Annotated in this window: 58 protein-coding genes (2 of these 58 running past the window's edge); 33 read left to right on the top strand and 25 right to left on the bottom strand. The window is 58.3% G+C overall.

Annotated features, from left to right (window positions below; genetic code table 11):
• Positions 1-1077: the 3' portion of a TonB-dependent siderophore receptor gene (locus ACCW71_RS01920; protein WP_436369256.1), read on the top strand. 1026 nt of this gene lie to the left of the window's left edge; only the last 1077 of its 2103 coding nucleotides appear in the window; its start codon lies beyond the left edge, outside the window; its stop codon occupies positions 1075-1077.
• A gap of 59 nt (positions 1078-1136) precedes the next feature.
• On the opposite strand, the gene ACCW71_RS01915 is transcribed toward ACCW71_RS01920, so the two are convergent.
• On the bottom strand, positions 1137-1385 hold the full coding sequence (locus ACCW71_RS01915; RefSeq protein WP_009090782.1) for a GlsB/YeaQ/YmgE family stress response membrane protein: 249 nt from the start codon (positions 1383-1385) through the stop codon (positions 1137-1139).
• A 223-nt stretch (positions 1386-1608) separates the two neighbouring features.
• Between ACCW71_RS01915 and ACCW71_RS01910 the strand changes: the two genes are divergently transcribed.
• The 3 genes from ACCW71_RS01910 (at position 1609) to ACCW71_RS01900 (ending at position 3706) form a co-directional block, all read left to right on the top strand.
• A complete protein-coding gene (locus ACCW71_RS01910) occupies positions 1609-2343 on the top strand; it encodes a flagellar brake protein (RefSeq protein ID WP_436369255.1) in 735 nt (244 codons plus the stop codon).
• Between the two features lie 96 nt (positions 2344-2439).
• Positions 2440-3570: a mechanosensitive ion channel family protein gene (locus ACCW71_RS01905; RefSeq protein WP_436369254.1), complete on the top strand. Its 1131-nt coding sequence runs from the start codon at positions 2440-2442 to the stop codon at positions 3568-3570.
• Positions 3542-3706: a hypothetical protein gene (locus tag ACCW71_RS01900; protein WP_436369252.1), complete on the top strand. Its 165-nt coding sequence runs from the start codon at positions 3542-3544 to the stop codon at positions 3704-3706. Before ACCW71_RS01905 ends, ACCW71_RS01900 begins: the two co-directional genes overlap by 29 nt.
• Here the strand turns inward: ACCW71_RS01900 and ACCW71_RS01895 are convergent.
• The 8 genes from ACCW71_RS01895 to ACCW71_RS01860 form a co-directional block, all read right to left on the bottom strand.
• Complete coding sequence (locus ACCW71_RS01895) at positions 3684-5102, bottom strand: L-fucose/L-arabinose isomerase family protein (protein WP_436369251.1); 1419 nt, start codon at positions 5100-5102, stop codon at positions 3684-3686. The genes ACCW71_RS01900 and ACCW71_RS01895 overlap by 23 nt on opposite strands.
• A 20-nt stretch (positions 5103-5122) precedes the next feature.
• Entirely contained in the window at positions 5123-6610 is a 1488-nt protein-coding gene (locus ACCW71_RS01890) for an FGGY family carbohydrate kinase (RefSeq protein ID WP_436369249.1), read from the bottom strand.
• A gap of 2 nt (positions 6611-6612) precedes the next feature.
• Positions 6613-7557, bottom strand: a complete 945-nt coding sequence (locus ACCW71_RS01885; protein WP_436369248.1) for a transketolase family protein — start codon at positions 7555-7557, stop codon at positions 6613-6615.
• Positions 7550-8380: a transketolase gene (locus ACCW71_RS01880; protein ID WP_436369247.1), complete on the bottom strand. Its 831-nt coding sequence runs from the start codon at positions 8378-8380 to the stop codon at positions 7550-7552. The genes ACCW71_RS01885 and ACCW71_RS01880 overlap by 8 nt, the downstream gene beginning before the upstream one ends.
• 184 nt (positions 8381-8564) lie before the next feature.
• Entirely contained in the window at positions 8565-9671 is a 1107-nt protein-coding gene (locus ACCW71_RS01875) for an ABC transporter permease (protein WP_436369245.1), read from the bottom strand.
• Positions 9672-9673: 2 nt separating this feature from the next.
• Positions 9674-11188: a sugar ABC transporter ATP-binding protein gene (locus tag ACCW71_RS01870; RefSeq protein ID WP_436369243.1), complete on the bottom strand. Its 1515-nt coding sequence runs from the start codon at positions 11186-11188 to the stop codon at positions 9674-9676.
• On the bottom strand, positions 11188-11787 hold the full coding sequence (locus ACCW71_RS01865; protein WP_436369241.1) for a DUF2291 family protein: 600 nt from the start codon (positions 11785-11787) through the stop codon (positions 11188-11190). Before ACCW71_RS01865 ends, ACCW71_RS01870 begins: the two co-directional genes overlap by 1 nt.
• 2 nt (positions 11788-11789) lie before the next feature.
• Positions 11790-12731, bottom strand: a complete 942-nt coding sequence (locus ACCW71_RS01860; protein WP_436369239.1) for a D-ribose ABC transporter substrate-binding protein — start codon at positions 12729-12731, stop codon at positions 11790-11792.
• Between the two features lie 183 nt (positions 12732-12914).
• On the opposite strand from ACCW71_RS01860, the gene ACCW71_RS01855 reads away from it, so the two are divergent.
• A complete protein-coding gene (locus tag ACCW71_RS01855; protein ID WP_436369238.1) occupies positions 12915-13871 on the top strand; it encodes a sugar-binding transcriptional regulator in 957 nt (318 codons plus the stop codon).
• A 10-nt stretch (positions 13872-13881) separates the two neighbouring features.
• Here the strand turns inward: ACCW71_RS01855 and emtA are convergent, their stop codons facing one another.
• Positions 13882-14511, bottom strand: coding sequence for a membrane-bound lytic murein transglycosylase EmtA (emtA, locus tag ACCW71_RS01850; RefSeq protein WP_436369236.1), 630 nt, complete (start codon positions 14509-14511; stop codon positions 13882-13884).
• Positions 14512-14677: 166 nt separating this feature from the next.
• Here emtA and ldcA point away from each other — a divergent pair, with 166 nt between their 5' ends.
• Positions 14678-15601, top strand: a complete 924-nt coding sequence (gene ldcA, locus ACCW71_RS01845; RefSeq protein ID WP_436369707.1) for a muramoyltetrapeptide carboxypeptidase — start codon at positions 14678-14680, stop codon at positions 15599-15601.
• Positions 15602-15623: 22 nt separating this feature from the next.
• Complete coding sequence (locus ACCW71_RS01840; RefSeq protein ID WP_436369235.1) at positions 15624-16286, top strand: MBL fold metallo-hydrolase; 663 nt, start codon at positions 15624-15626, stop codon at positions 16284-16286.
• On the opposite strand, the gene ACCW71_RS01835 is transcribed toward ACCW71_RS01840, so the two are convergent.
• From ACCW71_RS01835 to ACCW71_RS01825, 3 genes are all read right to left on the bottom strand, one after another.
• Positions 16287-16700, bottom strand: a complete 414-nt coding sequence (locus ACCW71_RS01835; RefSeq protein ID WP_436369234.1) for a GNAT family N-acetyltransferase — start codon at positions 16698-16700, stop codon at positions 16287-16289. It lies immediately after the preceding gene.
• A gap of 15 nt (positions 16701-16715) precedes the next feature.
• Positions 16716-17099 (bottom strand): hypothetical protein, encoded by a 384-nt coding sequence (locus tag ACCW71_RS01830; RefSeq protein WP_436369232.1) that lies wholly within the window; start codon positions 17097-17099, stop codon positions 16716-16718.
• Between the two features lie 192 nt (positions 17100-17291).
• Positions 17292-17471 (bottom strand): hypothetical protein, encoded by a 180-nt coding sequence (locus ACCW71_RS01825; RefSeq protein WP_436369706.1) that lies wholly within the window; start codon positions 17469-17471, stop codon positions 17292-17294.
• Between the two features lie 214 nt (positions 17472-17685).
• On the opposite strand from ACCW71_RS01825, the gene ACCW71_RS01820 reads away from it, so the two are divergent.
• The 3 genes from ACCW71_RS01820 (at position 17686) to ACCW71_RS01810 (ending at position 19668) form a co-directional block, all read left to right on the top strand.
• Positions 17686-18015: a hypothetical protein gene (locus ACCW71_RS01820; protein WP_436369231.1), complete on the top strand. Its 330-nt coding sequence runs from the start codon at positions 17686-17688 to the stop codon at positions 18013-18015.
• Positions 18016-18076: 61 nt separating this feature from the next.
• Positions 18077-18634, top strand: coding sequence for a hypothetical protein (locus tag ACCW71_RS01815; RefSeq protein WP_436369230.1), 558 nt, complete (start codon positions 18077-18079; stop codon positions 18632-18634).
• A gap of 23 nt (positions 18635-18657) precedes the next feature.
• A complete protein-coding gene (locus ACCW71_RS01810; RefSeq protein ID WP_436369229.1) occupies positions 18658-19668 on the top strand; it encodes a Ppx/GppA phosphatase family protein in 1011 nt (336 codons plus the stop codon).
• 19 nt (positions 19669-19687) lie between these two features.
• Here the strand turns inward: ACCW71_RS01810 and ACCW71_RS01805 are convergent, their stop codons facing one another.
• A complete protein-coding gene (locus ACCW71_RS01805; protein WP_436369228.1) occupies positions 19688-19900 on the bottom strand; it encodes a DUF2767 family protein in 213 nt (70 codons plus the stop codon).
• Positions 19901-20089: 189 nt separating this feature from the next.
• On the opposite strand from ACCW71_RS01805, the gene ACCW71_RS01800 reads away from it, so the two are divergent.
• The 4 genes from ACCW71_RS01800 to ACCW71_RS01785 all read left to right on the top strand — a co-directional run bounded on the left by ACCW71_RS01800 (position 20090) and on the right by ACCW71_RS01785 (position 22432).
• The gene (locus ACCW71_RS01800; RefSeq protein ID WP_090962124.1) at positions 20090-20338 is read left to right on the top strand and encodes a DUF883 family protein; all 249 of its coding nucleotides are present in this window, start codon (positions 20090-20092) and stop codon (positions 20336-20338) included.
• Between the two features lie 149 nt (positions 20339-20487).
• A complete protein-coding gene (locus ACCW71_RS01795) occupies positions 20488-20658 on the top strand; it encodes a hypothetical protein (protein ID WP_181405378.1) in 171 nt (56 codons plus the stop codon).
• 362 nt (positions 20659-21020) lie between these two features.
• The gene (locus ACCW71_RS01790) at positions 21021-22082 is read left to right on the top strand and encodes a glycosyltransferase family 9 protein (protein WP_436369226.1); all 1062 of its coding nucleotides are present in this window, start codon (positions 21021-21023) and stop codon (positions 22080-22082) included.
• Positions 22082-22432 (top strand): DUF1493 family protein, encoded by a 351-nt coding sequence (locus ACCW71_RS01785; protein WP_436369224.1) that lies wholly within the window; start codon positions 22082-22084, stop codon positions 22430-22432. The genes ACCW71_RS01790 and ACCW71_RS01785 overlap by 1 nt, the downstream gene beginning before the upstream one ends.
• Here the strand turns inward: ACCW71_RS01785 and ACCW71_RS01780 are convergent.
• The 4 genes from ACCW71_RS01780 to icd form a co-directional block, all read right to left on the bottom strand.
• The gene (locus tag ACCW71_RS01780; protein ID WP_436369223.1) at positions 22429-23439 is read right to left on the bottom strand and encodes a glycosyltransferase family 9 protein; all 1011 of its coding nucleotides are present in this window, start codon (positions 23437-23439) and stop codon (positions 22429-22431) included. The genes ACCW71_RS01785 and ACCW71_RS01780 overlap by 4 nt on opposite strands.
• Before the next feature lie 447 nt (positions 23440-23886).
• On the bottom strand, positions 23887-24105 hold the full coding sequence (locus tag ACCW71_RS01775) for a hypothetical protein (protein WP_436369221.1): 219 nt from the start codon (positions 24103-24105) through the stop codon (positions 23887-23889).
• Between the two features lie 142 nt (positions 24106-24247).
• A complete protein-coding gene (locus ACCW71_RS01770; protein WP_436369219.1) occupies positions 24248-24445 on the bottom strand; it encodes a hypothetical protein in 198 nt (65 codons plus the stop codon).
• 293 nt (positions 24446-24738) lie between these two features.
• Complete coding sequence (gene icd, locus ACCW71_RS01765) at positions 24739-25989, bottom strand: NADP-dependent isocitrate dehydrogenase (RefSeq protein ID WP_436369217.1); 1251 nt, start codon at positions 25987-25989, stop codon at positions 24739-24741.
• 104 nt (positions 25990-26093) lie between these two features.
• On the opposite strand from icd, the gene rluE reads away from it, so the two are divergent.
• The 8 genes from rluE to ACCW71_RS01725 all read left to right on the top strand — a co-directional run bounded on the left by rluE (position 26094) and on the right by ACCW71_RS01725 (position 33948).
• Entirely contained in the window at positions 26094-26756 is a 663-nt protein-coding gene (rluE, locus tag ACCW71_RS01760; RefSeq protein ID WP_436369216.1) for a 23S rRNA pseudouridine(2457) synthase RluE, read from the top strand.
• Positions 26757-26799: 43 nt separating this feature from the next.
• On the top strand, positions 26800-27273 hold the full coding sequence (locus ACCW71_RS01755; RefSeq protein WP_436369214.1) for an NUDIX domain-containing protein: 474 nt from the start codon (positions 26800-26802) through the stop codon (positions 27271-27273).
• Between the two features lie 42 nt (positions 27274-27315).
• Positions 27316-28428, top strand: coding sequence for a tRNA 2-thiouridine(34) synthase MnmA (gene mnmA / locus ACCW71_RS01750; protein WP_436369213.1), 1113 nt, complete (start codon positions 27316-27318; stop codon positions 28426-28428).
• Positions 28429-28470: 42 nt separating this feature from the next.
• Positions 28471-29112 (top strand): high frequency lysogenization protein HflD, encoded by a 642-nt coding sequence (hflD, locus tag ACCW71_RS01745; protein WP_436369212.1) that lies wholly within the window; start codon positions 28471-28473, stop codon positions 29110-29112.
• Positions 29113-29156: 44 nt separating this feature from the next.
• Positions 29157-30527, top strand: coding sequence for an adenylosuccinate lyase (purB, locus tag ACCW71_RS01740; RefSeq protein WP_436369211.1), 1371 nt, complete (start codon positions 29157-29159; stop codon positions 30525-30527).
• 104 nt (positions 30528-30631) lie between these two features.
• Entirely contained in the window at positions 30632-31300 is a 669-nt protein-coding gene (gene phoP / locus ACCW71_RS01735) for a two-component system response regulator PhoP (RefSeq protein ID WP_436369210.1), read from the top strand.
• Between the two features lie 2 nt (positions 31301-31302).
• On the top strand, positions 31303-32763 hold the full coding sequence (gene phoQ / locus ACCW71_RS01730; protein ID WP_436369208.1) for a two-component system sensor histidine kinase PhoQ: 1461 nt from the start codon (positions 31303-31305) through the stop codon (positions 32761-32763).
• Between the two features lie 57 nt (positions 32764-32820).
• Entirely contained in the window at positions 32821-33948 is a 1128-nt protein-coding gene (locus tag ACCW71_RS01725) for a JmjC domain-containing protein (RefSeq protein ID WP_436369206.1), read from the top strand.
• Between the two features lie 91 nt (positions 33949-34039).
• Here the strand turns inward: ACCW71_RS01725 and pepT are convergent, their stop codons facing one another.
• The gene (gene pepT / locus ACCW71_RS01720) at positions 34040-35269 is read right to left on the bottom strand and encodes a peptidase T (protein WP_436369204.1); all 1230 of its coding nucleotides are present in this window, start codon (positions 35267-35269) and stop codon (positions 34040-34042) included.
• Between the two features lie 313 nt (positions 35270-35582).
• On the opposite strand from pepT, the gene potA reads away from it, so the two are divergent.
• From potA to potD, 4 genes are read left to right on the top strand one after another with little or no spacing between them, the layout of a single operon-like run.
• A complete protein-coding gene (gene potA / locus ACCW71_RS01715; RefSeq protein WP_436369202.1) occupies positions 35583-36698 on the top strand; it encodes a spermidine/putrescine ABC transporter ATP-binding protein PotA in 1116 nt (371 codons plus the stop codon).
• Positions 36691-37542 carry a spermidine/putrescine ABC transporter permease PotB gene (gene potB / locus ACCW71_RS01710; RefSeq protein WP_436369705.1) on the top strand — a complete coding sequence of 284 codons (852 nt, stop codon included), beginning with the start codon at positions 36691-36693 and terminating at the stop codon, positions 37540-37542. The genes potA and potB overlap by 8 nt, the downstream gene beginning before the upstream one ends.
• Positions 37539-38312, top strand: coding sequence for a spermidine/putrescine ABC transporter permease PotC (potC, locus tag ACCW71_RS01705; RefSeq protein WP_436369201.1), 774 nt, complete (start codon positions 37539-37541; stop codon positions 38310-38312). Before potB ends, potC begins: the two co-directional genes overlap by 4 nt.
• An 8-nt stretch (positions 38313-38320) precedes the next feature.
• Positions 38321-39367, top strand: a complete 1047-nt coding sequence (gene potD, locus ACCW71_RS01700; RefSeq protein ID WP_436369704.1) for a spermidine/putrescine ABC transporter substrate-binding protein PotD — start codon at positions 38321-38323, stop codon at positions 39365-39367.
• Between the two features lie 33 nt (positions 39368-39400).
• On the opposite strand, the gene cobB is transcribed toward potD, so the two are convergent.
• The 4 genes from cobB to lolC all read right to left on the bottom strand — a co-directional run bounded on the left by cobB (position 39401) and on the right by lolC (position 43519).
• The gene (cobB, locus tag ACCW71_RS01695) at positions 39401-40234 is read right to left on the bottom strand and encodes a Sir2 family NAD+-dependent deacetylase (protein ID WP_436369200.1); all 834 of its coding nucleotides are present in this window, start codon (positions 40232-40234) and stop codon (positions 39401-39403) included.
• A gap of 144 nt (positions 40235-40378) precedes the next feature.
• Complete coding sequence (lolE, locus tag ACCW71_RS01690; RefSeq protein WP_436369199.1) at positions 40379-41623, bottom strand: lipoprotein-releasing ABC transporter permease subunit LolE; 1245 nt, start codon at positions 41621-41623, stop codon at positions 40379-40381.
• The gene (gene lolD / locus ACCW71_RS01685; RefSeq protein WP_436369198.1) at positions 41623-42327 is read right to left on the bottom strand and encodes a lipoprotein-releasing ABC transporter ATP-binding protein LolD; all 705 of its coding nucleotides are present in this window, start codon (positions 42325-42327) and stop codon (positions 41623-41625) included. The genes lolE and lolD overlap by 1 nt, the downstream gene beginning before the upstream one ends.
• Positions 42320-43519 (bottom strand): lipoprotein-releasing ABC transporter permease subunit LolC, encoded by a 1200-nt coding sequence (gene lolC / locus ACCW71_RS01680; protein WP_436369197.1) that lies wholly within the window; start codon positions 43517-43519, stop codon positions 42320-42322. The genes lolD and lolC overlap by 8 nt, the downstream gene beginning before the upstream one ends.
• A 247-nt stretch (positions 43520-43766) precedes the next feature.
• On the opposite strand from lolC, the gene ACCW71_RS01675 reads away from it, so the two are divergent.
• Both ACCW71_RS01675 and mfd read left to right on the top strand, forming a co-directional pair.
• Complete coding sequence (locus ACCW71_RS01675) at positions 43767-43976, top strand: hypothetical protein (protein WP_436369703.1); 210 nt, start codon at positions 43767-43769, stop codon at positions 43974-43976.
• Between the two features lie 226 nt (positions 43977-44202).
• Positions 44203-47646: a transcription-repair coupling factor gene (mfd, locus tag ACCW71_RS01670; protein WP_436369196.1), complete on the top strand. Its 3444-nt coding sequence runs from the start codon at positions 44203-44205 to the stop codon at positions 47644-47646.
• A 119-nt stretch (positions 47647-47765) separates the two neighbouring features.
• Here the strand turns inward: mfd and ACCW71_RS01665 are convergent, their stop codons facing one another.
• Together ACCW71_RS01665 and ACCW71_RS01660 are read right to left on the bottom strand one after the other, a co-directional pair.
• The gene (locus ACCW71_RS01665) at positions 47766-48308 is read right to left on the bottom strand and encodes a glycine zipper 2TM domain-containing protein (RefSeq protein WP_436369194.1); all 543 of its coding nucleotides are present in this window, start codon (positions 48306-48308) and stop codon (positions 47766-47768) included.
• 404 nt (positions 48309-48712) lie between these two features.
• Entirely contained in the window at positions 48713-49294 is a 582-nt protein-coding gene (locus tag ACCW71_RS01660; protein ID WP_436369193.1) for an Ail/Lom family outer membrane beta-barrel protein, read from the bottom strand.
• 1148 nt (positions 49295-50442) lie between these two features.
• Between ACCW71_RS01660 and ACCW71_RS01655 the strand changes: the two genes are divergently transcribed.
• From ACCW71_RS01655 to ACCW71_RS01635, 5 genes are all read left to right on the top strand, one after another.
• Complete coding sequence (locus ACCW71_RS01655) at positions 50443-51429, top strand: autoinducer 2 ABC transporter substrate-binding protein (protein ID WP_436369191.1); 987 nt, start codon at positions 50443-50445, stop codon at positions 51427-51429.
• A gap of 235 nt (positions 51430-51664) precedes the next feature.
• Positions 51665-53185: a sugar ABC transporter ATP-binding protein gene (locus ACCW71_RS01650; RefSeq protein ID WP_436369190.1), complete on the top strand. Its 1521-nt coding sequence runs from the start codon at positions 51665-51667 to the stop codon at positions 53183-53185.
• Complete coding sequence (locus ACCW71_RS01645) at positions 53178-54167, top strand: ABC transporter permease (RefSeq protein ID WP_436369189.1); 990 nt, start codon at positions 53178-53180, stop codon at positions 54165-54167. The genes ACCW71_RS01650 and ACCW71_RS01645 overlap by 8 nt, the downstream gene beginning before the upstream one ends.
• A 1-nt stretch (position 54168) precedes the next feature.
• Positions 54169-55122: an ABC transporter permease gene (locus ACCW71_RS01640; protein WP_436369188.1), complete on the top strand. Its 954-nt coding sequence runs from the start codon at positions 54169-54171 to the stop codon at positions 55120-55122.
• Positions 55123-55150: 28 nt separating this feature from the next.
• Positions 55151-56401, top strand: partial view of an FGGY-family carbohydrate kinase gene (locus ACCW71_RS01635; RefSeq protein ID WP_436369187.1) — the 5' portion only. The gene runs 390 nt beyond the window's last position; 1251 of the gene's 1641 nt are visible here — the first part of the coding sequence; it begins with the start codon at positions 55151-55153; the stop codon falls past the right edge of the window.

Raw genomic sequence — 56401 nt, 5'->3', positions numbered from 1 at the left:
CTGAACCGCTACTACTCGGGCGAACGTTCTTCGCTGGCCGCCTGGTCCACCGATAACCGCTTACAGGCGGAGTTTGCCACCGGCGAGCTGGAGCATCGCGTGACCCTGGGGGCGGAGTATCACCGCTATAAGAATGAAATCAGCGCCGCAGGCGGCATGGCCACGCAGCTTAATGCCGTCACCGGCGAGCAGGTGGGTGACATGCCAGCCTACAGCTGGGCGGACAAAACCCGTCGCTACTACCAGACCGGCCTCTATTTGCAGGATGAGATGAAGCTGGACCGCTGGCATCTCGATCTCTCCGGCCGTTATGACCGTATTGTGGCTAACAACAGCGGCAGCGATCGCCGTCAGGACGATCACATCAGCGGACGCGCGGCGCTGCTCTACGCCTTCGACAACGGCGTCTCGCCGTACGTCAGCTGGAGCCAGTCGATTACCCCGACGGCGCTGACCGATCGCAACAATAACCTGCTGAAGCCCACCACCGCTGAGCAGTATGAAGCGGGGGTGAAATATCAGCCAGTCGGCACGCGCGATCTCTACACGCTGGCGCTCTACGACCTGACGCAGAAAGATGTGGCGAATCGCGACGTGCTGACTGCGACCTACACGCCTTCCGGTAAAGTCCATTCACAGGGGATTGAGCTGGAAGCGCGGAATCAGTTGACCCCGCGCCTGAGCACCGTGGCAAGCTATACGCTGAATCACCTGCGCTATAAAGATTCGGTGGATGGCAATGATGGCCATACGCCTTACGTTACCCCCAACAGCATGGCCGCTCTCTGGGGCCACTATCAGTTTGATTACGGTCTGAGTGCGGGCGCGGGCGTACGCTACATCGGCAAACAGTGGGCGGACAACGAAAACACGACCCGTCTGCCTTCGGTAACACTGTTTGACGCCTCGGTTCGCGCTGACCTCGGCGTCTGGAACAGCAGCCTGAAAGGGGCGTGGGTACAGCTGAACGCCAATAACCTCACCGACCGCAAATATGTGGCGGGCTGTTACGGCACCGGCTACTGCTACTGGGGTGCTGAACGCAGCGTGATGGCGACGGTAGGCTACGACTTCTGATCGCCAGACGTGAAAAAGGGGACGAATTTTCGTCCCCTTTCTTATTTAAACCGTTACGGTTAACTGCGCACTTTACGGTAGATAAACAGCACCACGATGGCACCAATCACCGCAACCACAAAGCTGCCGAAGTTAAACCCGTCGACGCGGCCGAAGCCAAACAGCGTACTGATCCAGCCACCCACTACTGCACCAATAATACCCAGCACCACGGTCAGAATAAAACCGCCACCATCTTTGCCCGGCATGATCCACTTCGCCAGAATACCTGCGATTAAGCCAAAGACGATCCAGGAAATAATACCCATCTGTTGCTCCTTCCTTTTTATGATTAAATCGTGAACGCCTGATTAATCAAGCGGTTTACCGCGATAAGTATAGCTGGCTTTTCAGAAAATGCGGGGTCGATCAGGGTAATTATTGCCGGAAGCGCAACTAAAGCTTTTTTATGCCGCGCCGATAACGGAGACGAGGCAAAAAAACAGAACAAATACAGAACAAATAAAGCATCAACTTTTTGGGAGCCGGGACGTGAGAGAAGCCGACCAGGAACAATTTTTAAAACGTGGCACGCTGGCCGTTCTTGGCGTTATTAAAGATCTGCTGCGCTTACAGACGCCCCTGCTGGTGCGATTTCCCCGTGGGCAGTTTATCAGCCGGATGCTGGCTGCCGACGAAGATCGCCTGCTGTTTGACCTCGGCAGTAATAATCTGGATAACGAATATGCCTTAACCAGCGACGACATCAGTATCGCGGCGGATACTCAGGGGGCGAAGGTCGAGTTCAGCCTCACCGGGCTGGAGCGGGTGGAGTTTGAGGGGCTGCCGGCCTTCAGCGCACCGCTGCCGGCGCTGCTGTGGCAGATCCAGCGCCGGGAGTTTTTCCGGGTCTCCGCGCCGCTGGAGCCGCAGTTCTGGTGTCACACCGCGTGGCCCGATGGCCGTAAAACCCGCCTGCGGTTACAGGATTTATCCTTAGGCGGCATCGGTGTACTGGTGGATGAAACGCTGCCGGAAGGGTTGCAGAACGGCGACAGCTTTGATCATTTTCGCGTTGAGCTCGGCGAGTATGGTCACTTTGACGTGCCGGTAAAGCTGCTGCACATTGGCGAGCGCAGCGTGGTCACCCACAAAAATGAAACCCGCATCACCCCCCGTCTGAGCTTTCGTTTTGCCACGCTCAACCCGGCGCAGGAGCGACAGCTTCAGCAGATCATCTTTGCCCTTGAGCGCCTCGCTCACGATAAAACCACCCGCTTCCAATAACCCCTTTACAGGATGTGCCGCACAGGTGCGGCGCATCCAGGCTATGCTTCTTGCTTGTTTTCTTTTTACCGGAACCCAGCAAGGAGACCCTCCCCAATGGAAAACTGGCTCTCTTCACGTCGTTTTCAATCCCTCTTTTTTAACCAGCAACTCTGGCTCAACAGCGCCATCGTGGTGATCGGCACGCTGGTGATCTACTGGATATTACGTACCCTGATTCGCTTTATCTCCAACCGGATTGCCCGCTACAGCGAGCACCGCCATGTGCGGGCTACCGCGATTCTGGTGGAGATACTGCGCAGCACCAGCCAGAGCCTGCTGCTGATCTTTTCGCTGCTGATTGCGCTGAAGTTTGTCGATCTGCCCGCCTCCTGGAGCGTGACCATTGCCCACGGCTGGTTCCTGGCGTTGATTGTCCAGCTCGCCCTGTGGCTCGACTGTGGCATCCGGCTCTGGCTGCAAAGCCTGCTGCGCGATCCGCTGCATGTGCGTAATCCGGTCACCACGGTGATCCTCGGCATCCTGCTGCGGGTCGTGGTCTGGGTGATGATGTTCCTCGCCATTCTGTCGAATATGGGCATCGATATTACCGCGCTGGTGGCCAGCCTCGGCGTCGGCGGTATCGCGATTGCGCTGGCGATCCAGACGGTGCTGAGCGACGTCTTCGCCTCGCTGGCGATTGGCTTCGATAAGCCTTTTGAGCATGGCGACTTTATCGTGTTTGGTGACATTGCCGGTTCTATCGAGCACATCGGCCTGAAAACCACCCGACTGCGCAGCCTGAGCGGTGAGCAGATTGTCTGCTCTAACACCATTCTGTTGCAGCAGACCATTCACAACTACAAGCGTATGCAGCAGCGCCGCATCGTGTTTAAGTTCGGTATCAGCTACGCCACCCCGTCTGAACAGGTGCGGGAGATTAGCCCGCTGGTAAAAGAGATTATCCAGGGCGTTGAAACCACCCGCTTTGACCGTGCCCACTTCCTGGCTTTTGAAGATTCAAAACTGACCTTTGAAGTGGTCTATTTTGTGCTGGATGCGGATTACAACAAGTACATGGATATTCAGCAGGAGATTAACCTGCAACTGATGGCGGCGCTGGAAGCGCGCAATATTCGCTTCGCCTTCCCGATCCGTCAGGTGGAGTTCAGCGGCGGCAATCTGCCGCCGGTGGACCTGGTGGCGGTGGAAAACGAGGATGGCGAGGTGCGCCGACTGGCCCGCTAAACGCTCTGCCGCCGGTCAGCCTGCCGCCCTGCTGCGGCAGCTGAGCGGCAGCCCTCGCTTTGAACCGCTCCACAGCCCGCAGGTGCGCTACCACGCCGCCTGCGGGCTGCCTGCTACTGATGGCGATAACAGCTAATTCCCAGATACTCGCTGAACGCTTCCTGTAACACATCAGCCGTCGCCGAGTGGTTCATCGCCACATGATGTTCAAAACCATTGCGGCAGATCCACGCCAGCAGCGACTCCAGCCGTGGCACCTGGATCACCGCGCGGCAGCCCACCGTGTCCAGCGGATCGGTGACCGACATCCCTTCTCCCACATAAGCCTTAATTTCGCCGCTGAGGTCATCGGTGGAGAGGCGGAAATAGGTGAGATCACCCTGCTTCATCCGGCCATGCACCGCGCCACAGGTGTTCTCTTTACCTACCGTGGTGCCGATAATATCCGCCGTCCCCATCGTCGCGGACTCCAGACTGGCGCTGGCGAAATTGCCGCAGTGGAACAGCACGCATTTGTCGCGCTCGTCGCCGAAGTTATTGTTCCAGTCGGCCAGCGAGGCGGGAGAGAGTGAACAGCTGGCGAGCGCGTACATCGACAGCGCGCCCATCACATCCACTTCGCAGGCGCTGGGCATCAGCTGCCCTGACATCACGCTCATGATCGAACAGACGTTGATCCCCAGATTCTCCTGGAGCGAGGTCCAGCACTGAATGGCGGTGGTATCAATATCGTTATCGCTGACCCACTCGGCGATCACCACGAACAGCTTAGCCATGGTTTGCAGCTTGTCGTCCGGGATACCGCGCGCATCGGCGTTGGCCTCCAGAATCGCGCGCTTCTCCGCGACGCGGATGTCATCGTCACGCAATCGCTGGGTGCGGCTGAAGATCTCCGAGAGATCGAGGGTTTCCACCGCGATCCCGCTCTTTTCCAGCAATTTTTCGCTGTAGCGCACGGTATTGAAACCGGCGGGCCGCGCCCCAATCGCGCCAACCCGCACCCGGCGCATCGCGTTCACCACCCGACAGAGCTGGCTGAAGCGCTGTAAATCCTGCATGAACACCTCTCCGCTCAGGGCGCAGACGTGCTGACGGGTCAGGGTAAAAGGGATGCCATATTGCCGCAGGTTGTTGCAGAGCGAGATTTTGCCGCAGAAGCTGTCGCGACGGGTCGCCAGACCCATTTTGTCCAGATTATCCTCCTCCGCCTGCACCAGCACCGGCACATTCAGCCCGGCCAGCCGCAGCGCTTCGGCAATCGCTTTTTCATCGCCAAAGTTAGGCAGCAGCACCACAATGCCGTGGATCGCCTCGCGATGCTGGCGAAACAGCGCGGCGCAGACTTTCGCCTCCTGCCGCGTCTCCACGCCGCCAAGATTCGTCTGCGTCTCATCCAGCATCACCGTCCTGATCTGCATCTTTTCAAACAGCGCGACCGCCTGCTGGCGCGCCTCGCCCACCAGATAGCTGGGAAAAAACCCGCGGTTACCGATAATCACGCCGAAGGTTAACTGCTGAGGAAGTGTTGACATGGCTCTGCTCCAGAAAGGGATTAATGTGGCTGATACCGACAGCGTGCAACCGCGTCGATCCAGCCTTTATAGTTCGCCTGCATACGTGGCGCGCTCGCTTCGCGCGGCATAATGACGCTGCCGCCCTGTAACGCCTGCATATCACTGCCCTGCTGCCACCATCCCAGCACTTTGCCCGCCAGCAACGCCGCACCCAGCGCGGAGACCTCAGCGGTAGGCACCCGCTGCAACGGGCGCTGTAGCACATCCGCCTGGAGCTGCATCAGCCAGCTGTTTTCGGTGGCGCTGCCGTCGACACAGAGCGCCGGAAGCTGCTGACCGCTGGCCTGCTCCATCGCGAAAAAAACATCCGCGATCTGCCAGACGATCGACTCCAGCGCCACCCGCGCCAGTACCTCGGGCGTGGCGGCGTCGGTGAGTCCGCACACCATGCCGCGTGCCTGCAAATCCCACCAGGGCGCACCCAGGCCGGAGAGCGCGGGCACAAAATAGATGCCCTGGTTATCGTCGCAGCGCTGCGCCATCGCGGTGAGCTGGCGCGGGTCCCGCACCCCCAGCAGATTCCCGAGCCAGGCGGCGCCGGAACCGGTGTGGGTGATGTTGCCTTCAAAGGCAAAACGCAGGGTGCCATCGTGCCAGGCCACGGTGGTGCTGAGCCCATTTTCAGTCAGCAGCGGCGTCGCCATCGACATCATCAGCGAGGAGCCGGTGCCATAGGTGGCTTTCACCACCTCCGACTCCCCACGGCGCTGCGCCTGTAAGGCGGCGTGGGAATCACCAATGCGCGCCAGAATCGGGGTGCCGGGCGCTAAGCCGGGAATATCGTTGACCGCCACCACGCCCTGCTCGCTGGCTGACGAGGTGATGCGTGGCAGCGCGGCGCGCGGCAGCTGAAACAGCGCCAGCAGTTCATCATCCCAGTCGCTAAGGTGCAGACTGTAGAGCTGGGTACGGGAGGCGTTGGCATGATCGGTAATAAACACCTCGCCCGCGCTGAGCTGCCAGGTGAGCCAGCTATCGACCGTTCCGATGCAGAGTTCACCCGCCGCGGCCCGCGCCGCGCCGTCGGGAATGGCGGCCAGCATCCCGGTCAGCTTGGCGGCCGGAAACATCGGGTCCACCGCCAGACCGGTGAGTCCGGTAATACGCGGCGCTTTGCCCGCCTGACGCAGATCGCGACACAAGGACTCTGAGCGCCGATCCTGCCAGCTCACCAGCGGCGTCAGCGGCTGGCCGTCACGCCGCTGCCAGATCAGCACCGACTCACGCTGATTACTGATCGCCACCGCCGCCACCGGCGCACCCCCGCAGTCCGCCAGACAGTGGGTTATCGCCTGTTTGACCGCCAGCCAGATCGCCAGCGGGTCCTGCTCCGCCAGCCCGGGCTGCGGATGTTGCAGGGTTAAACTCTGGCTGCCGCGCGCCACCACGCGGCCATCACGGTCAACCGCAATCGCTTTGGCGTTGGTGGTGCCTTCGTCAATCGCCAGAATCAAGGGTCCCTTCATCATTACGCTCCTGCGCAGATGCGCACTGCACTGTTGACCACGCTGCTGGCGTCAATACCGTGGTGGGCGCGAGTGGAGGCGCGATCCCCGGCAATCGCATACTCCCCATCCGGGATGCCCAGCCGTAACAGCGGGATCGCGCAGCCGCCTTCCGCCAGCACCTCCGCCACCAGGCTGCCGACCCCGCCATTGACGTTATGCTCTTCGACGCTAATCACCGCTGGATAGTGATTTAACAGGTCGCGCAGCTGTTGGGTATCGCAGGGTCGAATCGATGGAACCGCGATCACACCTGCTGAAATGCCCTGTTCAGCCAGTTGCGCGGCGGCGTGAACCACCTCGTGAACCGTTGAGCCCATCGCCACCAGCGCGATGTCGCTGCCTTCGCGCAACAGGTCGATGGCACCAGGCTGGAACTGGTAGCTTTCATCGTGCAGCTGCGGCAGATCTTTACCATCCAGCCGGATATAGACCGGCCCGACATGCTCCAGCGCGTAATCGATAATCTGACGGCACTCCAGCGGACAGGACGGCGCGTAGATCTCAATGTTGCCAAAGCCGCGCATCACTGCGATGTCGTCAATGCTGTGGTGGGTGCTGGCAAGCGGGCCATAGCTCGCCCCGGCGTTGAGGCCGAACAGTTTGACGTTGGTGTTGTTGTAGCAGACGTCGACCTTCACCTGCTCATTGGCGCGCGAGACCAGAAACGGCGCGGCGTTACAGGTGACGGCGATTTTACCGCCCAGCGCCAGCCCCGCCGCCGTGCCGACCAGCGTCTGCTCGGCGATGCCGACGTTAATCAGCCGGTCGGGAAACGCCTTGATAAAGGGGGCGATTTTCGCGGTGGAGGTGGAGTCCGCCACCACCGGCACCAGATCGACTCCGCGATTTACCGCGTCGATAAACGCTGTCACCATGACGCTGGCTAAATGTTGTGCATTACTCATCTTTCAGTTCCTCCAGTGCCAGTGCGATCTCTTCGCCTTTCGGCACCCGGTGATGCCATTCGGCTTTGCTCTGGATAAAGGAGACGCCAAAGCCTTTTTCGGTATGGGCCACAATCACCTGGGGTTTGCCGTTCTGCGGCAGGTTTTCAATGGTTTCCACCACCGCGGCCATGTCGTTGCCGTTGCATTCGCTCACCTCCAGCCCGAAGGCGCGCCATTTTTCCGGCAGCGGGTCGGTGTTCATGATGTCGCGGGTCGCGCCCGCCAGTTGCAGCTTATTCTTGTCATTAATAATGATCAGGTTGTCGAGGCCGTAATGGGCCGCGACCAGTGCCGCCTCCCAGTTGCTGCCTTCGGCCAGCTCCCCATCGCCGGTCACCACAAAGATGCGGCGCGAACTGTTATCTTTTTTCGCTGCGATAGCGATGCCCACCGCCACCGGCAGGCCGTGTCCCAGCGCGCCGGTATTCAGCTCGACGCCCGGCGTTTTCTGCCGTACCGGATGGCCGGGCAGATGCGAGTCGGCGTGCTGATAGGTGGCCAGCCACTCGGTCGGGAAGTAGCCCGCCTCCGCCAGCACGCAGTAGTAGCCGCCCACCGCGTGGCCTTTGGACTGGATGTAGATGTCGCGCTGATCGTCACTGGTGCGATCCGGCGCGCAGTTGAGAATGCGGAAGTAAAGCGCGGTGAGGATCTCCACCTGTGACAGGTCGGCACCGGTATGACCGCCCGCCGGGCTGCCTGCGTTAAGCTCAATGATGCGGCGGCGGATTGCACGCGCCCGGCGCTTAAGGTCGTCGACCGGAAGATTGAAAGGATTCATACACTACCTCTGAATTTTAAATCGGTTATGAATATATATTCACAGTGCCTAAAAAAAATGAGCCTGAAAAACGCGCGTCAGGGGTGAGCTATAGGGCCCGCCGCCGTCGCGCTGCCTGTTGTTCACCCGCTGCCACCGCCGCAGGCGAGATAGCCTGGCCGCCGGTGGCGCGGGAAGTTACCGGTTACTCTTTTGCTGGCGCGCCCTCCTCGATTAACGCTTTCTGCGCCACCACCGCCGCCTTCTGCTGCATCCGGCTCTGGGTCTGGTCGATGATCACGGCGATGATGATGACGATGCCTTTGATCACCATCTGCCAGAATTCGCTGACGCCCATCATGATCAGGCCATCCGCCAGGAAGCCGATGACAAAGGCACCAATCAGCGTGCCGACGATGGTGCCGCGTCCCCCGGCCAGCGAGGTGCCGCCCAGCACCACGGCGGCGATGGCGTTCATCTCAAAGGCGGTGCCGTTTGCCGGATGGCTGGCAACCAGCTGCGAGGAGACCACGATGCCGGCAATCGCCGCGCAGAAGCCCGACAGGGTGTAGACCAGAATTTTCACCTGGCGGGTCTTCACCCCCGACAGCTCAGCGGCGCGCTCGTTGTCGCCGATGGCATAGACCTGACGGCCAAACGGCAGGCGGCGGGCGATGTAGGCGATCACCAGCGCCAGCACCACCATCATCCAGATGGCATAGGGCAGCCCGAGCAGCGTCCCGGCCCCAATACGATCGAAACCGGTGTTACCCAGCAGCGGATTGCCCTGCAAACCGGGAAAGGTCTCGCCGCCGGAGGTGAGCATCGCCGCGCCGCGCAGGATGTACATGGTGCCGAGGGTGCAGATAAAGGGGGCGACATTGTAGCGGGTAATAATCCAGCCGTTGCCCGCGCCAATCAGCGCGCCGATCAACAGCACCACCGGCACAATCACCCAGACGCTGGGGAAAATGGCGATACCAAACATCGGCAGCACAATGCCTTTGGTGATCAGCCAGCCGGCGATCATGCCGCACAGCCCGAGCGTCGCCCCAATCGACAGGTCGATACCCGCCGTGATGATGACAAAGGTGATACCCAGCGCCAGAAAGGCGTTGATGGCGATATGTTTCACCATAATCACCAGACTGCCGGTGGCGAGAAAGTCCGGCACGGTGAGGGCGAAGAAGCCGACGATCAGAATCAGCGCAATAAAGGTGCGCAGCTTCAGCAGCAGCAACAGGAGGCTTTCGCGGGAACTGAACGCTTTAGCCGGAAGTGTGGTCAGCGCGACGCTGTTATTGCTTTTCATGCTCAGAACCCCTGCGCACTTGCTTTCACCAACGCTGCCTCTTCCGCCTGGTCGCGGGGAAGATCAGCCGTAAGTTTGCCGCCCGACATCACCAGGATGCGATCGGCTACCGCCATAATCTCTTTCAGATCTGAAGTGGAGAACAGCACCGCAATGCCCTGCTGCGACAAGGCCACCATCATGCGGAACACCTCGGCTTTCGCGCCGACGTCAATGCCGCGACTCGGCTCATCCAGCAGCAGCAGACGCGGATTGGTCAGCAGCGCGCGGCCAATCACCACTTTCTGCTGGTTGCCGCCGCTCAGGGCGCTGATGGCGACGTCCGGCGAGGAGATTTTGATCGCCAGGTTGCCCACCGTCTGGTTTACCGCCTGCTGCTCCGCCTGATGCGCAATGGCGAAGCGATGCGACAGCCGCCGCCACAGGCTGGCGATGGTGAGGTTACTGGCGACCGAGGAGACCGGGAAAATCCCGGCGCGTTTGCGATCTTCCGGCACCAGGCTCATGCCCATGCGGATGCGGTCGGCGGTGGGCAGACGGGTCGGCAGCGGTTTGCTGTCGAGCCACAGCCTGCCCAGGTAGTTACGCTGGCTGCCGAGCAGACACTCAAACAGCTCGGTGCGGCCCGCCCCCATCAGCCCGTAGATGCCGACAATTTCACCGGCCCGCACCTGAAAGCTGACGTCATCCACCAGGGTGTTGCCGTTGGGGCTGACACAGGTGATATGCTGCGCCTCCAGCACCGGCGCACCAAACTCACGCTCATCCGGCAGAAAGGTGGTGACCGGTTCGCTGCCCAGCATCTCACGCACGATCCACGGTACATCGATGCTGCTGACCGGCGCTTCCGCCTGAAAACGGCCGTCACGCAGAATGGTGATCACGTCGCCAATCGCCATCAGCTCCTCCAGCCGATGGGAGATATAGATGAGGGTGACGCCCTGCTGCGTCAGGTCGCGGATCACCCGGAACAGGATCTCCACTTCGGTTTTACTCAGCGCCGAGGTCGGCTCATCAAGGATCAGGATGTCGGCATCTTCCGCCAGCGCTTTGGCGATCTCAACCAGCTGCTGCTGCCCCACTTTGAGATTACCGACCCGCTCATGGGGCGAAATCGGCTGGTCAAGACGCGCCATCAGCGCCGCGGTGCGGCGTGCCTGCTCCGCCTCGTTGATCGGTGCCAGCCCGCGCTGGATCTCGCGGCCCAGAAACAGGTTCTCTGCTACCGTTAGGTTTTCAAACAGGTTCAGCTCCTGATGCACCATGCCGATACCGTGGCGGGCGGCGTCGCGGGTGCTGCTGAGCGTCAGCGGCTCGCCATTCAGAAACAGTGAACCAGCGGTGGGCTGCTGTACTCCCGCCAGAATCTTCATCAGCGTCGATTTGCCCGCCCCGTTTTCGCCGATGATGACGTTAACTTTGCCGCGCCACACCCGGTAGTCGACGCGATCCAGCGCCAGCGTGCCGGGGAACAGCATCGATATCTGTTCGGCCCGCAGAATGATCTCATCGTTCATCAGGGCGTCCCCCGCTTCAGTTCAACCGCCACCACATCCTCAACGCTGTTCTGCCCGATAGTTACCGCCAGCAGCGCCTGCACCGGCTGACCGACCCAGCTGGCATCCAGCGGCGGCAGCTGTTTTACCGCGTGGCGATTGAGCGCCCGCGTCAGCTGGGCGTACTGCACCTGATTAGTAAACTCTTCGAAACGGAAACCGGCGGCATCCCGGATGGCGTTACTGCGCAGCACCGGGCCGACGCTGACCGCCACCGGCTTGCCGTTGATCTGAAGCGTCAGGGTACGTTCGCGCGGGTTGCTCTGGTCAAACGCGCTGACCGTGCCGCTGGCCCGCACGAAAACGCTGTCGCGCCCGCCGGGCTTAACCGTCTGACTTTTCGCCTGCATATCCGCCCAGCTCAGGGCATGGCTGCTGGCGGTGCTCATCACCCGCGGCCCCCAGCTCTCCTCCGCGATCTGCTGCGGCGTCTGGGTGGTGTAGCTGGGTTTCGCATGCGGATCTTTCGGCAGGATCGGCTTGCCATCCCCGTCGAGATCCACCACGGTGCAGGCGCTGAGCAGCGCCACGCCGGTTAATATCGCCAGCATCCGTTTCATGGCTATTTCGCCAGGTTGAAGTTTTTCAGCTTAGCGGCGTTGCTCTCGTCAATCAGCACGCAGTCCATCAGCTGCTTCTCCTGCTTCTGCGCTTTGCCGTTCTTCAGGTAGTAATCCGCCTGAGTTACCGCCATCTGCGCCTGATCCCAGCCCGGTTGCAGCACCGTCGCTTTGATATTGCCTTTATTAAGAATCGAGTCGCGGGTGTAGTCGCTGCCGTCAAAACCCACCACGATCACCGAGGTTTTCCCGGCGGCCTTCAGCGCCGCTTCCGCCCCCAGCGCCATGGTGTCGTTACCGGAGATGACGCCGACGATGTTGGGGTGTTTCTGCAACAGGGTCTCCATGCGGCTGAAGGCTTCGGTCTGGCTCCAGTTGGCGCTCTGCTGGGCGACCATTTTCATGTCGCTGTAATCATCCAGCACGTCGTGATAGCCCTGTGACCGCACGCCCGCGTTGGTATCGGACTCTTTACCCAGCAGCTCCACATAGTCGCCCTTGCCGCCCAGCAATTTGGCAAATTTCTCTGCCCCCAGCTGCGCCCCCTGATAGTTGTTAGAGACAATCTGTGCCACGGCGATACCGCTTTTATTGATCTCGCGGTCAATCAGGAAGGTGGGAATACCGGCATCTTTGGCTTTCTGCACCGGCCCGACGGTGGCGTCGGCCCCGGCGTTATCAAGAATGATCGCTTTGGCTTTGCGCGCAATCGCGGTCTCAATCAGCTGGTTCTGCTTGTTAACGTCATCATCATGGGAGGCGACCAGGGTGGTGTAACCCAGCTCTTTGGCTCGGGCTAACGCGCCTTCCGCCTCGGCTTTAAAGAAGGGGTTGTCGTGGGATGGGGTGATAATCGCCAGCAGGCCTTGCTCAGCCGCCAGCGCCGTTGCAGAAAATGCGATCATCGAAGCCAGCAGGGTCAGTTTAATCAGAGGACGAGTCATTATTTTTCTCCGCTTGAATATATATTCACACGCGATTTTATATGCATAATGACTATGCGCCTGCGCGGCAACGCCGTCCAACGCGCGATGATCAAAAAGCGAAAACGATCACAAATTAACCTGCGTTGTGATTTTGATCTCCATGGTTAACAATACCAGGCAGGATCAGAGAGGGAAAAATCGATGGCAAAACAGGATGAACAGCGACTGATGGTGAAGATTGCCACCCTTTACTATGTCGAAGGGTTGAAGCAGTCTGAGATAGCGCAATCGCTCACCTTATCGCAGTCGTTTGTGTCACGCATTCTTAACCGCAGCGTGAAAGAGGGGGTGGTAAAGATCAGCGTGGTGCCACCGGCCAACGTCTATCCGGAGCTGGAAAAGGCGATTGAGCAGACCTACAACCTGCCGCAGGCGATTGTGGTGGATGTGCCGGATCAGGCGTCGCCGTTGCAGATTAAACAGGCGATTGGCTCGGCGGCGGCCCACTATCTGGAGACGCGGCTGCGTAATGATGAGCTGATTGGTATCTCGTCGTGGAGCGGCACCATCCGGGCGATGGTGGATGCGCTGCATCCGCTCAACAGCGCCTGTAAAGGGGTGATCCAGCTGCTGGGCGGCGTTGGGGCTAACGGCAACGTGCAGGCGACCATTCTGACGCAGAACCTGGCGGCGCTGCTCAACTGCCCCGCCTGGCTGCTGCCGTCGCAGTCGATTGAACATTCGGTCAGCGATCGCCAGCGGCTGGCGGCCAACCCCGAGGTGGCCGAGGTGCTGAGCAAATTTGAGCAGGTCGATCTGGCGATTGTCGGCATTGGCGATCTGGAGCCCTCGGCGCTGCTGCGTAATTCCGGCAACTACTACGACGGCGAGATGCTGCAAACGCTGGCGGCGCGCGGCGCGGTCGGGGATATTTGTCTGCACTATTTTGACGCCTGCGGCGAGCCGGTGCTGAAAGCGGAGGAAGATCCGGTGATCGGCATGGAGCTGGCGCAGGTGAAACAGTGTCCGCAGGTGGTGGGTCTGGCGGGTGGCCGGGAGAAGGCGCAGGCGATCCGTGGCGCGCTGCTGGGCGGTTATATCAAGGTGCTGATTATTGACTACCCCACGGCGCGGCTGCTGCTCACGCCGCAGGGGTAATCACTATCAGTCAGATGGTGCGATAGGCGGTGGTGACTTTCCACAGATAGCGCGGTGCCTGCGCCGCCGGATGCTTGTTCTGCACATGCTGATAGAACTCATCTGGTGACATGGCGTTGATCATGGCGATAGCCCGATCGCGGTCGCTGGAGAAGGTCCGCAGCAGTGCCCCTGCGCCGTTGGCATAGGAGACGATGGTGGCATAGCGCAGCGTCAGCGGATCGCGGATGCCAGACAGCGCCGAATCCTGAAGGATGCGGATATAGGCGGTGCCAATATCGATATTTTTGGCCGGATCGCGCAGCTCGGCCGTGGAGGGCTGACCGCGGCGGCCCAGTGTGCGATAGACTTCACGCCCGGCGGTTGAGGCCTTAATCTGCATCAGCCCCACCGCGTTGGACCGGCTGACCACCCCAGGATTCCCACCCGATTCGACACTAATAATGGCGCTGATCAGCTTCTCATCAACACCATAATGACTGGCGGCATCTTCGGTAAACATCGACCAGGCGTTATTGATGCTGGACGGCGGAGCCTGGGTTAACGGCGTGTTGCGCTGTTTCACAGTCTGATGCGGTGGCTCGCTGGCGCAGCCGGTCAGGAGTAACGCTGAGAGGATAAGGTGTCGAATTTTCAGCAATTTTTCATCTCTTCGCAGAAGTGGCGAATGCTATCATACCCAGCCCCGGTGCAAGCAAAATTACCGTTAATCCTAAATGCATGAAAAAAGAGTCCGTACCGTGACTTCAGCGAGGCTTTTCGTCATCATCGCCGGGAGTCAGGTGCGCTAACAGCAGGAAAGTATGATGATTTCACGTTCGGTTCGTCTTATTGCCCCCTCCGGTTACTGTCACAACCAGCCTGCGGCGCAGCGCGGCATTGAGCGGCTGCGGGTGGCGGGTCATCGGGTTGAGAATGAGCAGGTGATCGGCCGCCGTTTTCAGCGCTTCGCCGGCAGCGACGCGGAACGACTGGCCGATATTAATCAGCTGGCGGGCCTCACTCCCCTGCCCGATGTGGTGCTGGCGGTGCGCGGTGGCTATGGCGCCAGCCGGTTGCTGGAGTCGATCGACTACATCGGGCTGCAACGCCGCCTGCTGAATCAGCCGCTGGCGCTGTGCGGTCACAGTGATTTCACCGCCATCCAGCTCGCCCTGCTGGCGCAGATCGGCTTAATCACCTTCAGTGCGCCGATGCTGGCCGGGAATTTTGGCGCAGCGACCTTATCTGAATTTACCCTCAACCACTTCTGGCAGGCGATAACATCCCCTACAGTAAACGTGTCATGGCAGAGTGAGACGCCGGATCAGGGTGCCTGGCAGGGCACGCTGTGGGGCGGTAATCTGGCGATGATCTGTTCGCTGATTGGCACCCCCTGGATGCCGCAGATTGAGGATGGCATTCTGGTGATCGAGGATGTGAATGAGCACCCGTTCCGCATTGAACGGATGCTGATTCAGCTGCAACAGTGCGGCATTCTGGCGCGTCAGCGGGCGATCGTCACTGGCAGCTTCACCAGCACCGCCCTGACGGAGTATGACAACGGTTTTGATTTCAGCAGCGTCTGGCAGCGACTGCGTGACACCACCGGTCTGCCGGTCATCACAGCGTTAGCGTTTGGTCATGCGGCTGATACCGTCACGCTGCCGCTTGGGGCCAGCGCGCGTTTACAGGTCAGCCAGGGCCAGGCCCATTTGCAGGCGACCGGGCACCCTGTGCTGCGCGGATAAAAAACGTTTCAGGAGATCGACATTGAAGCCGTTGTATGACGATTTGTGGATCTCAACCCCGGAATTTCCGGTGGAAGATGCCGTTAATGACCTGATGATGCATGGCTTTATGCTGCGTCACCCGCGCGGCAACCTGCTGATTGGCCGGGTGGAAAACCCGCTCGATCATGAAGTGCTGGCCGATGCCGGCGGCGTGATCCGCCACTATCTGACCCACTGGCACGAATCCGCGCCGGGAACGGCGCTGATCCAGCAGCGCTTCAGCAGCGCGCTCTACTGTCACAACCGCTCGCTGGGGCCGATCAGCCGTTTCGCCGAACCCGATGATACCTTTACCCAGCCGGAGACCCACTTCGGGGATTTTCAGCTGTTGCCGACGCCCGGCCACACGCCGGGCAGTTGCAGCTATCTCTATACCTCACCGCTGGGGCTGACCTATCTGTTTGTTGGCGATACGGTGACGCGCTCGCACGACCGCTGGATCACCGTACTGGTGCCGGACAGCAATCCCGCCGAGCTGAGCCAGACGCTGGAGTTTTACCGCTCGCTGCGTCCCGATGTGGTGCTGATGAGCACCACGCGCGGGCATCTGTCGTGGAAAAAAGTGACGCTGCCCGGCTGGCTGGCGGCGATTGATGAAGCGGAGCAGAACCCGCTGGATCTGCGTCAGCAACCGCTGTTCTGATTACAACGCTTTAGTCAGATAGTGTCGCTGATGGTGACGCGGGTAGTCAGCCAGGCTGAAGCGCAGGGTGTAGCCAAGCTTTTCATAAAAGGGGCGCGCCTGAAAACTGACGGTATCGACCTGGGCGAAGCGGCAGCCGCGCGCACGCGCTTCCTGCTCCGCCGCCTGAATCAGCTGACTGCCGACCCCCTGACCGCGCAGCGCCTCACTCACCCACAGCATCTCTATCCGCAGCCAGTTGCCAGCGGTCGATCCGGTCAGACCGGCCCGCTTACTGCCCTGCCCGTCAGTGATAAACACCCCGATCGATTTAATCTCATCGACATTAATGAACCGGCTGTTAAACGCGGTCAGACCGAGCCTGACCTCATCCAGATCCTGCGGCGTCACCTTGTCAGTTATCTTCAGTTGCATAGTGGCTCCTGCAAATCAGCTATCGGAGTGCTGACGATCGTCATAGCGCTCCAGGCTCAGGGCATCAACATCCCGTTTTTCACTGCGGCTGCACGGCAGCAGTTTATCGCTGTCGCGGTAAACAAAGAAGGTCGCCTGACTGCGCTGGTTAACAATCAGCTGATCGCCGTTGCGAAAACGGGTGATCGCCACCCGATCGCCCGCCTCCAGCCGGGTTCGTTGCTGACCGGCGGCAATCTGGAAGTGTCCCGGCGGCCACATTAAGGTAGTTAAACCATAGTCGGCGCGCGAAATGATCATGGTCGGACGACCGGGGCAGTTGAGCTGAAATTCGGTCTCGCTCCATGCCGGGGCGGCGTGGCAGGCCAGCAGGCCCAGGGCGATCAATGCTGCCTTCATGCTGTCTCTCCGCTGAAGTGATGAATTTATTGCGAATTTTCAGCTTAACACATGACAAAACCGGTGACAGGCGCAGGGGCGATCGCCGCAAGGCCATTAAAAAATAGAATTGATGGGGAATTTTGCGGAAACTTGAGAAAAGGTAAAGTAATCCAGCCAGTGTCACACCCTGCCACACTGGCTGGAGACAGCTTAATGTGCTGCCACCTCGGCAGCCACCAGCATCAGCGCCAGCCCGGCATTGTCGCTGTCATAAGCCTGCATCGCGGCGCGAATATCCGCTGAACAGGCGAGCACCTGCTGCTTTTTTTCGCTCTCAAGCTGATCGATCGCGTGGCGAATAATCATCAGACTTGCTTCTTCTTCATTCATCATTTATCCCTGGATTGGCCTAAGTGGTGCCTAAAGAAGCCAAGAATAGCGTTTAATGATGCCTAAAGTCACCTTTTTACATTCCTGTTGCTTAACCATTAAACAAATGTCAAACAGGAAGCGTACCGGAAACTGCTATGATTAAATAACCAGTGACGCAGCAGAACCGAGGCTGCGCCACACACGCCCAGGGATTGAAGCAGGTAGAAAAATCATGATGCGATTCAGCATTTTTATCCTCATCGCACTGTTGACTGGATGTTCATCTGGCCCGAAAGGGGTGGAGTGTCCGGGCGAGGTGGCGACGATTTATGGTCAGCCGATGGGGCAAACGCAGGGGGTGATTTTCGACCTGGTGACCTCCTTCACCGTGACGCGGGAGAATGTCAGCGTTGAGAGCGGTCCGTTACAGTCGCTGGATCGGTTTAAATATGTTCCCTCCGCCGTGACGCGCGAAGGCTATTACGCCCAGCGCCTGTCCGACAAACAGTTCCGCCTGATCAACCCCTGGCAGAACACCGAGATCACCTGGACCTGTCCATAGGGGATGAATCCTGCTGGCAGATGGTTTATTGTCAGGAAACGTCAGGCAGCAGGTTTTCTCCATGGAAAAGCGACTGGATAACAACGGTTATATCGACTTCCCCTTCCCCGCCACCCGTAATGCGGATGGCTCAGTTAACCCCTGTGGTTTTGATTTAACGCTGGAGACCGATCGCATCGATGAGATCGCGGTGCTGAACCATTCCGCGAATCTGCGACGACTGGTGGAAGAGGTCAATTTGCAGGAGGGGCTGTTTATGACGCTGGCCTGTGACTGGCAGCAACAGCCCGACGCGGTCTGTGGCTTTATCGATGTGGCGTTCCGTCCCGACCTGCTGCATCACGACCACGCCGAGGCGCTGCAACTGGAAACGGCCTTTAACCACTATCTGGCCGGGCAGGAGCAGCAGCATCAGCTGCCGGCCGAGACGCTGGTGAACTACGCCCGCTCGGTGCTCGACTGGAGCTGGTCGCCGCTGCGCCAGCGTCAGCGCGCTTATGAAAAGATCACCATTCAGTACTATTGCCCGCAGGCCGATGACGCCGAATGGTGTTTTGATCACCTGCGCCATTTCCTGGTGAGCGTCTACCCGGCCTGCGTCGCGGCCCGCTCACGCTGATCCCTTTTGCTCCCGGAGGCGCTATGCGTGCTGTTACGCTGTGGGCTGTGACCCTGTTCTGCTCGCTGTTTTTCACCACCGCTGCCCAGGCCGATCGCTGTCAGCAAATCCGCGCCGGTCTCGATATGGGTTCCGGCACCACCAAAATTGCGGTGGCCCGCGTCAATGTCTGTCAGCAGCGCATTGAACAGCTGCTCTATCAGGATCAGCGTGCCGTGGCCTGGAACGAGGCGCTGGCGCACGCAGCGGATAACCAGCTCAATTCATCGATTACCCACGCCGGGGCGGCCGCGTTGCGTGAGTTACTCACTCAGGCGCAGCGCTTTCATCCGCAGCGCATCAGCGGCGTCGCCACCGCGGTATTCCGTCATGCCAGCAACGGTCAGGCGGTGGTTGAGGCGTTACAGCGCCAGGCCGGGGTGCCGCTGACGATTATCTCCCAGCAGCAGGAGGCAAAACTCGGTTTTCTCTCCGCGAAGGCGGCGCTGAACGATCCCACGCTGCGTGACGATCAGCTGCTGGTCTGGGATATTGGCGGCGGCTCAATGCAGATGACCGCCTGGCAGCAGCAGGCGGGCGAGCCGGTAGCGGAGATCTATCAGGGGAAACTCGCCTCGGTGACGCTGAAAAATTTCATTCTGCGGGTGCTGAAGAATCAGCCGGATGCCGCCAGCCCGAATCCGATTGGCTCCTGGCGACCCTCGGTACTGCGCTTTGTGCAGTTCTACGCCGCCAATGATGTCAGCCCCCAGCTTAAACAGGCGGTGGCGGGCCGGCGGGTGATCGGCATCGGTGGCGTACACGGCTTTTCAATCCGCAATCAGCTGCCGGGCAAGCCGACGCGCTACACGCTGGCGATGTTGACCCACTTATCGCAGCAGCAGGTCTGGAAAGGTGACAGCGAACTCAGCGGAGACTACCGTGCCACCGATGTCAGTAATCTGCTGCTGGTGGAGGGCTATATGCAGGCGCTGAAGATCGATGAAGTCACGGTCGTCGAGGCCAGTCTGATTCAGGGCGTGCTGTTGCAGTGACGCCACTCCCTGGCACCGCTTACGGGTCGGGTCTGACCATACGGATAGCGTGATCGAGCAGCCGCTGTTCATCCCGCTCGCTGTGGGAACGCTGCTGGCGCACCCGCTTCAGGACGTTATAGATTTCAGCGCGGTGGGTCTCATGACCCCGCTCCATCAGCACCACCGCCGCGTCGCCAATCACCCGGCACACTTCGTCATAATCCTCTTCATTCAGTGCATCACGTTTCATCGTCGCTCCTCCGGCTGCGCCTCATTTCGACGCTTATTTCCCAAGGCTAGTCAGGAAATGGCTGGCCTGCAAACCCAGCGCCATTCACAGCCAGAAACGTTTTTTTCACGGCTGACGGGCGGCTGACGGCGCAGAGTTTGGGATCTTTGCTACGCTTTGAGAGTCTTACTAAAAACCAAGGAGCGAGAAATGTCAGGAAAAATCGAAGATAAAGTAAAAGAAGCGGCTGGCGCAGTTCAGGAACAATGGGGCGCAGCAACTGGCTCTTCTGAGCATCAGGCGAAAGGCGCAGCGCGCCGTTACACCAACCAGGCGAGCTATGCAGCACGCGATGCCGCTGAGACCATCAGGGATCAGGTTCAGTCTAATCCTGTTGCCGGTCTGGCTGTTGCCGCAGGCGTTGGCGTATTCATCGGCTTCCTGCTGGGCCGCAAGTAATCCGGCTGAATGCGTAACAGAACGGGAGCCACTGGCTTCCGTTTTTTTGTTTTACCGGTATCGCTTCCTGAAAAAAGGCTTAAAAGCCGATTGGGCAGCGTCAGGGGCATCTGAACCTGATCCATTTCTGACAACATCAAGGTGATAGCATGAAAACCATTCCTGCCCTGCTGCTGGTCGCAGCGACATTAACCTCCCTGGCGGGCTGTTCACATCAGAGCAGCGCGATTAAAGAAGATGGTCGCCCTCACGCGCCAAGCGGACAGGCTTCGCCAGGCGGCACCCTGGGTTCCGGCCCGGTGGGTCAGCCACAGTCATAATAGCCTGCCCCGGCGCATGCGCCGGGGCGGTTTTCCGATGCGCTGATCGCGCGGCTGAATTAAAGCCTCTCCTGCTAATAATTATCCCGCTATTTATTTCAGATAAAATAAAAAACCCTGCATTAAAAATAAAATCATTGCCAGAATCATCTTAAACCTTTTCAATTAATTTCCCTTTCCTGACGCAATCCTGTAAATAAGCCCGGGCATAAACCTCAAAACGTTGTGGGTATATTTTAAACGAAAGGTATACGACTCCTAAAAATAGCCCGCCCCGATGAACTTTATCCGCCCCATTAATCTCTAACCCTTCACAACATCTTTCTGTTTAATAAAATTGATACATTGAAGAGAATTCAGACGTGAAGAAAAAAAAGATTTATCTGATAGACCGGCTTTTAACGTTTTATTCTCTTTTTTCGGGCAGAAAGAAAGCGCACGCCTTGCAGAGCCTCAATCCCGCCACGGTGGTCATCTACTCCACTACCGCGCTGGGCGACTTTCTGATGAACACGCCGGCTATCTGTAGTCTCAAAAAACGCTTTCCCGCCAGTAAATTTATTCTGGTTTCCAGTAAGAAAAATAGTGATTTAGTCAGCCGTTATCCCTGGTTTGATAATATCTATCTGTGGGATAACAAACTGCTCAATTTTCTGCCCTTGTTCTTCCGGCTGCGCCGTCATAAACCTGAGCTGTCGGTGATATTACACGCCCATTTTCCGTACGATATTATGAGTTCGGTATTAACCGGCAGTCAGACTATTCTGCGCGACCATTATGGCAGCGAGTCTCCACTGTTAAATAAACATCTGGATCACTATTCGGGCTATTTCGACGATCACACCATTAAACGCAAACTGAAACTGATTGAGGCGCTGGGCGCAGAGACGTACCAGACCCGGATGCATCTGCCGGACACGGAAGCGGGTGCCGCGCCGGCGACGCACCATCGCCGTATCGGTTTTCAGTTAGGCGCTTCAAAAGAGATCCGCCGCTGGCCGCTGGCGTCATTCAGCCAGCTGGCGATCACCCTGCTCGACCGCTGGCCGGACAGTGAAATTATCATCACCGGAACGGCTGCCGAGCAGCCGCTGGAACAGGCATTTCTTGACAGCCTGCCGCCGCACTACCGTAAAAACGTGACGCCGATGGCGGGTAAAACCCGGCTCAGCGGGCTGATTAGCCTGATCCGCAGCCTTGACCTGCTGGTGACTGGCGATACCGGCCCGCTGCATATCGCGGTGGCGGCGCAGGTTCCTACCGTCAGCCTCTTCTCTACCGCCAATCCGCGCTACACCGGCCCCTGCCAGGACAGCGAGCGGCATATCGTTATTCATCGCCCTGGAAAGCAGGCCTCACAACATCCGATGGCGTCAATCAACGCGGAAGAGGTCGCCGGGGCCGTGGCGAAGCTGGTGGGATAATGAAGGGATCTCCGCACTCCGGCACGGCCGAGGCGATCCGGTCGCTGATTGACTACCATAATCAGCCGACCCTCGCTGGCCGGTATCTGAAAATCGACCGCCCTGGCTTCTGCCTGCAACAGTTGCCGCTGAGTGAAGTGGATTTCGCCATGCTGATGAGCGATTTCTTTATCACTTTTGGCGTTAGTTCAGAACATTATGATGAAGCCCGCTACTTTCCGGTGCAGCCGCCGCGGCGCGCTCAGCTGGCCCGTTGGTTTGGCTTCGGCAGTAGCGTGCCTTATCGCCCGCTGACGGTCGCTATGCTGTGTGACGCGGCCAGACAGGGATGCTGGCCGCAGGAAGATTAGTGAGTCAGGAGGCGCCTGAAAGCGTCATAAACCTCGTCGCTGCTCAGTGCGCTGACGTCGCGCGTGGCCGGTTGCAGCACCTGATGTTTTACCTGCCACGGGTGCCAGCAGGCGGGATCGCTGTCGCCAAACAGCGCGACCACCGGCAGTCCCAGCGCGGCCCCAATGTGCATCGCGCCACCGTCACTGCTCACCAGTCCCTGACACAGCGACATCGCCGCTATCAGCTCTGGCAACGTGTGGGTTGCCACCGCCCTGACCGGCAGATGGGCACAGCGCGCCATAATCTCCTGCGCTTTTTCATCATCCCCCGGATGGCGCGGGTTGTCGCGGCTGCCCGGTGACCACAGCAGCATAATCTGACAGGCGTGATGGCCCGCGATTTTTTCAGCCAGTGCGGCAAACTTTGCGGCGTCCCACTGCTGGCTCGGCTTGCGGGCGCTGATTTGCAGCGCATAGACCGGCACCGCCGGATCAGGTGCCCAGGTATGACGCAGGCTGGCCACCCTCTCCGCATCCGGCAGCAGAGTCAGCTTGCCTGGCGCCGTTGCGCCGAGCTGAAAAGGCCGAGCCAGGCTGAACAGGGTTTCGCAGATGTGGGATGGCGATCCACTGGCTGGCGGCAGCAGATCGGTGATCAGCGGATGGGGCGTCTCTCCGAGCGCGATGACGCGGGCGGGACGCAGCTGCTTTACCCACTTCATGCCGTGCTGATCCCAGCGGCTTTTCGCCAGGATCACCACATCGTAGCGCTGCTTTTTCAGGGTCAGCATCAGCTTCAGCCGCTGCAACAGACAGGCCAGCCTCCCCTGCCCAGCGTCGCGATGATGCAGCTTGGTGTAACAGAAGAGCTGCCGGATGTCGGGATTGCGCTGCAATACCGGTGCCGCATAGTTGTTGGTCAGCACATCGACCTGATAGCGGCCCTCTCTGGCCAGCGCACTGATCAGCGGCGTGGTGAGTAAGGTGTCGCCAATATTATCCCGACAAATCATTAAAACCCGCATCTCTGACATCCTTTGCGGACAGGCTGCGCTGTTCCGGCTGGTTTAAAGTAAGGCACGCCCGTTTACGGTTACGCGAACGTTAACGAGACGGCACAAGTCAGCAGATTAGTCAGCAGAGAATGGGGTTGGTTCAATGATGGCGGCAACGGGGAGAAGGCAGTACGCGCAACAGGTGGCCCCTGTCACGCAGAAAATGGCGGCCACGCAAGCGACCTCTCTTTTATTCACATCGGGTACTCAGATGAAGGATTATCTTATCCGATAGCGGAAATAATGTAGCAGGCCGCTGATGACCCGCAGACTATGACGATGACGATGAGGCGCTGTTATTTAACACATCGCATACAGCAGTTATTTAAAATAGCGCTGCCGTGACGCCTGAGTAGAAAAGCCTGGGGGTTAGCCTGTTATTTGCTGTAAGTCTCGTTTGAAAACGTACTTTGATATTTAGTTATTATTTTTCAGCAGCGCTATTGCCAGATCCCGTACCGGGGCGGCGTCAAAGCCGTTACAGATCTGAGCGATTTTCGCGGCGATAGCCTCAGCCGTCACCGGCTTATCCTCAGCGATTAACACCATCACCGCCTCACCCAACAGCAACCGGCAGGCTGCCATAGCGTCAGACACCGATTCATCATCCATATCCACCTCCCTCTCCGCAGCCATCAGATTACCCTGCTGATGCGATCATCGCATGCATCCTGCTCCATTACTGCGACACAGCTTCCAGCCGCGCCACCGGGCCCGCCGGGCAGGCTCATCGCCCGACACCTGTTTGTGCCGGGCACACTGTTGCTTCTAATGTTGGTCAGGCACTTTCACACCTCAGCAAATCGATAGCAACATCGTAAACCAGCGCAGGCTGAGAATCGGGCAACATCGCTTTAACCTTCTTTTCCAGGGCATCATTGGTGATCGGTTCTTTATCCGCCACCAATTCCAGCACCGCCTGGCCAAACATCATGCGACAGATATATATCGCATCTTTTGCATATTTAACGTCCATAACACCTCCTTTTAAGTGAGCCATTACAGTACCGAAATTTAACTCCCGACTGACGCCAGATGTGCGTTAAGCGCTTATTTTACAGTGGAATCAGACAATGGAGTTTACAGAAATATTGCAAATATAAGCCGGATGAAACAGCGGTGATGGTTAACCTCAGCGGGTCGGCGAGGAATAAGGAGAGGAGACGCGCGTTTTATTGCGTGAATAATGGAGCAGATCTGAACAGGTTCAGGAAGGGGGCGTAAATAAGCCAGCATAATAGATTCACGTTATGCTGGCTTACAACGGTATTACATATTTTCGATGATCGCGTCACCAAACTCTGAACATTTCAGCAGCTTAGCGCCATCCATCAGACGTTCGAAATCGTAAGTCACGGTTTTGTTAGCGATAGCGCCTTCAACACCTTTAACAATCAGGTCAGCCGCTTCGAACCACTCCATGTGACGCAGCATCATCTCTGCGGAGAGGATCACGGAACCAGGGTTCACTTTATCCTGACCAGCATACTTCGGTGCAGTACCGTGGGTCGCTTCGAACAGCGCGCACTCGTCACCGATGTTAGCGCCTGGGGCGATACCGATACCGCCAACCTGTGCCGCCAGGGCGTCAGAGATGTAGTCACCGTTCAGGTTCATACAGGCGATAACGTCATATTCGGCCGGACGCAGCAGGATCTGTTGCAGGAACGCATCGGCAATCACATCTTTCACGATGATCTCTTTACCGGTGTTCGGGTTTTTGAACTTCATCCACGGGCCACCGTCGATCAGTTCGCCGCCGAACTCTTCTTTCACTAACTGGTAGCCCCAGTCTTTGAAAGAGCCTTCGGTGAACTTCATGATGTTGCCTTTGTGAACCAGGGTCAGTGAATCACGATCGTTGGTGATGGTGTATTCCACTGCCGCGCGTACCAGACGTTTGGTACCCGCTTCTGAACATGGCTTAACGCCGATCCCGCACTGCTCAGGGAAGCGAATTTTCTTCACGCCCATCTCTTCACGCAGGAACTTGATCACTTTGTCCGCTTCGGCAGAGCCCGCTTTCCATTCGATACCGGCATAAATATCTTCGGAGTTCTCACGGAAGATCACCATGTCGGTCTCTTCAGGACGTTTAACCGGGCTTGGCGTGCCTTTGTAGTAACGTACCGGACGCAGGCAGACATAGAGGTCCAGCTCCTGACGCAGGGCGACGTTCAGTGAACGAATACCGCCGCCGACCGGGGTGGTCAGTGGGCCTTTGATGGCCACGCGATATTCTTTGATTAAGTCGAGGGTTTCCTGAGGCAGCCAGACATCCTGGCCGTAGAGTTCAACTGACTTCTCACCGGTGTAAATCTCCATCCAGGAGATTTTACGCTCGCCGTTGTAGGCTTTCTTCACCGCCGCGTCGACCACTTTCAGCATCACCGGGGAAACATCAACACCGATACCGTCACCCTCGATGTAAGGAATGATCGGATTGTTGGGTACTGTCAGCTTGCCCTGATTCAGGGTGATTTTTTGACCTTCCGCCGGAACAACTACTTTGCTTTCCATTAACCTCTCCTGGGCGTTTGTTAATGATTTGTAAGATGCGGGTCAATACTACTTGAATATTTCCGTCACGCCAATCACCGCAATTTCACGTTATAATGCGCCGAATGTTTCTGACTGCAAAGCCCATGCGAAAAACTTCTCAACGAATTCACCAGGATAAACGATTCAGCCGTCCGACGCGCGATGCGCGCCGCGCCCCTGCCCGCCCTGCGGCCCCGCGCCGCGTGATCCTGTTTAACAAACCTTTCGACGTTCTGCCACAGTTCACCGATGAGGCGGGCCGCCGCACCCTGAAAGATTTTGTCAGCGTCGCGGATGTTTACGCCGCCGGTCGGCTGGATCGGGACAGCGAAGGATTGATGGTACTGACCAACGACGGCGCCTTGCAGGCCGCGCTGACCCAGCCCGGCAAGCGCACCGGCAAGATCTACTATGTGCAGGTGGAGGGCGAACCGCAGGAGGCGGACCTGCAACCTTTGCGTGATGGCGTGACGCTGAAAGATGGCGCGACGCTGCCGGCCGGCGTCGAAAAAGTGGACGAACCGGCGTGGCTCTGGCCGCGCCAGCCGCCTATCCGTGAACGCAAAAACATCCCGACGCAGTGGCTGAAAGTGACGCTGTATGAGGGCCGTAATCGTCAGGTGCGCCGGATGACCGCCCATATTGGCTTTCCCACGCTGCGGTTAATCCGTTACGCCATGGGCAGCTATACGCTTGACGATCTGGCTTCAGGCGCGTGGCGTGACATCAGCGATCGGCCCGCCTGACGCTGTTTTTTTATAACCTCAGGTTAACAATCACGGAGCAGCGATGTTTAAACCTCATGTAACGGTGGCCTGTCTGGTGCAGGCGGAAGGTGAACTGCTGGTGGTGGAAGAGACGATCAACGGTCGTGCCACCTGGAACCAGCCTGCCGGTCATCTGGAGGCGGATGAAACGCTGCTGGAAGCGGCGCAGCGTGAACTCTATGAAGAGACCGGCATCCGCGCCCCGATGCAGTACTTCATCGCGATAAACCAGTGGATCGCCCCGGACAATACGCCTTTTGTGCGGTTTCTGTTTGGTGTCGACCTGGATAAAAAAGCGCCGACCGCGCCGCAGGACAGCGATATTGATTGCTGCTGGTGGCTGCCGCCAGCGCAGATTCTCACGGCCTCTAACCTGCGTTCACCGCTGGTGGCGGAAAGTGTGCGCCTCTGGCAACAGGGCAGCCGCTACCCGCTCCATCTGGTCAGCCCGTTCCAGTGGCCGTTTCACGAGGGTGCGCGCCAGCCTTCCGCGTGATAGAATGCGCCGCCTGTTTTTTTATCGTTATGCGAGCGTGTCATGTCTGACAACAGCCAGAAAAAAGTGATCGTCGGTATGTCCGGCGGCGTCGATTCTTCCGTTTCCGCCTGGTTACTGCAACAGCAGGGCTACCAGGTTGAAGGCCTGTTCATGAAGAACTGGGAGGAGGACGATGGCGAGGAGTATTGTACCGCCGCGGACGATCTGGCGGATGCGCAAGCGGTGTGCGACAAGCTGGGTATCCGGCTGCACAAGGTGAACTTTGCCGCTGAATACTGGGATAACGTCTTTGAGCACTTCCTCGAAGAGTACAAGGCGGGTCGCACCCCCAATCCCGATATTCTCTGCAACAAAGAGATCAAATTTAAAGCGTTCCTGGAGTTCGCGGCGGAAGATCTGGGGGCGGACTTTATCGCCACCGGTCACTATGTACGCCGCCAGGACGTGGCGGGCCAGAGCCAGCTGCTGCGCGGGCTGGATGGCAACAAGGACCAGAGCTACTTCCTCTATACCCTGAGCCACCAGCAGATTGCCCAGAGCCTGTTTCCGGTGGGTGAGCTGGAGAAACCGGAAGTGCGCCGCATTGCCGAGCAGCTGGATCTGATTACCGCGAAGAAGAAAGACTCTACCGGCATCTGCTTTATCGGTGAGCGTAAATTCCGCGACTTCCTGGCGCGCTATCTCCCGGCGCAGCCTGGTGAAATCGAAACCACCGAAGGGCAGATCGTCGGTGAACATCAGGGGTTGATGTATCATACTCTGGGGCAGCGCAAAGGGCTGGGTATCGGCGGCCTGAAAGAGAGCAAAGACGATCCCTGGTATGTGGTCGACAAAGATGTGGCGCGCAATCGTCTGATTGTCGCCCAGGGCGGCGACCATCCCCGCCTGATGTCGGTCGGCCTGATCGCGCAGCAGCTGCACTGGGTCGATCGCCAGCCCATCACCGCCCCGCTGCGCTGCACCGTGAAAACCCGCTATCGTCAGAGTGATATTCCCTGTGAGATTATCCCTCACGGCGACGAACGCATTGAAGTGCGGTTCGACGAGCCGGTAGCGGCGGTGACGCCGGGCCAGTCCGCGGTCTTCTATCTCGGCGAAGTCTGTCTCGGTGGCGGTATTATCGAAGAGCGTCTGCCGCTGGTAACAGAATAAGCAGGCTCAACCTACGCCGATCACGCGCAAACAGGAGTCACCGTGGCGAAGAATTATCAGGAAATCACGCTGGCACTGGCAGGCATCTGTCAGTCGGCACATCTGGTGCAGCAGCTGGCACAGCAGGGACACTGCCAGCCGGAGGCCCTGACCGTCTCGCTGCGCAGCGTGCTGGATCTCAATCCGGGTTCGACGCTGGCGGTGTTTGGCAACAATGAAGCCAATCTGCGTCTCGGACTGGAAACCCTGATGGCGGTGCTCAACAGCAGCAGTCGCCAGGGCGCCGGGGCAGAACTGACCCGTTACACCCTGAGTATGATGGTGCTGGAGCGCAAGCTCAGCGCCAGTAAACCTGCGCTGGCGACGCTGGCGCAGCGCATCAGTCAGCTGGACCGCCAGCTGGCGCACTACGAGCTGGAGTCGGACACCATCCTCAGCGCGATGGCGGGCATCTATGTCGATGTGATCAGCCCGCTCGGCCCGCGTATCCAGGTCACCGGTTCACCGGCGGTGCTGCAAAATAGCCAGGTGCAGAGTAAAGTCCGCGCCACGCTGCTGGCCGGTATCCGCGCGGCGGTGTTATGGCAGCAGGTCGGCGGTGGCCGACTGCAACTGATGTTCTCGCGTCAGCGATTGCTGCGCGAAGCGAAGACCCTCTTATCCCGGCTGCCACTGACTTACTGAGTCGGTGCGGCAAAACACTGTTAAATGATTCAGGAGTTGCACTGATGGAATTATCCTCTCTGACCGCCGTCTCACCTGTCGATGGTCGTTACGGCGATAAAGTCAGCCCGCTGCGTGCGATTTTCAGCGAATTTGGTTTGCTGAAATTCCGCGTTGAGGTTGAAGTTCGCTGGTTACAAAAACTGGCCGCGACCGCAGAGATCAAGGAAGTTCCTGCATTTGACGCTGACGCAAACGCTTTCCTTGATGCGATTGTCGCCGGTTTCTCCGAAGACGATGCGGCGCGCATCAAAACCATTGAGCGCACCACCAACCACGATGTGAAGGCGGTAGAGTATTTTCTGAAAGAGAAAGTGGCCGATCAACCCGCCCTGCACGCCGTCTCTGAATTTATTCACTTCGCCTGCACCTCTGAAGATATTAACAACCTCTCCCACGCGCTGATGCTGGAGAGCGCCCGCCGCGACGTGATCCTGCCTTACTGGCAGCAGCTGATCGACGCGGTGAAAGGTCTGGCGGGTGAATACCGCGATATTCCGCTGCTCTCGCGCACCCACGGTCAGCCCGCCACGCCGTCGACCATGGGCAAAGAGATGGCCAACGTCGCCTACCGGCTGGAGCGTCAGTTACGTCAGCTGAAACAGGTTGAGGTGCTGGGTAAAATCAACGGCGCGGTCGGCAACTACAACGCCCACATCGCCGCCTATCCCGAAGTGGACTGGCATCAGTTGAGCGAGAACTTTGTCACCTCGCTGGGGATCACCTGGAACCCCTACACCACCCAGATCGAGCCACACGACTATATCGCCGAGATGTTCGACTGCATCGCCCGCTTCAATACCATCCTGATCGATTTCGATCGTGACATCTGGGGCTATGTGGCGCTGAACCACTTCAAACAGAAGACCATTGCCGGTGAGATTGGCTCCTCGACCATGCCGCACAAGGTTAACCCGATCGACTTCGAAAACTCCGAAGGCAACCTGGGTCTGGCGAACGCGGTGATGCAGCATCTGGCCAGCAAGCTGCCGGTTTCACGCTGGCAGCGTGACCTGACCGACTCCACCGTGCTGCGCAACCTCGGCGTCGGCGTCGGTTATGCGCTGATCGCCTATCAGGCAACGCTGAAAGGCATCTCCAAGCTGGAGGTGAACCGCGATCGCCTGCTGGATGAGCTGGACCACAACTGGGAAGTGCTGGCGGAACCGATCCAGACGGTGATGCGTCGTTACGGCATTGAGAAGCCTTATGAGAAGCTGAAAGAGCTGACGCGCGGTAAGCGGGTCGACGCCGCCGGCATGCAGGCCTTTATCGACAGCCTGGCGCTGCCGGAAGAGGAGAAAGTGCGTCTGAAGCAGATGACGCCCGCAAACTATATTGGTCGTGCTATCCAGATGGTTGACGATCTGAAATAATGCCCGCCGCAGACCGGCCCAGCCCGGTCTGCGTTAACATCTTGTTTAATTCATTTCGCGTATACTTTCTTCAATTTGACTCATACAGAGAGTAAGGAATTTCTATGCGTGTTCTGGTTGTGGAAGACAATGCCCTGCTGCGCCATCATCTTGCCGTCCAGTTACGTGACATGGGCCACCAGGTTGATGCTGCCGAAGACGCCAAAGAAGCCGACTATTTCCTGCGCGAGCATCTGCCCGACATCGCGCTGGTAGACCTGGGTCTGCCGGATGAAGATGGCATGTCTCTGATCCGTCGCTGGCGCGGCGATGCGGTGCGCCAGCCGATTCTGGTGCTGACCGCGCGTGAAGGCTGGCAGGCCAAAGTCGAAGCGCTGGAAGCGGGTGCAGACGATTACGTCACCAAGCCGTTTCACATTGAGGAAGTGGCCGCCCGGCTCCAGGCGCTGATGCGCCGCAACAGCGGCCACGCTTCGCAGATTATCGATATGCCGCCGTTTCAGGTCGATCTGTCGCGCCGGGAACTGACGGTGAATGAGCAGCCGGTTAAGCTCACCGCCTTTGAGTACACCATTGTCGAAACGCTGATCCGCAACGCGGGCAAAGTGGTGAGCAAAGATTCGCTGATGCTGCAACTCTATCCCGACGCGGAACTGCGGGAGAGCCACACCATCGACGTGCTGATGGGTCGCCTGCGCAAAAAGATTTTAGCGCTGCACCCCACTGACGTGATCGCCACCGTGCGTGGCCAGGGTTATCGCTTTGATCTCTGACCATGTCCTGGTTTAACCGCTATCGCCCGATCTCGCTGCGCGCCCGCTTTCTGCTGGCCTCCGCAGCGATAGTCCTGTTCCTCTCCCTCTCTTACGGCATGGTCGCGGTGATCGGCTATGTGGTGAGTTTCGATAAAAACACCTATCGCGTGATGCGCGGCGAGAGCAACCTGTTCTTCACCCTGGCGCAGTGGCATGACAATAAGCTCACCATTGCCCAGCCGGAACGGATGACGCTTAACTTTCCGACGCTGGTGTTTATCTACGACGAGCATGGCAAGCTGCTGTGGGAGCAGCGCGACGTGCCGGACATCCGTAAAAAGATCCGCCGCGAATGGCTGCTGAAGCCTGACTTTTACGAAATTGACACCAGTAACCGCACCAGCATGGCGGCGATGGGCGATAACCTGAATGCCCAGCGGCGGCTGCACGCCTGGGACACCGACAGCGACGATACCTTTACCCACTCGGTCGCGGTAAACCGCTATGACGCCACCACCAATCTGCCCGCCCTGACCATTGTGGTGGTGGACTCGATCCCGCAGGAGTTGCAGCACTCCGATGTGGTCTGGTCGTGGTTCAGCTATGTGCTGGCCGCCAACCTGATCCTGATTATCCCGCTGCTGTGGCTGGCGGCGCACTGGAGCCTGCGCCCCATTGGCGTGCTGACGCAGCAGGTGCGTGAGCTGGAGACCAGCCAGCGCGAAAATCTGGCGGGCAATCCGCCGCAGGAGCTGCGCAGCCTGGTGCGTAACCTCAACCTGCTGCTGACCAATGAGCGCCAGCGCTATACCCGCTATCGCACCACCTTATCGGACCTGACCCATAGTCTGAAAACCCCGCTGGCGGTGTTGCAGAGCACTCTGCGCTCGCTGCGTAACGGCAAAGAGCTGACGGTGGAACAGGCGGAGCCGGTGATGCTGGAGCAGATCAGCCGTATTTCGCAGCAGGTCGGCTATTATCTGCATCGCGCCAGTATGCAGGCCGATCACAACCCGTTGCAGCGTGACCTGCACTCGGTTTCCGGTCTGCTCGACAGCCTCTGCTCGGCGCTGAACAAGGTGTATCAGCGCAAAGGGGTGGAGATTACGCTGGATATTTCGCCGGAGCTGACCTTTGTCGGCGATCAGAATGACTTTATGGAGGTGCTGGGCAACGTGCTGGATAACGCCTGCAAATATTGCCTGGAGTTTATCGAGGTCAGCGCCTACCAGAGTGATCATGCCCTGCATATCTACATCGATGATGACGGCCCTGGTATTCCTGAAAGCAAGCGCGATCTGGTGTTTGTCCGCGGCCAGCGCGCCGACACGCTGCGGCCTGGTCAGGGGCTGGGTCTGGCGGTGGTGCGCGACATCCTTGAGCAGTATGAGGGGAACGTCATCGCCTCCAGCAGCGCGCTGGGAGGCACCCGGATGGAAGTGATCTTCCAGCGCCAGGAAGTCGAACATCGTCGCGAGTAGAAAACCCTGTGGGCTGTTATACTAGCTGGCATTTACAGCCCTAAGCGGAACCCTTGTATGGATTATCAGCTCGATCTCAACTGGCCCGATTTTATTCAGCGTTACTGGCAAAAACGTCCGGTAGTGCTGAAGCGTGGCTTTAAAGACTTTGTCGATCCCCTGTCACCGGACGAACTGGCCGGGCTGGCGATGGAAAACGAGGTGGATAGCCGCCTGGTGAGCAATCAGGATGGCAAATGGCAGGTCAGCCACGGCCCGTTCGAGAGCTACGATCACCTCGGCGAGAACAACTGGTCGCTGCTGGTGCAGGCGGTCAATCACTGGCATGAGCCCTCTGCCGCGCTGATGCGCCCTTTCCGCTTCCTGCCTGACTGGCGCATTGACGATCTGATGGTCTCCTTTGCCGTGCCTGGTGGCGGCGTCGGCCCGCACTTTGATCAGTATGACGTCTTCATTATTCAGGGCACCGGCCGCCGCCGCTGGCGCGTCGGGGAGAAGGTGGCGCTGAAGCAGCACTGTCCGCACCCCGATCTGCTCCAGGTGGAACCTTTTGACGCCATCATTGATGAAGAGCTGGAGCCGGGCGATATTCTCTATATTCCGCCGGGATTCCCGCATGAAGGCTATTCGCTGGAGAACGCCCTCAACTATTCGGTCGGTTTCCGCGCCCCCAGCGGCCGCGAGTTAATCAGCGGTTTCGCCGACTACGCGCTGGCCAATGAGCTGGGCAGCCTGCGTTACAGTGACCCCGAGGTGCCTGCGCGTGACTGCCCGGCGCAGATCCTGCCGCAGGAGATTGAGGGGGTGCGTCAGGTGATGCTGGATGTGATTAACCAGCCGGAGCAGTTCGCCCAGTGGTTTGGTGAGTTTATTTCGCAGTCGCGGCATGAGCTGGATGTGGCCCCGCCGGAGCCGCCTTATCAGCCGGATGAGATCTACGACGCGCTGCAACAGGGTGATGCCCTGAGCCGCTTAGGGGGCCTGCGCGTGCTGTCGATTGGCGAGGCGGTCTTTGTCAATGGTGAGCGGGTAGAGTGCGCCCACCCCGGCGTGATGGCGGTGCTGGCGCAGCATTACCGTATCACCCTGGCTGACCTGGGCGACGCGCTGGACGACCCGGCGGTGCTGGCGCAGCTCGCCGCGCTGGTCAACGCGGGCTACTGGTACTTCGGCGACGACGAGTAACCGCTTACGGCGGCGCAACGCTGCGCCGCTGATTCAGGCTCTGCCGCTCACCTGGCGCAGAGCCTTCGCCACTGAAACCCGCCTGCGATTATCAGCCCTTCTTCTGCGCCGCCAGCTCAGCCAGCCGCACAATCACCTCGACCGATTTCGCCATGATATTCAGCGACGCGAACTCATGCTTGCCGTGGTAGTTGTAGCCGCCGGTAAACAGGTTCGGACAGGGCAACCCTTTCCAGGAGAGCGCCGAACCGTCGGTGCCGCCGCGAATCGGTTTCACCACCGGTTCAATGCCGCAGTCGCGCATCGCCTGCAAAGCCAGTTCAATAATGTGCGGGAACGGCTCTACCTTTTCACGCATATTGCGATAGCTGTTGGTGATCTCAACGCTGACGGAGCAGTCAGGGTGCAGGGTTTTGTTGATCTCCGCGGCGATCTGCAACAGCGTCTGTTTACGCTGCTCAAAACTTTCCGTTTCGAAGTCGCGAATGATGTAGAGCATCTCGGCATGTTCCACACTGCCTTTGATCTGATGCAGGTGATAGAAGCCTTCGTAACCCTCGGTGTACTGCGGTTTTTCGCGGGCGGGGACCGCCGCATGAAACTGGTTGGCCAGATCCAGCGCATTGACCATCACGCCCTTAGCGGAACCGGGATGCACGTTGTTGCCGACGATTTTGACCGTGGCGGAGGCGGCATTGAAGTTTTCATACTCAAACTCACCGAGATCGCTGCCATCCACGGTGTAAGCCCAGTCGGCGGCGAAGCCTTCGACGTCGAAGTGCGAGGTGCCGCGCCCGATCTCCTCATCCGGGGTAAAGGCGACGCGGATGGCACCATGCGGAATATCGCTCGCGGCCAGCTGCGCCATCGCCGTCATGATCTCGGCGATGCCCGCTTTATCGTCAGCACCCAGCAGGGTTTTGCCATCGGTGGTGATCAGCGTATGGCCCGTCAGCTTGTGCAGCACCGGGAACATCACCGGCGACAGGATCTCATTGCCGTTACCGAGCGCAATGTCACCACCGCGGTAGTTTTCAATAATCTGCGGATTCACATGTTTCGCCGTAAAGTCAGGCGAGGTATCCATATGGGAGATGAAGCCGATCACCGGCGTCGGCCAGTCAACATTGGCGGGCAGTGTCCCCATCACACAGCAGTGATCGCTTAAGGTGACGTCAACGAACCCCAGCGCCAGCAGCTCTTCCTGCAACTGACGCGCCAGCGTCCATTGCCCCTCACTGCTGGGAACCTGGCGCGCCTGTGGCTTAGCCTGTGTCTCTACTGCGACATAACTTAAAAAGCGCTCAAGTAACTGTTCCATATCCCATCCTTTAAAAGTGCCGTCCGACATTATTCACAGACCCGGCGTTCACAATCTTGCGTAAAATCATTCGCAGACAGGTTAGCGCTGTCGATGACCTCAGGGAAAGCGATAAGCCCGAAAAAAACGCCTTATTGCGTGATTGTTGCGGCAAATCCCGCAATGTTGTTAATAACCCGGCGAATCATCCCCCCATCAGCGCCAAAACATGGCATTGCCCTGTTTTTCAGGTATCATCCGCCCCTCCTTGCTGGCTGGCTGCGGTAAGCGGCTATGCTTTAACCTGTTCGACCTTAGACTGACTGAGACTACAATGACGCAAACACGCGCACAGCAGGCGCTGGTTACGCTTTCTGGCATCAGTAAAGCCTTTGATGGCAGGACCATCATTGATGATTTTAATCTGACGATCCATCACGGCGAGTTCATCACCCTGCTCGGCCCGTCCGGCTGCGGCAAAACCACCATTCTGCGCCTGATTGCCGGTCTGGAAGCGGCGGATCGCGGCCATATCACGCTGGATAACCAGGATATTACCGCCACAGCCGCCGAGCACCGTCACGTCAATACCGTGTTTCAGAGCTATGCCCTCTTCCCGCATATGACGGTGTTTGAAAATGTCGCTTTTGGCCTGCGGATGCAGAAAACCCCGGCCGCGCAGATCACCACGCGGGTAAATGACGCGCTGGCGATGGTGCAGCTGGAGAGCTACGCCGACCGCCGTCCTCATCAGCTCTCCGGTGGACAGCAGCAGCGCGTCGCCATCGCCCGCGCGGTGGTGAATCGCCCTAAGGTGCTGCTGCTGGATGAGTCGCTCTCGGCACTGGATTACAAACTGCGCAGGCAGATGCAGAACGAGTTAAAAGCGCTCCAGCGTAAGCTCGGCATTACCTTTGTGTTTGTAACTCACGATCAGGAAGAGGCGCTGACCATGTCCGATCGGATTGTGGTGATGCGGGACGGAAAAATTGTGCAGGATGGCACGCCGCGCGAAATCTACGAAGAACCAAATAATCTGTTTGTCGCCCGTTTTATCGGGGAGATCAATGTCTTTGACGCCGAGGTGATCGCCAGTGACCGCGCGCCTCAGGTGCGGGCCAGAGTGGAAGGCCGCGAGTGCGACATTCACTGTCCCTTCCCGGTGAGCGTGGGCGATCGGCTGCATGTGATGCTGCGCCCGGAGGATCTGCGGGTGGAAGAGATTGATGATAACCGCGCGGTCGAGGGGCTGATCGGCTATGTACGCGAGCGCAACTACAAAGGGATGACGCTGGAGTCCACGCTGGCGCTGGAAAACGGCAAGCTGGTGACGGTCAGTGAGTTCTTTAATGAAGATGACCCGGACTTCGATCATTCGCTGAATCAGAAGATGGCGGTGAACTGGGTGCCGAGCTGGGAGGTGGTGCTGCCGTATGAAGCTGATGCGTAACGGTTTTCAGAAAAGTGTTATCGCGCTGATTGTCGGCTGGCTGACCCTGTTTGTCTTTCTGCCCAACCTGATGATTATCGTCACCAGCTTTCTGACGCGCGACGACGCGCATTTCGTCAGCACGGTTTTGACCCTCAGCAACTATACGCGCCTGCTTGATCCGCTCTATGCCGAAGTGCTGCTGCACTCGCTCAATATGGCGCTGATCGCCACCCTCTGCTGTCTGCTGCTCGGGTATCCTTTCGCCTGGTGCCTGACAAAGTTACCGCCGCGCCTGCGCCCGCTGCTGCTGTTTCTGCTGATTGTCCCGTTCTGGACCAACTCGCTGATCCGCATCTATGGGCTGAAGATTTTCCTCAGCACCCGCGGCTGGCTGAATGAGTTGCTGCTGACGCTGGGGCTGATTGAGAAGCCGTTTCGCATTATCTATACCCCGGAGGCGGTGATCCTGGGGCTGATCTCGATTCTGCTGCCGTTTATGGTGCTGCCGCTCTACTCCAGCCTGGAGAAGCTTGATAAACCGCTACTGGAAGCGGCGCGCGATCTCGGCGCCGGTAAGCTGCAAACCTTTTTTCGCATCATCGTGCCGCTGACTATGCCCGGTATCATCGCCGGCTGCCTGCTGGTCTTTATCCCGGCGATGGGGCTGTTCTACGTCGCCGATCTGCTGGGTGGGGCAAAGAATCTGCTGATTGGCAACGTGATCAAAAGTCAGTTCCTGAACATTCGCGACTGGCCGTTTGGCGCCGCCACCAGCGTGGTGATGACCCTGCTGATGGGGCTGTTGCTGCTGATTTACTGGCGCGTGGCGCGCCTGCTGAATAACAAGGTGGATTTAGGATGATGGCGCGCCTGTTACGCGGCTCCTTTATGAGCCTGATTTACGCCTGGCTCTATATTCCGATTGTGATCCTGATCGTGAACTCGTTTAACGCCTCACGCTTTGGCATCAACTGGCAGGGATTGACCACCCGCTGGTATCGCCTGCTGCTGAACAACGACAGCCTGATTCAGGCGGCGCAGCATTCACTGATCATGGGCGTGCTCTCCGCCAGCTGTGCCACCCTGATTGGCTCCCTCACCGCGGTGGCGCTCTATCGCTACCGGTTTCGCGGTAAGCCGTTTGTCGGCGGGATGCTGTTTGTGGTGATGATGTCGCCCGACATCGTGATGGCGATCTCCCTGCTGGTGCTGTTTATGCTGCTGGGTATTTCGCTGGGCTTCTGGTCGCTGCTCTTCTCCCACATCACCTTCTGTCTGCCGTTTGTGGTGATTACCGTCTACTCCCGGCTCAAGGGCTTTGATGTGCGGATGCTCGAAGCGGCAAAAGATCTCGGTGCCAGCGAAATCACCATTCTGCGCAAAATCCTCCTGCCGCTGGCGATGCCCGCCGTGGCCGCAGGCTGGCTGCTGAGCTTTACCCTGTCGATGGACGATGTGGTGGTCTCCTCGTTTGTCACTGGTCCTTCGTTCGAGATTTTGCCGCTGAAAATCTATTCGATGGTCAAGGTGGGCGTGTCACCTGAAGTGAACGCGCTGGCGACCATTTTAATGCTGCTGTCACTGCTGCTGGTGGCAGGCAGCCAGTGGCTGCTGCGTGACAGAAACCGATAAGAGGAATGATGATGAAAAAAAAGTCTCACTGGCTGGCGGCGGGCGCGCTGCTGCTGAGCATGGGTGCTGCGCAGGCTGAAGAGAGCAACACGCTCTACTTCTACAACTGGACCGAATATGTGCCGCCGGGCCTGCTGGAGCAGTTCACCAAAGAGACCGGCATCCGGGTGATCTATTCGACCTATGAGTCGAATGAGAGCATGTACGCCAAGCTGAAAACCTGGAAAGAAGGCGCTTACGATCTGGTGGTGCCTTCCACCTATTTCGTGGCCAAAATGCGCAACGAAGGCATGTTGCAGAAGATCGATAAAAGCCAGCTCAGCAACTTCAGCAACCTCGATCCGGCGCTGCTGAATAAGCCGTTCGACCCCAACAACGACTACTCGATTCCCTATATCTGGGGCGCGACCGCCATCGGCGTCAACACCGACGAAATCGATGTAAACAGCGTTAAGCGCTGGGCCGACCTGTGGAAGCCGGAATATAAGCAGAGCCTGCTGCTGACCGACGATGCGCGTGAAGTGTTTCAGATGGCGCTGCGCAAGCTGGGCTACTCCGGCAACACCCGCGATCCTGAGCAGATCAAAGCGGCTTATCTGGAGCTGAAAAAGCTGATGCCCAACGTGCTGGCCTTCAACTCCGATAATCCGGGCAATCCTTACATGGAAGGCGAGGTGAATCTGGGGATGCTGTGGAATGGCTCGGCTTACGTGGCGCGGCAGGCGGGAACGCCATTAGCCGTGGTCTGGCCTGAAGAGGGCGGCATTTTCTGGATGGATAATCTGGCGATTCCGGCCAACGCGAAGAACAAGGCGGGGGCGCTGAAACTGATTAACTTCCTGCTGCGCCCGGACGTGGCGGCGAAAGTGGCGGAAACCATCGGCTACCCTACCCCGAACCTGGCCGCGAAAGCGTTGCTGCCGCCAGCGGTCGCCAGCGATCCCTCACTCTATCCCCCGGCCGACGTCATTAACAAAGGTGAGTGGCAGGATGACGTGGGCGACGCCAGCGTGCAGTATGAGACCCTGTTCCAGCAGCTGAAAGCGGGCCGCTGATCGGGTCAGCCGGGCGGCTCTTCAGCCGCCCGGTTACTTATAGAGCGTGCGCAGCAGCCGGTGGACAAACTCCGGCACCACTTCACTCGCCAGGCCGTAGTGCCGTTCGGCAAACTCGTTACCCACCTGGCTCGGCTCCAGATTCAGCTCAACGGTATGCGCGCCTTGCACTTTGGCTTCATGCACAAAACCGGCGGCCGGATAGACATGGCCCGAGGTGCCGATAGCGATAAAGTAGTCAGCCTGCTCCAGCGCCTGGTAAATCTCTTCCATCCCCAGCGGCATCTCGCCAAACCACACCACGTGCGGGCGCAGCGCAGAGGGAAACTGGCAGCAGGTGCAGCGATCGTCCGGGGTAATATCCCCGGTCCACTCAATCACCTGACCGCTGTTGACGCAGCGCACTTTCAGCAGCTCACCGTGCATATGCAGCACCCGACTGTTTCCGGCGCGTTCATGCAGATTGTCGATATTCTGTGTCACCAGCAGAAAGTTATCGCCCAGTACCTGCTCCAGCTCGGCCAGCGCCAGGTGGGCCGCGTTGGGCTGTATCTCCGCCTGCTGCAACTGCTGGCGGCGCGCGTTGTAGAAGCGCTGCACCAGCGCCGGGTCGCGCTGAAAGCCTTCCGGTGTCGCCACATCTTCCACATGGTGCTCTTCCCACAGCCCGTCAGCGGCACGGAAGGTGCGGATGCCGGACTCCGCTGAGATCCCCGCGCCGGTCAGCACCACCACATGAGGCTGAGGATGGGCGGCCAGTTCAGCCTGACGGTCGCGCTCAAAAATGCGCTGACGAAAGCGCTGATGCACCTTTCTTCGGGTCTTTTTCAGGCGGGCAAGTCGCAGGCGACGACGGGGTGTACGCATAAAATCTCCTGGCGTAGCGGCTGCGGCGAGCCGCTTTAAACAGATTCCGGGCTGACATCAGCCGATAGTAACGGTTGCCGGGGGCGGAGCCCAACAGCAAAGGTCTTAAAACCGATGCGGCGCGAAGTCACTCGCGCCGCCTTTTTACTGACCGCTTAATACCCGCGCCGGTTCAATGCGGCTGGCGCGTCTGGCCGGATACCAGCTCGCCAGCAGGCTCAGCAGGATGGCGGTGATCAATACCGAGAACACATCAATCCAGTGCAGTTCCGACGGCAGGAAGTCGATAAAGTAGATGTCGCCCGCCAGCAGATGATGGCCGGTGATCGACTCCAGCCCGCGCACCAGTCCGGTCAGGTTGAGCGCCACCAGCACGCCGACCGCCACTCCGCTGACGCTGCCCAGCAGGCCCGCCAGCAGACCGTACCAGATAAAGATGGCGCGGATCAGCCGGTCTTTCGCCCCCAGCGTACGCAGCACCGCGATGTCGCTGCTCTTATCTTTCACCGCCATTACCAGGGTAGAGACGATGTTAAAACAGGCGACGCCAATCACCAGCACCATCGCCAGATACATGATGGCGCGGATCATCTGAATGTCGCGATACATGTAGCCATAGGTGCCGATCCAGCTCTTGATATAGACGTAGGAGCGGGTCGCTTCACCGGCATCCCGCACCAGCTTCACCGCCTGGAACGGATCGGTCATCTTCAGGGCGATGCCGGAGACACTGTCGCCCATCTCCAGGTAGTGCTGCGCGTCGGCCAGCGGCACCAGCGCCAGACTGTGGTCGAGCATCCCGCTCAGTTGCAGGATACCGCTGACCTGAAGCCGGATACGCTTCGGCTGCAACAGTTTGTTGTCCCCATCGTTATTCGGGATCATGATGGTGATCCAGTCGCCCTGCTTCACGTTCAGCGACTTCGCAATGCCGCCGCCGAGAATGATCTGCTGTTTACCCGCGGCAAAGGAGGACCAGGCGTTGTCCGCCACAAACTGCGGCAGCGCGCTCAGGCGTGGCTCCTGCGCCGGGTCGACCCCTTTCACCTGTAACGCTTCCAGCCGGGCACCGCTCTCAATCAGACCGGTGAAATTGACGTAAGGCGCGGCCGCCGCGATGCCGGGCACCTTTTCAATCGGCGCAATCATCGACTGCCAGTGCTGAAACGGCTGATTGACCGCCTCGATCTCACCGTGCGGCACCACGGCCAGGATGCGGTTGTTCAGCTCCCGCTCAAAGCCGTTCATCGCGCTGAGGCCGATGATCAACACCGCCACCCCCAGCGCGATACCGATGGTGGAGATCACCGAAATCAGCGATACCATGCCGCCACGACGACGGCCGCGGCTGAAGCGCAGGCCCAGCAGCAGCGATAACGACGAACCCATTACAGCGCTCCTGCCATGATCACCTGATCGCTTAACTGACCGTCACGCATCTCCATCTGGCGCGTCATTCGTTTCGCCAGGTGCAGGTCGTGCGTCACCACCAGAAACGCGGTGCCCTGACGGACGTTAAGTTCGCCCAGCAATTCAAAGATGGCATCGGCGTTGCGTGCATCCAGGTTACCGGTTGGCTCATCGGCCATCACCAGCCGCGGCCGGTTGACCAGCGCACGGGCAATCGCCACCCGCTGGCGTTCGCCGCCCGACAGTTCAGAAGGCCGGTGGGCGGCGCGATGTTCCAGCCCTACCGCCGCCAGCATCTCCCGGGCGCGATCCTGCGCTTCCGCTTTGGCGGTTTTGCCAATCAGCAGCGGCATCGCCACGTTCTCCAGCGCGCTGAAGTCCGGCAGCAGATGGTGGAACTGATAGATAAAGCCGAGTTCGCGGTTACGCAGCTCCGCTTTGGCGGCGGAGGACATGCCATTCAGAGATTTGCCATCAAACACCACGTCACCGGAGGTCGGGGCATCCAGACCGCCCAGCAGATGCAGCAGCGTACTTTTGCCGGAGCCGGAACTGCCGACAATCGCCATCAGTTCACCAGGTTCAAGGCTGAAAGCCACATTGCGCAGCACATCGGTCTGCACGCTGCCTTCCTGATAGCGTTTGCACAGGTCGCGACACTGCAACAAAGGAGAGTTACTCATAACGTAAAGCCTCAGCAGGTTGAACGGCGGCAGCGCGCCACGAAGGATAGAGCGTAGAGAGCAGCGCCACAATCATCGCGCTGAGGGCGATAGTGACCACCTGCCACAGATTAATATCGACCGGCAGGGCTGCGCCATCAAGGAACAGACCAATCACCGGCATTAAATTATTGAGCTGGCTGGCCAGCAGCACCCCCAGCAGCGTACCCAGCAGCGTACCGATGATGCCGGCGCTGGCGCCCTGCACCATAAACACCGCCACAATCTGTCGCCGCGTCAGCCCCTGGGTTTGCAGGATAGCCACTTCGCCCTGCTTCTCCATAATCAGCAGGCCCAGCGAGGTGATGATGTTAAAGGCGGCGACGGCGATAATCAGGCTCAGCAGCAGGCCCATCATGTTCTTCTCCATGCGCACCGCCTGGAAGAGATCGCCTTTGCGCTCGCGCCAGTCTTTCCAGACCAGTCCCGCAGGCAGCGTCTGCTGACTCAGGCTGTCCACCGACAGCGGTTTTTCCAGCCACAGCCGCCAGCCGGTGACGTTACCGGCCGGATAGCGCATCACGCGCGACGCATCCTGCTGGTTGACCAGAATCTGGTAGCCATCGACTTCGCTGTTGGCCGCGTAGGTGCCCGCCACGGTAAACAGTCGCTGACTCGGCACCCGTCCCATCGGGGTAAACTGGCTGACGGACGGCACCATCAGACGCAGCTGGTCGCCGCGTTTTACCCCCAGCTGTGACGCCAGCTGTTCGCCGAGTATCACCTTGTACTGCCCTGGCTGGAGCACGCTCTGCTGGGTATTCACCAGGAAGGGGGTGAGCGGATCCTGCTCATCCGGCTGGATACCCAGCATCACTCCGACCGAGACGCTATGGGGACTTTGCAGCACCACGTTGGCGGTGGTCAGGGGCGCGATCCGGCTGACGCCTTGCAGCGTCAGGCTGGAAGCGGGCTGCTGTTGCGGGTTGATGCTGCCTTTGTCGCTGGTGATCAGCGCCTGGGGCATCAGGCCCAGAATATTGCCTTCAAGTTCACGCTCAAAGCCGTTCATCACCGACAGGACAGTGACCATCGCCAGCACGCCGAGCGTAATGCCAATCGTTGAGAGCCAGGAGACAAAGCGACCGAAGCGATCCGATGCTCGTCCGCGCATGTAACGCAGACCGATAAATAGCGCGACAGGTTGATACATGGAATCCAGTAAGCCGTTGCCTGAAAATAGGTAGTGGGATGATAAAGGAGCGGCTGGCTTTATGAAACCTCTAACCCTCTGAGTCGGCAGCAAAGTTGCATCAGAATGCGTCACCCTGCGCGTCAAAGCGCCGGAATAGCGGCGAAAGCGGCAGCTTATTGGCGGATTATCCAGCGGCCCGGCGGGTAGACTATAATCACTCTCAGGATAAAGGGTGATTTATCGTACAGCGGGAGAGGTCACGACCATGTTCAAATTTCCCAAAGGCAGTCTGGTGAAACATCGATCCGGGGAGATCAAAGGCGAAGTCATCAACGTCTTTGAACAGGGTGACGCACCGGCCGGCTACTACGTTAAGTGGGACGACGGCAACCTCAGCTATCATCCTGAGCAGGAGTTATCCTGGGCGAATATCGACCGCCCACGCATGCATTACACACAGCAATCCATAAAATAAATGCTCGTTTTACCCCGTCGCTGCAAGGCGACGGCGGTTTTCCCTGGTGCCCTGCCCCACGCCGTCTATTCTCTCTCTATCCGCTGCATTATCGCTGACGCCCGGTAATGGCTGACCGATCCCCGGTCAGGCGTGGCGCGGCAGGAAAATTATGCCGCACAGGTGATCCCCCTGACATAATATGGAATGATTACGTCCTGGAAAAATGGAGCAACCCCGAGAACCCATGCCCGAACAGACTCGTTATACCCTGCCCGTTAAATCCGGCGATCACCGCCAGCTCGGTGAGCTTATCGGCGCTGCGCACGCGGTAGAGTGTGCCAGCATTACCGAGCGACATACCGGTCCGGTGTTGATGATTACCCCCGATACCCAGACTGCGCTGCGCCTGCTGGATGAGATCCGCCAGTTTACCGATCTGCCGGTCGCCCATCTCGCCGACTGGGAAACACTGCCCTACGACAGCTTTTCACCGCATCAGGATATTATTTCCGCCCGCCTGTCGACCCTCTACCAGCTGCCGGTGATGCAGCGCGGTATGCTGATCATGCCGGTCAACACCCTGATGCAGCGCGTCTGTCCGCACAGTTTCCTGCACGGCCATGCGCTGGTGATGAAACAGGGACAGAAACTGTCGCGCGATCGGCTGCGCGACCAGCTGGAGCAGGCGGGTTATCGCCATGTCGATCAGGTGATGGAGCACGGCGAATATGCCACGCGCGGCGCGCTGCTCGACCTCTTCCCGATGGGCAGCGATCAGCCCTATCGCATCGACTTTTTCGATGATGAGATCGACAGCGTGCGTCTGTTCGACGTCGACAGTCAGCGCACGCTGGAAGCGGTCGCCGAGATCAACCTGCTGCCCGCCCATGAGTTTCCCAGCGATAAAGCGGCCATTGAGCTGTTCCGCAGCCGCTGGCGCGAGACGTTTGACGTGCGCCGCGAGTCGGAGCATGTCTATCAGCAGGTCAGTAAAGGCACCCTGCCCGCAGGCATCGAGTACTGGCAGCCGCTGTTTTTTGAGCAGCCGTTGCCCGCGCTCTTCAGCTATCTGCCGGACAACACTCTGATTGTGAACTGCGGCGATCTGGAGGGCAGCGCCAGCCGTTTCTGGCAGGATGCCGAGGCGCGCTATGAGAACCGCCGGGTTGATCCGATGCGCCCGCTGCTGGAACCCACTCATCTCTGGTTACGTCCTGACGCGCTGATGGGCGAGCTGAAACGCTGGCCGCGCATTCAGATGACCAATGAAACCCTCCCCGCCAAAGCCGCCAATACCAATCTCGGCTATCAGCCGCTGCCCGACCTGACGGTTCAGGCGCAGGCGAAGGCTCCGCTGGATCATCTGCGCCAGTTTATCGAGACCTTCAGCGGCGCGGTGGTCTTTTCGGTAGAGAGTGAAGGCCGGCGCGAAAGTCTTCAGGAGCTGCTGGCGCGGATTAAGCTGCGTCCTCAGACGGTTAAACGCTTCGACCAGACCGGCGAAGAGCGTTTCAGCCTGATGATTGGCGCCAGCGAGCGCGGCTTTGTTGACACCCAGGGCAACCGGGCGCTGATTTGTGAAAGCGATCTGCTGGGCGAGCGCGTCAGCCGTCGCCGCCAGGATACCCGCCGCACCATCAACCCGGATATTCTGATCCGCAACCTGGCGGAGCTGCACCCTGGTCAGCCGGTGGTCCACCTGGAGCATGGCGTGGGACGCTATATCGGCCTGACCACGCTGGAGGCGGGCGGCATTCAGGCGGAATACCTGATGCTGTCGTACGCCAACGACGCCAAACTCTATGTGCCGGTTTCGTCGCTGCATCTGATCAGCCGCTATGCGGGCGGAGCCGACGATAACGCGCCGCTGCACAAACTGGGCAGCGATGCCTGGTCGCGCGCGCGGCAGAAAGCGGCGGAGAAGGTACGTGACGTGGCGGCTGAACTGCTGGATATTTACGCCCAGCGCGCCGCCAAAAGCGGTTTCGCCTTTAAGCACAACCGTGAACAGTATCAGCTGTTCTGCGAAAGTTTCCCGTTTGAAACCACACCGGATCAGTCCCAGGCGATCAATGCGGTGCTGAGCGATATGTGTGAGCCGCTGGCGATGGATCGTCTGGTGTGCGGCGATGTCGGCTTCGGTAAAACCGAAGTGGCGATGCGCGCCGCGTTTCTGGCGGTGGAAAACCACAAACAGGTGGCGGTGCTGGTGCCAACCACCCTGCTGGCGCAGCAGCACTACGATAACTTCCGCGATCGCTTCGCCAACTGGCCGGTGCGCATTGAGATGCTCTCCCGTTTCCGTACCGCCAGAGAGCAGGCGCAGGTGCTGGAGCAGGCCAGCGAGGGCAAAATCGATATTCTGATCGGCACCCATAAGCTGCTGATGAGCGATCTCAAATGGCACGATCTCGGCCTGCTGATTGTCGATGAGGAGCACCGCTTCGGGGTACGCCACAAAGAGCGTATCAAGGCGATGCGCGCCGATGTCGACATTCTGACCCTGACCGCCACGCCGATCCCGCGCACCCTGAACATGGCGATGAGCGGCATGCGCGATCTCTCGATTATTGCCACGCCGCCCGCCCGTCGTCTGGCGGTGAAAACTTTTGTGCGGGAGTTTGACGATCTGGTGATCCGTGAGGCGATTCTGCGTGAGATCCTGCGCGGCGGTCAGGTCTATTACCTCTATAACGACGTGGAAAACATTGAGAAAGCGGCGCAGCGGCTCACCGATCTGGTGCCGGAAGCGCGGGTCGCTATCGGTCATGGTCAGATGCGCGAGCGCGATCTGGAACGGGTGATGAACGATTTCCATCATCAGCGTTTTAACGTGCTGGTCTGCACCACCATCATTGAAACCGGTATCGACATCCCCACCGCCAATACCATCATTATTGAGCGGGCCGACCACTTTGGTCTGGCGCAGCTGCATCAGCTGCGTGGTCGCGTCGGGCGTTCGCATCATCAGGCATACGCCTGGCTGCTGACGCCGCATCCGAAAGCGATGACCACCGACGCGCAAAAGCGGCTGGAGGCGATTGCGTCGCTGGAAGATCTGGGAGCCGGTTTTGCGCTGGCGACCCACGATCTGGAGATCCGCGGAGCCGGTGAGCTGCTGGGAGAAGAACAGAGTGGTCAGATGGAGACGCTGGGCTTCTCGCTCTACATGGAGCTGCTGGAAAACGCGGTCGATGCGTTAAAAGAGGGACGCGAGCCGTCACTGGAAGATCTCACCAGCAACCAGACCGACGTGGAGCTGCGGATGCCCGCCCTGCTGCCGGAGGAGTTTATCCCGGATGTCAGCACCCGCCTCTCGCTCTATAAGCGCATCGCCAGCGCGGAGAGTGAGGAGGAGTTGCAGGAGCTGAAGGTCGAAATGATCGACCGCTTTGGTCTGCTGCCCGATCCGGCGCGCAATCTGCTGGATGTGGCGATTATCCGCTTAAAAGCGCGGGCGGTGGGGGTGCGTAAGATCGAGGCCAGCGACAAAGGCGGCTATTTCGATTTTGCCCCGCAGAACAAAGTTGATCCGGCCTGGCTGATTGGCCTGCTGCAAAAAGAGCCGCAGCAGTGGAAGCTGGATGGTCCGACGCGCCTGCGCTTTACGCGCGAGCTGGCGGAGAGGAAAGTGCGTATGGAGTGGGTGCAGGGCTTCGTGTCGCAGCTGGCTGAGCATCAGGCGTAATCCGCCGACGTCCCTGCCCCGCGCGTCGGGGCGGCGGGCCAAAAAAAGGCGCATCCTGAGATGCGCCTTTTTTATTACTTTGTGCTGTGTGGCCGCGAGTGCGGCAAGGCTTTGCCCAATTACGCCTGATCGCTGTTAAGAATCAGCTGACCATTGCGATCCAGTGGAATACGGGTGCCGGGATCATTTTCCATACGGATTTTACCCTGCTGATCGCCTATTTTGTAGGTCACATCATATCCCAGTTTTTTCTCTTGTTTGTCATAGACGGTTTTGCAGCGCTGCTCGGTGGTGGTGTAAGTATCGCGGTCCTGCAACCCGGCCTGGACCTGATTACCGGCATAACCACCCGCCACCGCACCCGCCACGGTCGCCACATCTCTGCCGCGACCGCCACCAAACTGATGGCCTAACACGCCACCCGCTACGGCACCTAATACCGAACCGGCAAGACGGTTTTCATCCTGCACCGCCCGGCGATGCGTCAGCGTAACATTACGGCACTCCTGACGAGGCTGCCGGATGCTCTCTTTAATCGGCGTGGCTGCCAGCACCTGAGCGTATTGAGGACCGCGATCAAACACATTCATGCCTGCTACGGCGGCGACGCCTAAAGCGGCTGCCACACCAATACCGATACCCGCTAACATTGATTTATTCACAGGAAGTTCCTCCTGAAAAGTGTTACCGCGCATTCCTGCTGCTACAGCATCCTCGTAAACTGAGGCATAACCGGCGTGCGCGACTCGCCGTGTTTGTTGGGATGAAGTTTTACAGATGGACCGAAATTGCAACATCAGATAAATGGAGGAAATCGGTCGCTTCGCTATCAGGACCAGTTTTTAGGAGAGTTCTGAGGCGGAAAAAGCAGCAGTGCGGGGATTGGGGTAACGGCAACAGGCGTAGTCAGGTCAGGGAAGAATAGTGGCAACCCGGCGTGCCATCAGGCTGTCGCTTCCGCCGGAGGCGCAGAACCGCGCCTGACGCCGAACCACTGTTTCTGCCGTGACTGAGCGGCGCGTGGCGGGCGATCCCCCCGGCCAGTCGGCCAGGGGTTAAAGACGACTCAGAAACGGTAGCCAACGCCGATGTTGAAACCATTGATGTCAACATCCTTATAAAAACTCGCGCGCGTGCCTTCATAACCCACATTAACCGACAGCGTTTCTGTCGGGTTAAACACCACACCCGCACCGTAAGCAAACGAGGTTTTTCTCTCGTTGTAAGTGCCGGAATCGTAGCTATATGGCGTCCGGTAAGTTGATCGTGTGTCAGCCTTGGTGCGCGCCACACCCACTAAGCCATAGAAGCTGACATAGTCATTAATACGGTAGGCCGGGCCTGCCAGCAGGGAATAATATTTACCGTCGGTTTTTTGTCTGTATTCATCCACACCTTCAGGTTCGACATAATTCCGGGAGAAACTATCATCGCCTTTCATATAGCTGAATGAAGCCATCACGCTGAGCGGCGAATCCCATTCATAACGGTACTGAAGGTTAATACCGCGAATATCGCTGAAGTTTTTCACATTGCTTTGGGCGTAACCGATCGAGACAGTGTGGTTATCAGCCAGCGCGGAATGACCAGCGAACAGAGTGCCGCAGAGCAGCGCCAGAGCCGTAAGTTTGCTTTTCAATGGAATCATCCTTTTGATAATTTATTAAATTATTTCCCCGCGTTTAACGCAGGACTTCACTCCCTGAATCACCAACCCCGGACAGAAAGAGCAGACGTTATCTCTGACCGCCGCAGTCAGACAGGAATTTCATGATGCGCAGCGGCTATCTGGCTGATCCCATAAGGAAAATAGCCGTTCACCGCCGGCTGCCTTCAGGATAAACAGGCAGTCGCATAGATTATGAAATCACCCCGGCATTGCGGATTGCGCAAATAACCCCAATTGGCAGGCGTCAATTTACACTCGCCTGCTTAAATGATATGCAGCTCTCTCCGCGATAAGCCGTGGATCAGAGCCTGCACCCGAAATATTATCTATTATTGTCAGCATTTCGCTTTGGGGCATGATTAAACCAAAAGTTTTAATAGGCATCAAGTGTTGATGACCATCACAGATAAAAGCTTATCGCTGCCGCTGCGCATATAAAACAGAGCACGATAATCTTTTCCCGCAGTCCGCTCGCTAACCGTTCAATACAATGTCAGCCCGCATCGGGGCGAATATTCGTCTGCGATGTCGGCATGAAAATTCAATAAGCGAATAAAGCTCACCAGACCACTGAACAAGCCTTGCGGCGGAAAATAGCCGTTCTCAAAAGATAATTGATTGTTCAGATTTTGCCCTGATGACTCCCTTGCCGGTAGCGGGCAGCGAGCGGTAAAACAGACCAGAAATTAAAACAGGAGGTCGCTCCGGCAAGACAGAGTTGAGGCATTAACCGCGTCCTGCCCTCCCCGGCTTCCGCAGGACAAACCTTACGGCACGCACTGCGTGAAGCTGTTCACACTTTGTGCAAAAAATTGCCGGCGCAACGGATTAACCCGTGAAAGAAAAAGTTGAAGCGCTTCATTTGTATATTTTTTGTTAACAAAGCATTACTTAAAAGTAACAAAATAGCCTCAAAATCCAGCAAAGCCGCAGCGACTCGTCTTACACACCCCGATAATTAACTTTAAATTAACAAAATAAACCATAATAATTAACAATAACGGATTATGATCACATTTTGCTCACAGCCCGGCGAAAAGCGATTTCCGGTTAAGTTAATCTCTGAATCGAGTCTTACCAGCCACTCCCTGTTTCATACACCAGAACATCATAACAAAGGTACCGAAATGAAATTTAATCTCGCCTCGGTCAGCGCATGTGTTATTTCAGCATGCATGTTACTTACCACCCCGGCGCTCGCCGCCAAACCTTACGATATAGCTGTGGTCGCTAAAGTGACCGGTATTCCGTGGTTTACCCGCATGGAAGTCGGCGTAAAAGAGGCTGCGCAGAAACTGGATGTCAACGCCTATCAGGTCGGTGCGTCCACCCCGGACCCGGCGCAGCAGGTTAAGGTCATTGAGGATTTAATCGCCAAAAAGGTCGACGCGATTATCGTGGTCCCCAATGATGCCAAAGTGCTGGAACCGGTGCTGAAAAAGGCGCGTGACCAGGGCATCGTGGTTTTAACCCATGAATCGCCGGATCAGCAAATTGGGCAATGGGATGTCGAGACAATCGACAGCCAGAAATATGCTGAAGCCAACATGGACGAGCTGGCAAAAGATATGGGCAGCAAAGGCGGTTACGCCATCTATGTCGGCTCGCTGACCGTGCCATTGCATAATGCGTGGGCGGATGCCGCGATAAAATATCAGAAAGAAAAATACCCGGAGATGCATGAGGTCACTTCACGCCTGCCGGTGGCTGAAAATATTGATAAGTCCTACTCCACCACGCTCGATTTAATGAAAACCTATCCTGACCTGAAAGGCATTATCGGTTTCGGCTCGCTCGGCCCGATTGGTGCCGGCCAGGCTGTGCAGCAGAAACGGGCGAAAAATAAAATGGCGGTGGTGGGTATTGCGATGCCAGCGCAGGCCGCTCCCTATCTGATGCGCGGTGATATTAAGAAAGTCCTGCTCTGGGACCCGAAAGATGCCGGTTACGCTTTAGTCACGGTTGCCGATCAGCTGCTTCAGGGTAAAGAGGTTACTAAAGAGCTGAGCGTGGAAGGACTGGGTAAAGCTGATGTCGATATGGACAAGAAAGTGATCCGCTTTAATAAGATCCTCGAAGTGACGCCAGAGAATGCGAAATCACTCGGATTCTGATTGGGTTTTTATCGCGTTATTTGACGGGGAGGGATTCTCCCCAGCGCCACACCGGTAAAGAGAAACAGATACGGCGTCACCGGCGATGCTGTATCTGAATTTCTGCTCAGCCCCTGAAAATTGATACCCGGCATCGTTCAGGCGTTAAGGCGAAAAACAGGTGACTCCCGATCGGTCAGTGATTCGGGTAAACCGGTAGCGCCTGCGCCCTGACGGGCAGGCTTAAGGATCGATGATGAATACGCTCAGCACGCACTCTGTCCCTGCTGAGGCCTTTATCAGCCTCGAAAAAATCAGTAAAAAATTTCCCGGCGTATTAGCGCTGGATAATGTCAGCCTGACGCTGAATAAAGGCGAGGTGCATTGCCTTGCCGGTCAGAATGGCTGCGGCAAAAGCACCATCATTAAAGTGATTTCCGGGGTCTATCAGCCGGAAAAAGGCGCGGCTATTACGCTGGATGGGAAACTTTTTCATACCCTGACGCCCCAGCTCTCCTCTTATTACGGCATCCAGGTGATTTATCAGGATCTCTCTTTATTTCCCAATCTGTCAGTGGCCGAAAATATTGTTATTCACCGCTACCTGCCGGGAGGCGATTTCTGGGTTCATCGCGCCCCGATGCGTAAAAAAGCGCTGGCGGTGATGCAGCGGGTCGGCGTGGCTCTCGATCCTGACCGTAAAGTCGAAAAACTCTCCATTGCCGACCGTCAGCTCGTGGCGATCTGCCGGGCGATTGCCGCGGACGCCAGCCTGGTGATCATGGATGAGCCGACCGCGTCACTCACCCGCACCGAGGTAAATGGCCTGCTGCGTGTGGTCAGAGAGCTTAAAGCCGCCGGGATCTGCGTGGTGTTTGTCAGCCATCGGCTCGATGAGGTGATGGAAGTGGCCGACCGTATCAGCGTCATGCGCGATGGCAAGCTGGTCGGCACCTGGCCAGCCAGCGATCTCGACAGCCATGAGCTGGCGTTTCTGATGACTGGCCAGCGTTTTACCTACAGCCACCTGCCGCACCGCGCGCCGGCCGACGTGACGCCGCTGCTGGAGGTGAGCCAGCTGAGCCGCAAGGATCACTATCACAATATTTCGCTGTCGCTGCGTCAGGGGGAAATCACCTCGATTATCGGCCTGCTCGGTTCGGGACGCACGGAACTCTGTCTCAGCCTGTTTGGCATGAGCCAGCCGGACAGCGGAGAGATCCGCATCAACGGGCAGGCGGTGAAATTCCGCTCTAACCGCGACGCCATCCGCCACGGCATCGCCTATGTCTCGGAAGATCGTCTGACGCAGGGGCTGATCATGGATCAATCCATTTATGACAACACTCTGGTCTCGATTTTCGACCAGCTGCACACCGGCACAGGATTAATGGATCACCGCAAAGCCGCGTCGGTGGTAAACGACCTGATCCGGGATCTGAACATTAAAGTCCCGGACAGCAGCCTGCCGGTGAAGACCCTCTCCGGCGGCAACGCGCAGCGTATCGCGATCGCCAAATGGGTGGCGACGCGGCCCCATATCCTGATCCTCGATTCGCCAACCGTGGGCGTCGACATCGCCAACAAAGAGGGGATTTACCGCATCGCACGCGATCTGGCGGAATCGGGCATGGCGGTGCTGATGATTTGCGATGAAATCCCGGAGGCCTATTACAACAGTCATCGCGTGCTGGTGATGCGCAAAGGCGAACTGGTGGCGGAATTCGCACCGCACCAGAGCAGCGAAGCGCAGATTGCGGAGGTGATTAATGGCTAAAACGTCGCTCTCAAAACTCTTTATCCAGCACGAATTCTGGCTGGGATTGCTGGTGCTGCTGCTGGTGACTGGTCTGAGCGTCAGCACCAGTGAGTTTATGACGCTGGGCAACCTGACCGATGTCGCCACCAGCTACGCCATTCTGGGCATTCTGGCCTGCGGCCTGTTTGTGGTGCTGATCGCCGGCGGCATCGACATCTCCTTTCCGGCCGTCACCTCCATTGGTCAGTACGTGATGGCAAGCTACATCATTCATCACGGCGGCAACTTCCCGCTGGCGTTTGCGATGGCGATGGGCGTCGGGTTGCTGCTCGGGCTGGTCAACGGTTTTCTGGTCTACTGGCTGCGCGTGCCGGCCATTATCATCACTATCGCGACCCTGAATCTGTTCTACGGCTTGCTGGTCTATCTCACCAACGGCACCTGGCTGTACGGATTCCCCGACTGGTTTATGAACGGCATCAGCTGGTTCTCCTTTACCGCCGCCGACGGCTACGACTATGGCCTGACGCTGCCCCTGCTCAGCCTGCTGGCGGTGGTCATTATCACCGGGGTGCTGATGAATTACACCCGCGTTGGCCGCCAGATCTACGCCATGGGCAGCAACCGTGACGCCGCATCGCGTCTTGGCCTGAACATTCTGCGGCTGCATTTTTACGTCTACGGCTTTATGGGACTGCTGGCGGGCATCGCTGCGGTGGTGCAGGCGCAAATTACCCAGTCGGTCGCACCCAACTCGCTGCTCGGTTATGAGCTGACGGTACTGGCGGCGGTGGTGCTGGGCGGCACCAGCATGACCGGCGGACGCGGCTCGCTGATCGGCACCATTCTCGGGGTGATGCTGCTGGCCTTCCTGCAAAATGGGATGACCCTGCTGGGCATCTCATCTTACTGGCATCAGGTTTTCAGCGGCCTGATCATTCTGATCAGCATCAGCAGCACCGCGTGGAATGAAAAACGTAAACTGGCTAAGGGGATGTGACATGACCACCTTAAACCGCTTCCTGCCCGGCGACCGCATTATCCGTTTGCAGTTGCTGATCCTCGTTGCCGTCGCCCTGCTGTTCTCGTTCACGCTGGGCGGCAGTTTCTACAGTATCGGCAATTTCCAGTCGATCTCCTCGCAGTTACCGATTCTTGGCATGCTGGCGCTGGGGATGGGGATCACCATGCTGACCGGCGGCATCAATCTGTCGGTTATCGCCGGTGCCAACGCCTGCTCGCTGGTGATGGCCGCCATTCTGGTGGCGCACCCGGACCAGCCGGGCTATTTCGTGCTGGCGATGCTCGCCGGTCTGCTGGTGGCGGTGGCAACCGGTCTACTCAATGGCGCGCTGATTGCCTATATCGGTGTGTCGCCGATTCTGGCGACGCTCGGGACCATGACCCTCATCGCCGGTCTGAATATTCTGCTGACCAACGGCGCGGTGATCTCCGGCTTCCCGCCGGTGATTCAGTACCTCAGCAACGGCAGCCTGCTGGGCGTGCCGGTTGCCCTGCTGCTATTCCTGCTGGTTGCGCTGCTGCTGTGGGTGTTACTGGAACACACCACCCTCGGCCGCAGCCTCTATCTGATGGGGTCCAGCGAACAGGCGACGCGCTTCAGCGGTGTCAACACCCACAAAGTGACGATCGCGGTGTATGTGCTTTCCGCGCTGCTCGGCTGGGGCGCCGCTCTGCTGATGATGTCCAAATTTAACTCGGCCAAAGCGGGCTACGGCAACTCCTATCTGCTGGTCACTATTCTCGCCTCGGTACTCGGCGGCATTAACCCTGACGGCGGGTTTGGCCGGATTATCGGCCTGGTGCTGGCGCTGATCGTCCTGCAAATGCTGGAGAGCGGCCTCAACCTGATGGGGGTCAGCAGTTACCTGACCATGGCTCTCTGGGGTTGCGTCCTGATCCTGTTTATCGCCCTGCAAAACCGGAAATCATAAGCGAAGGCTTTTTAAGAAAGGAAAGAAGATGGCGAGTTATTTTATTGGAGTAGATGTAGGAACCGGTAGCGCCCGCGCGGGTGTCTTCGACATGACAGGCCGCATGCTTGGCCAGGCCAGCCGCGAGATCACCCTGTTCCGCCCGAAAGCCGATTTCGTCGAGCAATCTTCCGATGAAATCTGGCAATCGGTTTGCAACGCGATTAAAGATGTCGTGAATCAGGCGGATATTAACCCGATTCAGGTGAAAGGGATCGGGTTTGATGCCACCTGTTCGCTGGTGGTGCTGGATAAAGAGGGCAAACCGCTGACGGTCAGCCCGACCGGGCGCAGCGAGCAGAATATTATTGTCTGGATGGATCACCGCGCCATCACGCAGGCGGAACGCATTAATGCCACCGGACACCGCGTGCTGGAGTTCGTCGGCGGGATCATTTCCCCGGAAATGCAGACACCCAAACTGCTGTGGCTGAAGCAGCACATGCCGACCACCTGGAGCAACGTCGGGCATCTGTTCGACCTGCCCGATTTCCTGACCTGGCGCGCCACCCAGGATACCACCCGCTCCCTCTGCTCCACCGTCTGCAAATGGACCTATATCGGTCACGAAGATCGCTGGGATCCGGGTTACTTCCGCCAGATCGGTCTGGAAGATTTGCTGGAAAACAACGCGGCAAAGATCGGCAGCGAAGTGAAAACCATGGGTGAGCCGCTGGGTCATGGCCTGACGCCGCGCGCCGCCGCCGAAATGGGGTTGATCGCGGGCACGGCGGTCAGCGTCTCGATCATTGACGCTCATGCCGGCAGCCTTGGCATTCTCGGTGCCAGCGGAGCCTCTGGCGAGTCAGCGGATTTCGACAACCGCATCGCGCTGATTGGCGGCACCTCTACCGCGCATATGGCGATGTCGCGCAGCGCGCGTTATATCGGTGGCATCTGGGGCCCCTATTATTCGGCGATTCTGCCCGACTACTGGCTGAATGAAGGCGGACAGTCCACCACCGGTGCGTTAATTGATCATGTGATTCAGTCGCACCCCTGTTATCAGGATCTGCTTAAACAGGGCAAGGAGAGCGGCAAAACGATCTATGAAATCCTCAACGGCATCCTGCGCAGAATGGCGGGAGAACCGGAGAATATCGCCTTCCTGACCAAAGATATTCATATGCTGCCCTATTTCCACGGCAACCGCTCGCCGCGCGCGAACCCGACGCTGACCGGCACCCTGACCGGCCTGAAATTATCCCGTACCCCGGAAGATATGGCGCTGCATTACCTT

Origin of the sequence: Pantoea sp. C2G6, assembly GCF_051336815.1 — a bacterium.
Classification (GTDB): domain Bacteria; phylum Pseudomonadota; class Gammaproteobacteria; order Enterobacterales; family Enterobacteriaceae; genus Pantoea.
This window is presented reverse-complemented; position numbering and strand designations above follow the sequence as displayed.

Coding starts and splice junctions, on each gene's coding strand:
- ACCW71_RS01915 (WP_009090782.1), bottom strand. CDS start 1,385: ATGGGTATTATTTCCTGGATCGTCTTTGGCTTAATCGCAGGTATTCTG.
- ACCW71_RS01905 (WP_436369254.1), top strand. CDS start 2,440: ATGGAAAACTGGCTCTCTTCACGTCGTTTTCAATCCCTCTTTTTTAAC.
- ACCW71_RS01900 (WP_436369252.1), top strand. CDS start 3,542: ATGGCGAGGTGCGCCGACTGGCCCGCTAAACGCTCTGCCGCCGGTCAG.
- ACCW71_RS01895 (WP_436369251.1), bottom strand. CDS start 5,102: ATGTCAACACTTCCTCAGCAGTTAACCTTCGGCGTGATTATCGGTAAC.
- ACCW71_RS01890 (WP_436369249.1), bottom strand. CDS start 6,610: ATGAAGGGACCCTTGATTCTGGCGATTGACGAAGGCACCACCAACGCC.
- ACCW71_RS01885 (WP_436369248.1), bottom strand. CDS start 7,557: ATGAGTAATGCACAACATTTAGCCAGCGTCATGGTGACAGCGTTTATC.
- ACCW71_RS01880 (WP_436369247.1), bottom strand. CDS start 8,380: ATGAATCCTTTCAATCTTCCGGTCGACGACCTTAAGCGCCGGGCGCGT.
- ACCW71_RS01875 (WP_436369245.1), bottom strand. CDS start 9,671: ATGAAAAGCAATAACAGCGTCGCGCTGACCACACTTCCGGCTAAAGCG.
- ACCW71_RS01870 (WP_436369243.1), bottom strand. CDS start 11,188: ATGAACGATGAGATCATTCTGCGGGCCGAACAGATATCGATGCTGTTC.
- ACCW71_RS01865 (WP_436369241.1), bottom strand. CDS start 11,787: ATGAAACGGATGCTGGCGATATTAACCGGCGTGGCGCTGCTCAGCGCC.
- ACCW71_RS01860 (WP_436369239.1), bottom strand. CDS start 12,731: ATGACTCGTCCTCTGATTAAACTGACCCTGCTGGCTTCGATGATCGCA.
- ACCW71_RS01855 (WP_436369238.1), top strand. CDS start 12,915: ATGGCAAAACAGGATGAACAGCGACTGATGGTGAAGATTGCCACCCTT.
- ldcA (WP_436369707.1), top strand. CDS start 14,678: ATGATTTCACGTTCGGTTCGTCTTATTGCCCCCTCCGGTTACTGTCAC.
- ACCW71_RS01835 (WP_436369234.1), bottom strand. CDS start 16,700: ATGCAACTGAAGATAACTGACAAGGTGACGCCGCAGGATCTGGATGAG.
- ACCW71_RS01830 (WP_436369232.1), bottom strand. CDS start 17,099: ATGAAGGCAGCATTGATCGCCCTGGGCCTGCTGGCCTGCCACGCCGCC.
- ACCW71_RS01825 (WP_436369706.1), bottom strand. CDS start 17,471: ATGAATGAAGAAGAAGCAAGTCTGATGATTATTCGCCACGCGATCGAT.
- ACCW71_RS01820 (WP_436369231.1), top strand. CDS start 17,686: ATGATGCGATTCAGCATTTTTATCCTCATCGCACTGTTGACTGGATGT.
- ACCW71_RS01815 (WP_436369230.1), top strand. CDS start 18,077: ATGGAAAAGCGACTGGATAACAACGGTTATATCGACTTCCCCTTCCCC.
- ACCW71_RS01810 (WP_436369229.1), top strand. CDS start 18,658: ATGCGTGCTGTTACGCTGTGGGCTGTGACCCTGTTCTGCTCGCTGTTT.
- ACCW71_RS01805 (WP_436369228.1), bottom strand. CDS start 19,900: ATGAAACGTGATGCACTGAATGAAGAGGATTATGACGAAGTGTGCCGG.
- ACCW71_RS01800 (WP_090962124.1), top strand. CDS start 20,090: ATGTCAGGAAAAATCGAAGATAAAGTAAAAGAAGCGGCTGGCGCAGTT.
- ACCW71_RS01795 (WP_181405378.1), top strand. CDS start 20,488: ATGAAAACCATTCCTGCCCTGCTGCTGGTCGCAGCGACATTAACCTCC.
- ACCW71_RS01785 (WP_436369224.1), top strand. CDS start 22,082: ATGAAGGGATCTCCGCACTCCGGCACGGCCGAGGCGATCCGGTCGCTG.
- ACCW71_RS01780 (WP_436369223.1), bottom strand. CDS start 23,439: ATGCGGGTTTTAATGATTTGTCGGGATAATATTGGCGACACCTTACTC.
- ACCW71_RS01775 (WP_436369221.1), bottom strand. CDS start 24,105: ATGGCTGCGGAGAGGGAGGTGGATATGGATGATGAATCGGTGTCTGAC.
- ACCW71_RS01770 (WP_436369219.1), bottom strand. CDS start 24,445: ATGGACGTTAAATATGCAAAAGATGCGATATATATCTGTCGCATGATG.
- icd (WP_436369217.1), bottom strand. CDS start 25,989: ATGGAAAGCAAAGTAGTTGTTCCGGCGGAAGGTCAAAAAATCACCCTG.
- rluE (WP_436369216.1), top strand. CDS start 26,094: ATGTTTCTGACTGCAAAGCCCATGCGAAAAACTTCTCAACGAATTCAC.
- ACCW71_RS01755 (WP_436369214.1), top strand. CDS start 26,800: ATGTTTAAACCTCATGTAACGGTGGCCTGTCTGGTGCAGGCGGAAGGT.
- mnmA (WP_436369213.1), top strand. CDS start 27,316: ATGTCTGACAACAGCCAGAAAAAAGTGATCGTCGGTATGTCCGGCGGC.
- purB (WP_436369211.1), top strand. CDS start 29,157: ATGGAATTATCCTCTCTGACCGCCGTCTCACCTGTCGATGGTCGTTAC.
- phoP (WP_436369210.1), top strand. CDS start 30,632: ATGCGTGTTCTGGTTGTGGAAGACAATGCCCTGCTGCGCCATCATCTT.
- phoQ (WP_436369208.1), top strand. CDS start 31,303: ATGTCCTGGTTTAACCGCTATCGCCCGATCTCGCTGCGCGCCCGCTTT.
- ACCW71_RS01725 (WP_436369206.1), top strand. CDS start 32,821: ATGGATTATCAGCTCGATCTCAACTGGCCCGATTTTATTCAGCGTTAC.
- pepT (WP_436369204.1), bottom strand. CDS start 35,269: ATGGAACAGTTACTTGAGCGCTTTTTAAGTTATGTCGCAGTAGAGACA.
- potA (WP_436369202.1), top strand. CDS start 35,583: ATGACGCAAACACGCGCACAGCAGGCGCTGGTTACGCTTTCTGGCATC.
- potB (WP_436369705.1), top strand. CDS start 36,691: ATGCGTAACGGTTTTCAGAAAAGTGTTATCGCGCTGATTGTCGGCTGG.
- potC (WP_436369201.1), top strand. CDS start 37,539: ATGATGGCGCGCCTGTTACGCGGCTCCTTTATGAGCCTGATTTACGCC.
- potD (WP_436369704.1), top strand. CDS start 38,321: ATGATGAAAAAAAAGTCTCACTGGCTGGCGGCGGGCGCGCTGCTGCTG.
- cobB (WP_436369200.1), bottom strand. CDS start 40,234: ATGCGTACACCCCGTCGTCGCCTGCGACTTGCCCGCCTGAAAAAGACC.
- lolE (WP_436369199.1), bottom strand. CDS start 41,623: ATGGGTTCGTCGTTATCGCTGCTGCTGGGCCTGCGCTTCAGCCGCGGC.
- lolD (WP_436369198.1), bottom strand. CDS start 42,327: ATGAGTAACTCTCCTTTGTTGCAGTGTCGCGACCTGTGCAAACGCTAT.
- lolC (WP_436369197.1), bottom strand. CDS start 43,519: ATGTATCAACCTGTCGCGCTATTTATCGGTCTGCGTTACATGCGCGGA.
- ACCW71_RS01675 (WP_436369703.1), top strand. CDS start 43,767: ATGTTCAAATTTCCCAAAGGCAGTCTGGTGAAACATCGATCCGGGGAG.
- mfd (WP_436369196.1), top strand. CDS start 44,203: ATGCCCGAACAGACTCGTTATACCCTGCCCGTTAAATCCGGCGATCAC.
- ACCW71_RS01660 (WP_436369193.1), bottom strand. CDS start 49,294: ATGATTCCATTGAAAAGCAAACTTACGGCTCTGGCGCTGCTCTGCGGC.
- ACCW71_RS01655 (WP_436369191.1), top strand. CDS start 50,443: ATGAAATTTAATCTCGCCTCGGTCAGCGCATGTGTTATTTCAGCATGC.
- ACCW71_RS01650 (WP_436369190.1), top strand. CDS start 51,665: ATGAATACGCTCAGCACGCACTCTGTCCCTGCTGAGGCCTTTATCAGC.
- ACCW71_RS01645 (WP_436369189.1), top strand. CDS start 53,178: ATGGCTAAAACGTCGCTCTCAAAACTCTTTATCCAGCACGAATTCTGG.
- ACCW71_RS01640 (WP_436369188.1), top strand. CDS start 54,169: ATGACCACCTTAAACCGCTTCCTGCCCGGCGACCGCATTATCCGTTTG.